Below are 57,671 nucleotides of genomic sequence, written 5' to 3' on the forward strand. Positions count from 1 at the left end.
AACTCACCGGCGAGTGGTACGTGCTGCTGGAGCGCCAAAGGCCGGTGCCACCCGGCGAACCCTTCGCGCGTTTTGTCCAGCGCGATTGCAGTAGCTTCGACCAGGGGCGACGTGGCACCGTCATGTGGGCCACGCGCCACGAGGCGAGGATCCGAGCTGAGGTGGCCACCCGGATGCCGCGTGCCCGAGCCATCTAGGGCGCAGTCGGTGACCGCAAGGATCGGGAAAATTGGCAGGACGCCCCAGCGCGCACAGGGCCTCCGGCGCCGGCCGCCGGGAAAAATAAGCTAGATAAGTTGCTGATTCGCAAGCTCAGTAGAGCTAACTGTTAATCAGGGGGTCGTTGGTTCGAGTCCAACTTCGGGCGCCAGATGTAAAAAAGACCTCGTCAGAGGTCTTTTTTTTTGCCCAAACTTGTTCTCAGTCTGACGGTTTGAGGCTGAGCTGATCGCTCGTGAACCTCGTGCTGCTTGAAGAGCCTCCCTAAGTCCGGCGAAGCTAACCGATAGAAAGACGCCCCACACCACCGTTTCAAGCTGCAATTAGCGTATTGGACATCCTTACGGTGCTAAAAACATTGCGAGGCCCCACCTGTTCCTGAAGCAGTACGCAGGCCTTTCTGATCGATCGTCAATGTGGCGCATGTCGGATCGTCTTGCTTTGGTGTGGGGGTTGCAGTCAATGTGAATGTGGTAACTGCGGGTGTACCTGAAGAGAACGTGTAGAAGTTAGATACGTCGGCACTGCACGCCCCCATACTTCCGCCCACATAGGTCATCTTGGTCGTGTAATAACGCTCCATGGTCTGCACACCTTCTTGAAGACAGGCTGCTGCGGCAGAACGTCGAGATTTAATGACAGATGAGCGATAGCTATTCAATGCGATCGTGCTAAGAATCGCAATTATGGCGACAGCGATCATCAACTCCAGCAGACTGAAGCCGGAAGAATGACGAGAGACGAGCTCGAATTTCTTGCTTTTCATGGAATACATGACCTAGTCCCTGATGATTTCGCGCCAAGACACGCGCCCTGCGTTTCTGTTATCTGCAGTATTAAGGCTACCAAGATTTCCGCTAGAACCGCCCACAACCACTTTTCCGCGCAGGATGTTAGACAGCGTCGGCATTCCCACTCCCAAATTGACTGAACCGACCGGGACGCCGCCCACCCCACCCACCGTCTCGTCCTTGAAATCGCCATCGCCATCAAGGTCAAAGAAAGATTCCGTACTACTTGAACCGGTGAAAGCATCCAGAGAATTGATGTATCCGGTACCGTCCGCCTGACATGCACTTGCTGTTGGAATGATGCTACTCACCACCAGCGTTCTACTGAACACCTGAGCTTCGGTCACAATTCGCTCACCCTCCAGGGTGGTTGATCCACCTGCAGTCGCCGCAGGTTTCGCAAGGTCGATGTACCATCCCTTGGAATTTGCAGGCAACACTGAATTCGCTTCGAACCCGCGTACTGGATAACCATTTTGTGTACCGGTCACTTTGATCGAGCGCGCCGTCAGCACACTGCGAGCTAGAGGCGTGTTGCTAGTCGCATTACTTGTGTCAATAATCCCATACAGACTCTGACCACTCTTGTCGGTCATATCACCGGTAGTCATGAACCTGCCTGTACCAAAGAAAAGCCAGGTGTCGTAAGTATTCGGATTCAGCGCAACCGTCATATTCGCCGAAATCGGCTGCGTGCTACTGGCAGTACCAACAGGATACGAGGCAGTAAATATTGGCTTACCTGAATTTGCGACCCCCCAACTCGTCACGGCAGCTGCAGAAAGGTCAAACTTCCAAACATTGCCGAGCATATCACCAGCATAAACATAGTCCACGGTACCGCTCGCGTCCGTATCCCAACCTGTAGCGCCGGAAAGTCCATTGGGCGCACTGGAAGAACCAATACCCGTGCTAATTTGCTTGATAAGAGCACCTGTATCCAGGTTATAGATCAATAGCACGGCCTGATCATTAGTACTATTGATGCCATTCGCGACGACAAGCGCAGTCGTACCGTCGTTTAACTTGGCGATGAATGGACGAGCTTGGATCAGGCCTATGTTGCTGGCATCAAGGTCGACAGCAGCACCATAACGTTCCCACTTCACTTTGCTGGCCGAAAAACTACTTGGCGCAGTGACGTCGAGCGCATATATCCCCTTACCCCCCTTCCCCAAGGCACCGACCAAAATCGTCTTATTAGGCGTTTGGGCTCGCGTAGACAGAACGACTGGGCCATCGACAAAATAACGATGACTATACGTCGGGGCACTCAAACTACCCAAATCGGAAAAGTTAATTGCCGAGGGAATATATGCGAATTGTTCAACACCATTGGCCGCATTGAAAGCATGCAACATTCCGTCATTTGCGCCAACATAAACGGTATTCGTATCAGCAGAATAGGCAGGCGAAGAGCTCACGATGTCACCTAGAAGCGAGGTGCGGTTACGCAATGCACCGCCATTTACAATCTCTTTGCTGCGATCACCAGCAATGTAGGCAGCATTATCCACACCTGAAACAACAGGTGTCGCAGTCCTTGCTAGCAAAACTGACTGGGCGGTGGTGGGAAAGGCCGCGCCAGCAAGACCATCCCAGGTGAAAATCTTCCGATTGCTTGTCGGTATCCCAGCCGACGCACTCCAGTTGGCGGTGGAAGAGACATTTTGGTCGGCAACCGGATACGCCTTAAGCTCACCGGTCCATATCCCAGAAAGATAGCTAGCCATGAACACGAGCGTGCCGCCATCCAGACTGGTCGAAGTCGCGGAAACATTAGAGAACGAACCAGTACGCTGTGTGATCGTAGAGAGCGCAGCGGTTAGACCAAGCTTGAACGCATTCGGATCTGCAGCCGAAAGAAACGTACCACGTCCATTAACCGAGGCATGCCACAAATCATCAAGGCGCGCTAGAACATCATCGTTCCCGGTAGAACCAGTCTGCGGATCTGGCCAACTTTTCGTACCTGCGGTCAAACTAGGAAGATCGGTCCTCGGATTCAGGATGCCGCGCGCACCGATTGCAATAGCGAAAGTAACCATATGTTGCCAGAACGCAGGATCGGCATTTGTCGTTGGGACAATATTATCAAGATCCCGACGCAAATCAGTCTTCCAGTACTGCATGGCGACGTCCGCCAACGTGTTCGTGTAGGTATCCGAATAAGGTGCGCTTGCAGTATAACCATACGGAGCCGGCAAGCCATTTGGACCGCTATACGTCGCACCATTGATTCCATCCTGGTTGCCCGGATTCGCGCTGGTAGTGCCGTTCCAATAACCGTCTGTCGTCATGATGGCAAAGTTCTGCCGACAAGCATATTGATCATTTCCGGCCTCAGGACCATATGGCCCGGTGGCAGCCGAACTCTGAAAATACTGACCTACGCCATCCAGCGAATCGAGCAGTGGTGTCCCATTGTATCCAGTTGCATTATAAAGTCGGTTATACCAGTTCGTTCTTGCATTGGTCGCCGCTGCGCCGCCAGAGGCCGCGCGATCGATGAATAGCCCTTGATTACCGTCATTTACCGGGATATCCAAACTATTTCGCGACCAGATGGTTCTGAAGCCAACGCGAACATTCGCGCCAAGATCGCTGAATGCCTGACCCGCGCCCGCCTTTGCTGTCTTGATGCGTGTTCGATGATATGAAAACCATGTCGCATAATTGGCAGCCTCAGCAGCTGCATCTCTTCCAGTAGGAGTTACTGCAGTACAGTTGATCCAACTATTTGCCCCAGTTGAAGAAGCATCACAGCGATTGGTCTGAGCAAGCGTCGCCCCAAGGGTATAAGTCACCGAATTACCGAAACCCTGCCCTCGCGAAACCTGGAGCGAGTACGACGTATCAGATGTGGGCTTAACCGTGCACGCCTTCGACTGACCAGCATCTAACGTCTCACTACAAACATTAGTCGATGCGCCAGTGACTTTAAGGCTCAATATCAACTGACGAAATCCACTTCCAGCAGCTAGCGTAGTGGTGAGCGTGGCGTTCGCAGGAACTACAATGGTATAGGTATCCGGCGTCCCGGCAACTGAATCGGAACGAGGATATCCCGACACATTCGAATTCGAACTGATCGCAGGACCATATTCACTCCTCACTACACTACTAACACTATTAATTTGATAGCGATAGTAATTGTTTGAATTTGATAAATAACTTACCGCGCTATTACCCGTATTTTTTGGAACATAAAATGTTTTAACGCCACCACAGACCGGAGTGTCATTTTTTGTCCCAGTATCGTTACCATTTCTGTCAAAATTGCCACAGCTAGCGGAATTGGCCAGATCTATAGTTGTTCCACTAGCCTTGTTAAAATCACCATAAACAGCACCATATGAAGTCCCGCCCGTCATCGGCGTACCTGCAGACGTCAGCCAAGGCTGATAAGTAGTTCCAGGATTATAATAAATTGTATTGCCGATATAAGTATCATTGGTTATGTTAAGCGCGCTTGCCGCTGATGTATCACATGCTGCACCATCAGTATTTCGCCGGCAAATAGTAGATATATCGGGATTAGCAAGCTGCTCGAATGCCATCGAACCAGAGTCATCCAATATGAACATGATATTGGGCGGCACACGGCTGGCGGTGGTTAAAGGGTCAGTTGGCAATGTGATGCCCGCATTGGCAGGCAGTGACAACAATGTGGCAAGCGTAGAAAACGCCGGTACGCGAAGCGCGTTGCATAGCGCAGCCAACCGTAGACTGACAGGAATTTTTTTAATGTTCATAATCAGCCTTACTGCTTGATGTAGTTAGTCTGCAGCAGCACCTGGGAGCGCCCGGCACCTTCACTGACAGCCGTAATGCGATACCTTGGAGCCAAGCACAGTGCCGGTATTGGTGAAATGCGGTCGCACGCCGGCCATGTTGGCGCATCGCCCATATATTCGATGATGTATTGTGGTGCGGCAGTAGAATCTACTGTCAGCGCTGCAGTTCGCCAGCCCGCGCGGCTAACTATGAGCCAGCGATCGGAATCAGTTGCAACCGGAGTTGCACAGATTCCATCAGCACAGCCACTGGTAGGAATTGTCAACGTGACTGCAGACTTGATCCGGTCCTCGGCTTCACGTATGGCTCCCTCCGCCGCTTGAAAACTTCTACCTCTATCCACAAGGTTCGATGCCATCCTTTCTTCAAGGACTGTACTGCGTAGCACTGCCAAACCAAGCAAAGTCATTATCAGCAAAAGCAACAGCACGACAATGAGCGAAGCGCCGTATTGGCCTCGCGGGTCAAGAATCTTCATGAATTGCGATTCCGAAGAGCGATCACATGACTTAATGTGCGACTGATGGGTTCACCCGCGGGTCCAACACGAGTTGGATCTAGCATTTCCAGGCGCAAGCCTATGGCAACGACAGTCGACCAATCCGCCACAGCAGTGGCGTTTACGTAAGAGCTCTGTCCTTTCGTCAGATATTGCAACTGCATATCGTTGACGCCTTCGAGAATTTCATCGCTACGCTGAGTCAATGCATTACCCGAATACACCATTTGAGACTGATACAAGGACCTTGTGCCACGCGCATTGGTACCGATATACCACCGTGCGGCATGTAAATTGGCAACTACAGAGCCAGGCGCAACGAATGCGAACTGTGAACCCCCACAAACAGGCATTGCAAGCCCGGTGGAACAGTTACCAGGAGAAACACCGGAAACAGCATGCGTAATATTGGAACCACTCGCAGCACTAACCTGGAAAATAGCGGACTGTCGCGCATTGCAAGCGACTACGACATCTCCGACATTGATACCAGCGGCGGCAGCGGTCACATTAAGGGTAAAAGTCGCCGATCCCGTGTTGTCCGATGATATGGTGGCCACTTCATAGCCCGACCCCAGAATCTGAAGTGCATCTGTTCCAGCAACGCGTGTACCTACCGCAGTGCCGTTGGCGGGCGAACCCGACGCAAATGCGTCCTCCACTCCAGTGACACCGGAATTCCAGTTATCGATATTCGTAAACCAGTTACCGGCTTTGTTTTTGAGTACGTTCGCGACTGGAACCGTGTTCACACAAGGATTTCCGGATGCTTCACGCACATCTCTGGCCATCAGCTCAAAAGCCGTACGCACATTCTCCTGGACCCGCCCCAGACTCTCGGTGGCGCTGTAGGTACGACGATTGGCGATAAAGATGCCAATGGCAGCACCTACTACCAACAATCCCAATACAAGCGCAATCATCAACTCGATCAACGTCACGCCATGCATGCGTGATCGCGCGACAGACGTTCGTTTCATCAGATTCATAGACGGGTCTTGATTGAAAATTGCTGAGTGGCACTGCCATCCTTGGCCCGACTATCGTCCCAACTTACAATCGCCTCGCAAGCAGTAGCGCTACAGCTGATCTTGCCGCACGCAGTGGAATTGATTGACGTCTTCAATCCTTGCAGCCAATTGCTGATGTCGTTGGAGACAAGACTGGAACCGGTAGGCGCGGCACAGGATGTCTGGTTGTATCCACCTGATGTAGCGACTGCCGAATTTGCGCGCATCGAGTCAAAAATCGTATATGCCTGAATCACGGCCTGACTCCGCTCAAGTGAGCTTTGGCTATTGCGCAGCGCGGTCGCCTGCATCGCGGCGATTCCCAACATGCCAACACCGAGGATGAGCACAGAAATTAGCACTTCGATCAAACCGATACCCGACATGGAATTGCGTTTGATGGTCTTCATTACATGCCTTGTACCGTGACAGGTGCATTTACAGGAGCAGCGCACGCTACGTCGCTTGCACCCGTACGAACTGCGGCACGGCTGCCACTGACAATCACGACTACACGCACATTTTCCGTCGGGTTGCTTGTCGTCAAACAAGAACTGACCGCTGCGGCAAGCAGCGCGCCTGTTGAATCACGCGCCAGACCATCAGCCCGGAATTCGATTGCGTTTCCATTGCTGACAATGGCCGGACTCGCCTGGATCAACAGCGGCGTCTTCGCGGTACCAATCCGCAAAACCTCGTTTGTGGCCTTGACCATGACAACCCACTGATTCCAAGAGCCACTGCTGCAACTAGATGCATCGCTACTGGGGCAAATCAACACCGTTTGATTGCGCCGCACAGCTTCAGATCTGGCCAATTGCATGGACGCCAGCACCTCGTTAGCAGAGGCAGTCAGGCGGCTGCTATTGATCAACCCTGTGAAACTGGGGATAGCTATCGCTGCCACGATCGCGATTACAGCCACGGTGACCATCAGTTCAACTAGGCTAAAGCCTAGGCACTTCGCTAGACGTGCCCGGCCTTGCGGGTCGCATTGCAACGCCTGCATGGTTTTTTCTCTTAATATTCCCCGAGACAACGCTAGTCGCTGGTGCCAAACAGTGCAACGAATGACCGATGGGCGGCAACCTTGAGGGCGCGAACGGAGGCTCCAAAGCCTCGGAGACCTAGAAAGCCCTCAGAGACCTCAGAGGCAGGCATCATGCATGTATCGCCTTACAGCTTGGACGCCTTGCAGACAAATGCACAATCCATCCACTGGAGTACACCCCCTAGACACGTTGCGTCAGGCACCGGTTATCATCTGGACTTTGCTGGCCGGAGAGGGGGTTGCAGCCGTACTGGCACTCGCACCCGCCCTGGACGGAAACCGATGGGTCTATTTCGGTCTTGCCTCCCTGACAGTGCAATGGGTCGCATTACTAACGCTAACCTGTCTTTATGGGCTACGGCGCCGCCTCACTGATCTCAAGCCTCTTCATATCGCCACGTTGTCTTTAGTGGTGATGCTTGCATGCACGTGGGTGGTGTGTGCCGCGACGTGGGTAACGCTGCATGAAACTTGGAATATGAGCTCTCGGGAATGGCTCTTGACGTTCCTCCGTACGACGGGAATTGCGCTAACAGTAGGAATTCTGGGATTGCTGGCATTTCACAATCACTGGCGAGCAAGACAGTTAGCGTTACAGACAAAGCAGGCGCAATTGGACGCGCTACGGGCACGTATACGCCCGCATTTTCTTTTCAATACACTCAACACGGGGGTCGCTCTTGTCCATGCTAACCCTGAACAAGCAGAGCAGCTGCTGTTAGATCTGGCAGACTTGTTTCGAGCTGCCATGAGCAATTCTGACCATATCAGTCTGAGCGAAGAAATCGCACTGACGCAGCGTTATCTGGAAATTGAAAGAATGCGATTGGGGCGGCGTTTAACCATCGATTGGCAGATTCCCTCGCTACTTCCAGATATCCAGATCCCGACTCTATCAATTCAACCACTGTTGGAAAATGCTATTCGTCATGGCATAGAACCTAGCATCGACGGCGGTTCCATCTCGATCAAAATTTTCTTTGAGGGCGCGAGGACGCGGATCGAGATCATCAACCCTCTACCATCGGCTCAAGAGCACACTAGCCGCGGCCACCAGCTAGGCCTGGCGGCAGTGAGGGCCAGACTAGAAACATCAGGCAACGGCCAGGCATGCCTTACGACCCAGCGTGCTGATGGAATCTTCATCAGCACGCTAGATCTGCCCATGATCAGCGCATAAGGAGTGTGCTGTGCTCAGGTCACCACCCGATAACAAGGCCTATAGTCCCCCGAGATCTTCATCCGGCGCTGCTCGACAAATCCGCGCAGGAGCTCGTCCAGCGCCTGCATGATGTCCGGGTCGCCGTGGATCTCGAAGGGGCCGAACTCTTCGATGCGACGCATGCCGTCTTCCTTGACGTTGCCGGCGACGATGCCGGAGAAGGCGCGGCGCAGGTCCGCGGCCAGCGCGGGAGCCGGGCGCCCATGGTGCAGGTCGAGGGCGGCCATGGCCTCGTGGCTGGGTTCGAACGGTTGCTGGTATTCGAGCGGGATGTGCACCGACCAGTTGAAGTAGTACGAGTCCTTCTGGTCCTTGCGGTGCGCGCGCACCTCATGGATGCCTTCGGCCATGCGACGCGCCACTGCGACCGGGTCGCCGACGATGATCTCGTAGCGCGAAGCGACAGCTTCGCCCAGGGTGAGGCGGATGAAGCGGTCGATCTGCTCGAAATACGGCGCGGCGATGGTCGGGCCGGTCAGGATCAGCGGGAACGGCAGGTCGGCGTTTTCTTCGCGCAGCAGGATGCCGAGCAGGTAGAGGATCTCCTCAGCCGTGCCGACGCCGCCCGGGAACACCAGGATGCCGTGGCCGATGCGGACAAAGGCCTCCAGGCGCTTCTCGATGTCCGGCATGATCACCAGGTGGTTGACGATCGGGTTCGGCGATTCGGCGGCGATGATGCCCGGCTCAGTGACGCCGATGTAGCGGGTGTGGTGCTTGCGCTGCTTGGCATGCGCGATGGTGGCGCCCTTCATCGGGCCCTTCATCGCTCCCGGGCCGCAGCCGGTGCAGATGTCCAGGCCGCGCAGGCCGAGCTCATAGCCCACCTGCTTGGTGTAGAGGTATTCGTCGCGCGAAATTGAATGGCCGCCCCAGCACACGACAAGGTTCGGGTCGGACGGCTGCAGGATGCGTGCGTTGCGCAGCTGGCCGAACACGGCGTTGGTGATGCCTTCGCTGGTATCGAGATCGGCGCGCTGCGCTTCGAGCTCGATCGCCATGTAGGCCAGATCACGCACGACGGCGAACAGCAGCTCAGCCACACCTCGGATGATTTCGCCATCGACAAACGCCATCGCCGGCGCATTGCTCAGATCGATGCGGATGCCACGATCCTGCTGGTTCACCTGGATGTCGAAATCCGGATACAGGTCACGGGCGGCGCGCGGATCGTCCGAAGCGCTGCCGCTGGTGAGCACTGCTAGCGCACACCGACGCAACAGCTCGTGCATGCCGCCACTGGAGGCATCGCGCAAGCGCGCCACTTCCGCCTTGGACAACACATCCAGACCGCCACGCGGATAAATCCGCGCATCCACCACCGGCAGCGCCCGTGCTGCCGTACTGCTGAGTTCCATAGCTTGCTCCTGTCGTATCTCAGAACTTTAGCGTACTCACCCGCCCAAAAGAAAACGGCCGGGAGAACCCGGCCGTTTTTGCAGACTTCGACACTCTAGCCAGCTTTAGAACTGGTAGCGGAAGCCCAACTGCAGCGCCCAACGGGAGATGCCCTTGTCGTCGTAGACGGTGGACAAGTCCGGTTCGTTGAAGCGGTAGACATATTTGCCGGTTGCAGCATCGATACCGCCGTACTCAACAACGCCCTTGAAGCCTGGGAACCCGTACTCGTCGACGCGACCCCACTTCTTATTGAGCAGGTTGCCCACGTTCATGACATCGACCCAGATCTGCGCCTTGTTGCCATCGAAGAAGCCAGGCAGTTCCTGCTCGAGATGCAGATCGAACTGATTCACCCAGGAGTTGCGAACGGCATTACGACCGGCCAACTGTCCCTGGTGCGAAGACAGATACTTGTCGTTGTTGACGTAGCTCCAGAAGGCATTCTCTTCAGCCGCACTTCCGAACAGCACATCGCCACGGCCATTCGGAATGTAGAGCAGGTCATTGGCGCGGCCATCACCATTGGCATCGTTATCGAACGTATAGCTATACGGACGACCGCTACGCCCCTGATAAATTAGACCAAGCTTGGTGGCGTAGTCACCGAAGAAGTTGTGCTTCCACTGTAGTGTACCGAGGATGCTGTCCTTGATCTCGTAAGCGGAAGTAGCGTTGACCTCTTCATTCGCCTGGAAGGTCGCTACATTCAACAGCTGCGAGCCCGACGTAGAGCTAGTCAGGCCGCTCACTTCCTTCGCGTTCGAGTACGTGTAAGCCAGGCTCCACGACCAGTCGCTGTCGTTGAAAGGTTTATTCAAACCGACGGTGAAGCTCTGCGTACCGCCCTGGTCTGTTGGACGCGCAATGATTGCATCGTTGAAGCCCTGATTGCTGTTGGCACGTGTCAGCGCGTTGCCAGTGAAGCGGCCCAAGCTATCCCAGCTCGCACGGTTGCGACCAACTGCGTTCCAGTAGATCTGACGACCATCCTGACCAACCGCAGTCGGGGCACCAAGATTGAGTTGCTCGTAGTAGATAGCCTCATTGACCTTAGTAACCACGCCTTCCAACGAACCGATAATGCCGTACCACGGCAATTCGGTATCGAATGCCAAGTTGGCTTTCCACACCGATGGCTGCCCAAGACCCTTGTCAACAAAGTCGACCGATTGGGTCGCTCCGCCGGTACCGGTGGGCTGGTTGTTAATATCCGGAGTGAAGCGAATACCGCCAGTGGCAATCTCGTTCGCGTTGCGGAAATTGTAGTCCGTATAAGCCAGACCGGTGTTGGAGAATGGATTGGACAGCCACACAGATGCGGCAGCACCCTGGAACAGACCAACACCACCACGTAACTGGGTGGGACGCTCGGCATCGAACGTGTAATTGAAGCCAAAGCGCGGCTGCCAAAGATCGTTACCATCGAGCGTGGCGTCGTTACGCACGCCGAAGGCGTTGAACGCGGCTTGATTGAACTGCGGGCTGTCCGGAACCATCTGTTTGTCGTAGCGCAGGCCGAAGGTCAACGTCAGGTTGTTGTTGACTGCCCAGGTGTCCTGAACAAACAGGCCGAGGTTGCGCAGGCCCCACTTGGCTGCGATGTCATCAATATTACCGGTGTTCGAAGACGAATACCGGTAAGACACAGGACGATTGGCGCGGTAAGCAGCGATCGAATCAAAGTTGTAGGAACCGAAAACGCGCGGACCAAACAGGTTGAAAATATCGTTGTCTTCGTAGTCGAAGCCGAACTTTACCGTGTGATCGTTGAGGAACAAGTTGCCAGCGAAAAAAGCATTCCATGTTTCAGTGCGCAACTCGTTGGCCTGAGTATTTGCCTCGGTACCGAGGTTCACCGAGTTTGCGCCCACGCGAACATTGATGGCCGGCAACTGCGACGCTGCAGTACGCACAGCAGAGTAGTCGCGATAAGACACCTTGGCCTCTGTGGAGAAGGTCTCGGTCCAGTCGCTGAACAACTGTGCGGTATAGGTCTCCAACTCAAAATCACGAGCGTAATGGAACGAGTTCAGAGCCAAGGAACTGGTGCTGAAACCATTGAGATTGGCGGTACTCTGCTCGGACTTGCCGTAACGAAACGAGCCACGGTGCTTGTCGCTGATGTTCCAGTCGAACTTGAAGCCCTTTTCCTCGGAGTCGGAATCCAATGCAGGCAACGTCAAGGTTCCGGGATCAAAACCGTACACATTGCGCGAAATATCAGCGATCTCGTCGACCTGCGCCTGGGTGATGTTTACCGTATTGCTTGCGCCAGAACCTGTCGGGCCAAAGCCGCTGTTACCGGTGAAAACACCTTTGCCCTTGTACTTTTCGTAGTTTGCGAAAAAGAACAGCTTGTCCTTGACGATCGGACCACCCAGGGTCAGACCGTAGGTCGACTCGCGATCAAATAGCTGCGGACGGATGTCGTTCTGATTCTTGCCAGACCAATCGTTCTCGCGATAGGTGCCATAGACCGAACCGTGGAATTCGTTGGTGCCCGACTTAGTGACCGCATTGATCACGCCACCGGTGCCGCCACTGATCGTGACGTCGTAATTGGCCACGTCCACTGAGATTTCATCGATGACGTCCATCGAGAACGGCTGGCGCGGGGTTGGCAGGCTGTTGGATTCCAGGCCGAAGGCGTCGTTGGTGCTGATGCCGTCGACGCGGATCGCGTTGTAGCGCGGATTCTGGCCTGCGATGGAGATTTCGTTACGCGCCTTGTCGGTCTGCGCGACGCGTGGATCCAGACGTACGTAGTCCTGCAGGTTGCGGTTGATCGACGGCAGCGATTCGATTTCTTCACGGGTCACATTGGTGCCGGTGCCCATTTTGTTGGCGCTGAAGATCGCCGAACCGTAGTTGCTGGCGATCGCCTGCACCGTGCCCAGCGTGGCCAGATCTCCGCCCAGGGCTGCATCGACCTGATTGACCTTGTCCAGGTTCAAATACACGCCTTCACGTGTCGTGTTGCCTGCGCCGGAAGCGGCGATGGTGATGGTGTACGGACCACCCACACGCAAGCCGCGCGCGTTGTAGCGTCCGCTGGCATCGGTGGTGGCGCGGCTGACGGTGCCCGATTCGACGTGGGTGATCGTCACTTCGGCATTCGGCACCGGCTGACCGCCGCTGCTGGTGACCAGGCCAGCGACGCCGGCGGAGGTGCTCTGCGCGAACACGGGGGCAGCGGCAAGTGCGGCAACAAGGCCAAGCGTCAGCTTGGAGATGCGAAGACAACGGGGGTGGGTCATTTCGGTAGCCTCGATACAGGTTGGGCAGTGACAAAAAGGCGCAGTCAGCCCAACCGTTCCCGGGGATGGGCTGCCGATGATCTGGGATCCCTCGCCGCGCGGCTGGTTGCTGCCGCAACGGTTAACAACAGATTAACACGCTAAGGCCTGATTGTGACGGCGGCGTGACAAACTTCGCGCGGTGCAACATGAACTTCGCATGTGAAGGCGCAAACGCCATATTGTGCAAAGTCGCAGAGGAAGTGAGACGTGAGTCCCGAATGAAGCGCACACGTGATTCGATGCGTGCGATATCGGATGAGCGCCGCTTTACGCATCGGATGCGATGTGAAGCCGTCTACAAGGTTGATGCGGAGTCATGCCATGGCGCAGACCGCTCATCGCTAAGCCTGCAGGCGAGCCGGGCCGAATGAGCAACATCCCAAATCAAGCTGCACGCAACTCGCGGAGTGGGAGACAGCTAGTACGCCGGATCAATCTTGCGCTTGGGCTCCAGTCAACCGCCGGCCGCACCAACTTCATCCACGCACGCCTAGTGCCCTGCCCCAGCTCGCCCTAAATCGACACTGGCAACTTGAAGTAAGTGCCCAAACCGTCCAAGAACATCTGCACCGAAATGGCCACCAGCAGCATGCCCATCAGTCGTTCGATCGCGGTCAGTGCACGGTGGCCGAGCAGCTTGTACAGCAGCGGGGCCGAGGCCAGGATCGTGGATGCACCAATCCAGGCAATCATCAATGCCAGGCTCCAATCCCATAGCCGGGTGGGCTCATTGCTGCCCATCAGCATCACCGCAGCCATGCCCGACGGGCCGGCCACCAGCGGGATGGCCAGCGGCACGATGAAGGGTTCGCCATCGGGGATCTCGCCCATCAGGCCTTCCGGGCGCGGGAAGATCATGCGGATGCCGATCAGGAACAATACAATGCCGCCAGCGATAGCCACCGACTCCTGGCGCAAGTGCATCAACTCCAACGCGTACTTGCCGCCCCACAGGAACGCCATCAGCACGAACAAGGCGATCAACAATTCGCGTGCGAGCACGAAGCGCTGGCGCTTCGGCGGCAGCGGCTTGAGTACGCTGAGAAACACCGGGATGTTGCCCAGCGGGTCGAGGATCAGGAACAGCAGCAAGGCTGCCGACAGGATGGTCATACGGAAGGACTCCAGATCGCACCACGGTGCGCAGCGCCCGCCATGGACAGCAAGGTGACGCAGGCGGACGCATAGCGTACGGGGTCGACCGCCTCGCTATCTTCCTGATGGGTGAAAGCACGTGCGCGCAAGGCAGTGCGCATCGGCCCGGGTTGCAGGCCACTGATACGCACCGGGCCAGCGGCAGTTTCGTGATGCAGGCTGGCAAGCAGACCACGCTGTGCATGCTGGGCAGCGCCATAGGCACCCCAATACGCCTGGCCAACGCGTGCAGGGTCATCGACGACGAAGACCACCGCCGCATCGCCTTGCTGCCGCAGCAGCGGCAGGCAGGCCTGGGTCAACCAGGCGCGCGCAGTGAGGTTGATATGCAGGTTGCGTGCGAAGTCTGCAGGGGCGGCCAGTTCGGCCGGGGTCAAGCCGGCGAAGTCGGCAGCGCAGTGCAGCAGGCCATGCAAACCACCCAGTTCGGACTGCAGACGTTGCGCAAGTGCGATGTAATCGTCTGGCGTAGCACCGGCCAGATCCAGCGGATACAGCAACGGCTCCGGACCCAGCCTGGCGACCGCATCGTAGACCCGCTCCAGGGGGCGCAACTTGCGACCGAGCAGCACAACCGTAGCGCCGGCAGATGCACACGCCTGCGCAACGGCAGCGCCAAGACCGCCGGCGGCACCGGTGATCAGTACCACGCGCTCAGCCAACGCAGCCGCCTCGGGCTGGCCCTGCAACGCACTCACGGCTGATAGGCCTCACTGACGATGCGCTTGAGTTCGCCGGCTTCGAACAGTTCCAGCGTGATGTCGCAACCGCCGATCAGCTCGCCATGAATGAATAACTGCGGGAAGGTAGGCCAGTTGGAATAGCGCGGCAGATTGGCGCGCACTTCGGGTTCTTCCAGCACGTTGACTGTGCGCAGCTGGTCGGCGCCGGCAGCGACCAACGCCTGCACTGCGCGACTGGAAAACCCGCACATCGGGAACTGCGGGGTGCCTTTCATGAACAACACGATCGGGTGTTGTTCGACTTCGGCCTGGATCCGTTCCATCACCGGCATTGGACTCTCCTGACTGGGAGCGGCAGGCCCGACCGCCGGGTCGGATAGACTTCCGCAAAGGCGCGCATTGTAAGCCTTCAGCGCGACCTGTCGCCGCACTCCCTTCGCTGCCCTTGCCATCATGCCGATCGAACACGCTGCACTGCCCTACTCCCGCGCCGCTCTGGAGCCGCATCTGTCATCGGCAACATTGGAGGCGCACCACGGCGTCTGTCATCGCAGCGAGGTCGAACGGCTCAATGCGCGCATCGAAGGCAGCGAGTTCGCCGAGCTGACGCTGGAAGAGATCATCGCGCAGGCGCAAGGCACGCTGTTTCATCTGGCCGCGCAGGTCTGGAACCACAATTTCTATTGGCAATGCCTGCGCCCACGCGGCGGCGGCGAACCACTCGGCCGGCTGGCCGACAGCATCGCCACATCGTTCGGCGACTTTGCGCACTTCAGGCAGGAATTCAACCGTGTTGCGCTGGGTACGTTCGGCTCGGGCTGGGTGTGGCTGGTGCAGCGCCCGGACGGCGCCTTGGCGGTCGTTGCCACGCCGAATGCGTCCACGCCGCTGACCGGGCCGGACACGCCACTGCTCGTCTGCGACCTGTGGGAACACGCGTACTACCTGGATTATCAGCAGGATCGCGCGCACTACCTGGACGCGTTCTGGAAGCTGATCAACTGGGAGTTTGTGGCTAGCCGGTTAGGCTAGCCATGCAGTTTGGCTCAGCGAAGAGTAGTTGTGGTCGCGGTGAATAGATCGATCGACTGCTGCAGAGCCGCGCGTGGCGGCTATCGAGCTGCGCGACAAGGCTTAAGTACGAGTCGCGCGTTTTGCCTCTATCACTGCGTCACCGCTCATACGCCTTGAAGATCACGCCTCGCTCAAGCGTGCAACCACCGGCCCAACCTGCGTCCCACGCTGCAAGGCACTGCCCGCATTGACCAGTGCGCGCGCAAGCAGCGGCGGCGTATCGGCGCGTAGCGTTGCATGGCCGACTTTGCGACCTGCACGCGATTGCTTGCCGTAGTCGTGCCAGTGCCCGCCGGGCACTGCCAGAAACGCAGCAGCGTCCGGCATCGTACCCAGCCAGTTGAGCATGCAGGCATGCCCGCGCATCGCGGTGCTGCCGAGCGGCAAACCAAGCACCGCACGCACATGGTTTTCGAATTGCGAGGTCTCTGCGCCTTCAATGGTCCAATGGCCGGAGTTGTGCACGCGCGGCGCCATCTCGTTGGCGAGCAATTGCCCATCGCGCACGAACAGTTCCAGCGCGAACACACCCACATAGTCCAGGCGCTCGGCAATCGCGCGCGCATGCGCCTCGGCTGCCGCCTGCAACTCGGCATCCACGCTTGCAGGCGCAAGACTGGCCGACAGCACGCCGTCCACATGCCAGTTTTCGGTCAGCGGCCAGGCGCGAAACTCGCCATCGCGGCCACGTACCGCCACCACGCTGACCTCGCGCTGGAACGGCACGAAGGCTTCCACGATCAGCCCGACGTTCGCCGCCTGCGCGCCGAGCGCGTCCCATGCGGCATCGGCATCGGCCAGCGTCCTGATGCGGAACTGGCCCTTGCCGTCGTAGCCGAAGCGGCGCGTCTTCAGCATACAGGGCGTACCGATGCGCACCAATGCCGCATCGAGTCCCGCACGGTCGTCGATCGCGGCGAACTCGGGCACTGGAATGCCAAGCTCGCGGAACAAGGTTTTTTCGCTGAGCCGGTCCTGCGCCACCGCCAATGCGGCAGCACTGGGAAACACCGGCACCTGCGCGGCCAACTGCTGCGCGCTGGCGGCCGGCACGTTTTCGAAATCGAAAGTGATTACGTCCACTTGCGCGGCGAATGCGGCAAGCGCAGCGGTCTGGTCGAATGCGCCGACCTGCAGCGGTGCCACCTGCCCTGCGCAGGCATCGGCGGACGGGTCGAACACTGCAAAGCGCAGCCCCAACGGCGCGCCGGCCAACACCAACATGCGTGCCAGTTGGCCGCCACCCAGAATGCCAACCGTGGTCATTGGCGCGGGTCGTCGCTGGCCATCACATCGTCGGTCTGCTTGGCACGAAACTGCGCCAATGCCAGGCCGATCTGCGCCTGATCGGGTGCCAGCATCGCCGCCGCGAACAACGCCGCATTGGCGGCACCGGCATTGCCGATGGCAAACGTGGCAACCGGAATCCCGGCCGGCATCTGCACGATGGACAACAATGAATCCATGCCGTTGAGCGCCTTGGACTGCACCGGCACACCCAGCACCGGCACCGCCGTCTTGGCCGCCAGCATGCCCGGCAAGTGCGCTGCGCCACCGGCGCCAGCGATGATCGCGCGCAGGCCGCGTTCGCCTGCCTGCTCGGCATAGGTGAACAACACATCGGGGGTGCGATGCGCCGAGACCACCTTGACTTCGTAAGGCACGCCCAACGCATCGAGCTTTTGAGCTGCGTGTTGCATGGTTTCCCAATCGGAACGGGAGCCCATCACGATGCCGACCAGCGGCGCGGAGTGGTTGGAGGTCATGGCCCTGCCCTGCGGTAAAGACGTATTCTAGCCAATCTCCACGCAAGACAAGACTTCGATGGATCGCAAACTGCTCGACCTGCTGTGCTCGCCCGACACCCGCCAACCGCTTTCGCTGCTCGACGGCAAGAGCCTGGAGGCACTCAACACCGCCATCGCCGGCGGAAACCTGCAGCGTGCCGACGGCACCGTGCAGGCACAGCCGCTGCGCGAGGCGCTGATCACCCGCGACCGCAAGCAGATCTTCCGCGTCGACGATGGCATTCCGGTGCTGCTGGCCGAGGAAGCCATCGGCACCACGCAGATCGCCGACTTCCCCGAAAAGTGAGTTCTTTCGCGCGCACGACCGTGCCGGAGGCGCCACCCGCCGCGCTGGTGGATGCCGATGTGGCACGCGCACTGGCCGAGGACATCGGCACTGGCGATGTCACCGCCGCGCTGTTGCCCGATCAGGCCGACAGCGCGTATCTGCTGTGCAAGCAGGATGCGGTGATCGCCGGCCGCCCCTGGTTCGACGCCACGCATCGTGCGCTCGACCCGCAGGTACGCATCGACTGGCAGGTGCAGGAAGGCCAGCACGTGCGAGCCGGCACGGTGCTGGCCCTCCTGTATGGCCGCAGCCGCAGCCTGGTCAGCGCTGAGCGCACCTCACTTAATTTCATGCAGACGCTCTCGGCTACCGCGACCACCACTGCTGCGTATGTCGCTGCGGTAGCCGGCACCGGCACGCGCATCCTGGATACACGCAAGACGCTGCCGGGCCTGCGCGCCGCGCAGAAATACGCGGTGCGCTGCGGCGGTGGCGACAATCACCGCATCGGCTTGTTCGATACGGTAATGCTCAAGGAAAACCATATCCGCGCCGCCGGCTCGTTGCGTGCCGCCGTGCACGCGGCACGTGCGCAGCAACCGCAGCTGCCGTTGGTGGTCGAAGTAGAAACACTGGAGCAGCTACGCGAGGCCTTGCAGGTCGGTTGCACACGCATCCTGATCGACGACTTCGACCCGGCAATGCGCCGCGAAGCGGTGCGTATCGTTGCCGCCCTGCCACTGGAACAACGCATTCCGCTCGAAGTGTCAGGCAGCGTGGATCTGGCCGGTATTGCCGCGATTGCCAACGATGGCGTGAACTGCATTTCCATCGGCGGCCTTACCAAGCACGTGCAGGCGGTGGATCTGTCGCTCAAACTCGGCCCGCCGCCACACTAGATTTCACATGTGCCCGCAGGCAGCTCTGTCAGCCTGCTGCGATTGTTCAGTACTGGATCTGCGATGACTGTAAAACCTTGGCCGTGGATCTGCGTGTTGCTGGCAGGATGGGGCGGCAGCGCGGCTGCTGCGGAAGTGTGCGACATGCCGCCACGGTTCGGCACCAGCCCTGCAGCGATCGCCATCGTGCGTAGCGCCTGCAACGAACACCGCTTGTGGCAACACCCCTTCATCGATACCAAAGGTCGCCTGGCCAGTCTTGGCGTGACCGAAGCCGAATCGGGCTATCTCGCCGACCATGGCGTGGTCGCATGGCAACGCGTCGCAGGCTATTGGCGCGACAGCGGCACGCTGGCATCGATGGGCGGTCGCCCCGGCGCATCCAATTGCGCAGCGTTGGATGGCACGCGCTATACCGCCAGCGAGTGCCGCGCGTTTGTGGTCGACAATCCCTGGTCGGCGGCTTTCATCTCATGGGTGATGACGCAAGCCGGCCTGAGCGGCTTCCATCGCTCCGCGCGCCATCTGGATTACATCCGCAGCGCCTATAACGACGGCGCCAGCGGGCCGTATCGGTTCACCGACCCTGCAGTGGAAAAACCCGCCCCTGGCGATATGCTCTGCCTGCTGCGCGGGCGCACTGTGTCGCTCGGCTATGCCGGCCTCAAGGCCGCGCTTGGCGGTAGCGCACCGATGCCGTGGCAATCGCATTGCGATGTGGTGATAGCTGCCAACGTCGGTGGCGACCGCACGCTGTATCTGATCGGCGGCAATGTGTTCAACACGGTGATGATGCGCAAGATGCCGCTGGATCGCGCCGGCCGCGTGGTGTTGCCGACGCCGCAGTCCGACACTGCTCAGGACCAGAACGAAGACAGCCTGGGCATCGCCAGCGAATGCACGCCGGCACACGAAGAACTGTGCGATTTCAATCGACGCGACTGGGCTGCCTTGTTGAAGCTGCGTCCTGATGCGGTAATGACTGCGCCGCCGCCGATTGAGCCGTTGCCCGCGCCTTCCGTTGTGCCCGCAGATCAAACGATGCCGCCGGGCTTTCCGCGCGTCGTACCGCCGCGTCCGGAAACACAGCCTGCGCCGACGCAGCAACCTCAGTGAAAAGGATTAGAGCCCCTCTCCCGCCGGGAGAGGGGTTGGGGTGAGGGTACGAGGCGAAGCCCTCGCGTCGTTCCAACCACACGAGGCTTTGCCCGTACCCTCATCCGGCGCTGCGCGCCACCTTCTCCCGGAGGGAGAAGGAACAAAGCACGGGTTATTCCGAACTGACAACAAAAAAGCGGGCCGAAGCCCGCTTTTTCGTCATGCACCACCCAAGTGATGCATTAGCCCGCAGCGATTACTCGGCCGAAGCCGGCACGCCCTCGCCTTCTTCCACTGCCTTGATCGACAGACGGATGCGGCCCTGCTTGTCCACTTCCAGCACCTTGACGCGGACCAGATCGCCTTCCTTCAGCTTGTCGCCGACCTTCTCCACGCGCTCGCTGGAAATCTGCGAGACGTGCACCAGGCCATCCTTGCCCGGCAGGATGGTGACGAACGCACCGAAGTCCATGATCTTGGCGACCTTGCCTTCGTAGATGCGGCCCGGCTCCACGTCCGAGGTGATCTGCTCGATGCGCGACTTCGCAGCTTGCGCGGCAATCGCATTCACCGAGGCGATGATGATCGTGCCATCGTCCTGGATGTCGATCTGCGTACCGGTTTCCTTGGTGATCGCCTGGATGGTCGAGCCACCCTTGCCGATCACTTCGCGGATCTTGTCCGGGTGGATCTTGATGGTCAGCAGACGCGGCGCGTAGTCGCTCAGCTCCAGACGCGGGGTGGTCAGCGCCTTGGACATCTCGCCCAGGATGTACAGACGGCCAGCCTTGGCCTGCTGCAATGCCTGCTTCATGATCTCTTCGGTGATGCCTTCGATCTTGATGTCCATCTGCAGCGCGGACACGCCTTCGGCAGTACCGGCCACCTTGAAGTCCATGTCGCCCAGGTGATCTTCGTCACCCAGGATGTCGGACAGCACCACGAAGCGGTCGTCTTCCTTCACCAGGCCCATGGCGATGCCCGCCACCGGTGCCTTGACCGGCACGCCGGCATCCATCAGCGACAGCGAGCTGCCGCACACCGACGCCATCGACGAAGAACCGTTGGACTCGGTGATTTCCGACACAACGCGGATGGTGTACGGGAACTCTTCCAGGCTCGGCATCACCGCGAGCACGCCGCGCTTGGCCAGACGGCCGTGGCCGATTTCGCGACGCTTGGGCGCACCGAAACGACCGCACTCGCCCACCGAATACGGAGGGAAGTTGTAATGGAACAGGAAGTTTTCCTTGTACTCGCCGCTGACCGCGTCGATCACCTGGCCATCGCGGGCGGTGCCCAGCGTGGTGACCACGATCGCCTGCGTCTCGCCGCGGGTGAACAGCGCCGAGCCGTGGGTACGCGGCAGGATGCCGGCCTGCACCGAGATCGGACGCACGGTATCCAGTGCACGGCCATCGATACGCACCTTGGTCTCCAGGACCGAGTCGCGCATGGTGTGGTATTCCAGCTCGCCGAATTCCTTCGACAACTCAGCCGAACTCCAGCCTTCCGCGGCAACACGGCCGGACAGCGACTCGAGCACGTCCTTCTTGATCGCCGAGATCGCGTCGCGACGCTGCAGCTTGTCGCGCACCTGGAAGGCACCGGACAGCTGCGCGCCGACCGCTTCCTTCAGCGCGTTGATCAGTGCGGTGTTCTTGGCAGGCGCAACCCAGGTACTGGGCTTGGTGCCGGCTTCGACGGTCAGCTCGTTGATGACGTTGATGACCTTCTGCAGTTCGCGATGACCGAAGGTGACCGCGCCCAGCATCACTTCTTCGGACAGCAGCGCCGCTTCCGACTCCACCATCAGTACTGCATTGGCGGTACCGGCAACCACCAGCTCCAGCTGCGAATCCTTCAGCTCGGTGATGGTCGGGTTGAGGATGTACTCACCGTTCTTGTAGCCCACCTTGGCGGCGCCGATCGGGCCGTTGAAGGGGGTACCGGCCAGCGACAGTGCCGCCGATGCGCCGATCAGCGCGGCGATATCGCCGTCGATGTCCGGGTTCATCGACATCACCGTGGCGATGATCTGTACTTCGTTCTTGTAGTCCTCCGGGAACAGCGGACGGATCGGACGATCGATCAGGCGCGAGATCAGCGTTTCCTTCTCGGTCGCACGTCCTTCGCGCTTGAAGAAGCCGCCCGGGATGCGGCCGCCGGCATAGAACTTCTCCTGATAATCAACCGTCAGGGGGAAGAAGTCCTGCCCTTCGCGCGCGGTCTTGGCGGCGACGGCGGTGACCAGCAGTACGGTGTCGTCAAACTTGACGATGACGGCGCCGCCTGCCTGGCGAGCGACTTCGCCCGTCTCCAGGGTGACGGTGTGCTTGCCGTACTGGAAGGTTTTGGTGATTTTTGCCACGGAGGTTTTTTCCTTAGGTGTTGCTGTCTTCGTTGGACCGTCGTCGACCCATGCCGAGAACGGGCGGCCGGGAGGCTCCGGCCCATGAATTACTTGGTGCAAATAACGAAATACAAATGACCAAAACAAAACCGCGGCGCATCGCTGCACCGCGGTGGTAGGACTCGATTAGCGGCGCAGGCCGAGCTTTTCGATCAGCGACTTGTAACGCTCGCTGTCCTTCTTCTTCAGGTAGTCGAGCAGGCTGCGGCGACGGTTGACCATCTGCAGCAGACCACGACGGCTGTGATGATCCTTCTTGTGGGTCTTGAAGTGACCGCTCAGCAGTTCGATGCGGGCGGTCAGCAGAGCGACCTGCACTTCCGGGGAGCCGGTGTCCTGGGCGCTGCGCTTGTTGTCTTCAATGACTTTCTGGGTGTCGACGGACATGTGTTTTCTCGATAGATGCGTGGTCGACAGGAACGTGCATGACGCACCGCCGGACTCGCCGTTTGCTTGGGATGAGCGCGCTTGGCGCTGGAGGTGCCCCGAACGGGGCCGCGAAATTGTAACGTCGTGCGAGCCCGGGGACAAGTTGACTAAAACTTAACAAGCCTGGGCTTCGTTCAGTCCATTGAACAACCGCTGAGGCGACAACCGCCCTTCCATGTCCACCAGGCCTAGACCTAAGGGGATTCCGTCCGGTCCGAACACGGCCACCTGGCCATCCGGAAATGCGGCATCGCGCAAGCGCTGGCCCATGCGGAAACGGGCCGTGTGTGCCTGGTCCAGGGTGATCCGCGCAAAATCGGCCAATCCGGCCCGGATCGGCAGCAACAATTCCTGCGCATCGGTACCGGCGTCCAGCGCCGTAGACAGCGCTTCCAGCGTGATCATCTGCGGGACGCGGAACGGCTCGACCCACAGCCGACGCAACGATGCGATATGCGCGCCGCAGCCAAGCACTTCGCCCAGATCGCGCGCCAGGCTGCGGATATACGTGCCCGAACCGCAGGTCACACGCAGTTGCAGGCGCGGCGCGGCATATCCGATCAGTTCGATCGCATGCACATCGACTTCGCGCACCGGCGCCTCGATGATCTCGCCGCGGCGTGCCTTGGCGTATAGCGGCTCGCCGCCCTGCTTGAGTGCCGAGTAGATCGGTGCCTGCTGGGCGATACGGCCGATAAATGGCGCCAGCGCCGCACGCAAGGCGTCTTCGCTCAACTCGGGCACCGCACGCTCGCGCAGCGGCTCGCCATCGGCATCGTCGGTATCGGTGGTGACGCCCAGCACGACCTCGGCGTCGTAGGCCTTGGCCGAACCAAGCAACACGCCGGCGATCTTGGTGGCCTCGCCCAGACACAACGGCAACAAGCCGGTGGCCAGCGGATCCAGGCTGCCGGTGTGGCCGCCCTTTTCGGCGCGCAGCAAACGGCGTGCGGACTGCAATGCGGTGTTGGAGCTGACGCCAGCCGGCTTGTCGAGCAACAGGATGCCGTGCAACGGGCGATAGACGATGCGGGGTTTCAAAAGATCAGTGCTCGAATCGGGCGCCATGCGCGCCCGTTGAAATCAGGGCCGCGTAGAAAGAGGCGGCCGGCCCAGACAGCGCTCAGCGCTGCTCGGCGTCTTCGTCGCTGGAGGCGGCCTCGGGGCCGATGTCGTCCAGGTCACGCAACAGGTTGTCGATGCGCTCGCCGCGATCGACCGAATCGTCGTAATGAAAGTGCAGCTCGGGCACGTGGCGCAATTTCATCGCGCGCGCCAACTGCGTGCGCAGCTGACCGGCGATTTCCTTGAGCCCCTTGACCGCTTCGACCGAGCGCTCCTGCTGCAGCGCGGTGACGAACACCTTGGCATGCGCAAGGTCGCGGGTGACTTCGACATCGGACACGCTGACCGACGGCAGGCCGTGATCGCGCACGGCCGCGTGCACGATCGTGCCGAGGTCGCGACGCACCTGCGCCGAGACGCGGTCGGTGCGATGGAATGATTTGGTTGGCATGGTCGTGGACCTGGTTGATTCGGAGGGCCAGATGGCACCGAAGCCAAAAACGAACGTGGGCGGCCATGCCGCCCTCGCCTTGCAAAACGTGCTGTCCAAAAATCGGGCGTTACCGACTCCAGCTTGCCGACGCCGGAGCCCGCAGGCCCCGGTCGCCATGACAGCCGCAGCCGTTACAGCGTACGCGCGACTTCGATACGCTCGAAGCACTCGATCTGATCGCCGGCCTTGACGTCGTTGTAGGCCTTCACGCCGATACCGCACTCGGTACCGTTGCGCACTTCCTCGACGTTTTCCTTGAAGCGACGCAGCGATTCCAGCTCGCCTTCGAACACCACGACGCTGTCGCGGAGCACGCGGATCGGCTTGCTGCGCTTCACAATGCCTTCGATGATCATGCAGCCTGCAACCGCGCCGAACTTGGAGCTGCGGAACACGTCGCGGACCTGCGCGATACCGATGATCTCTTCGCGGATTTCCACGCCGAGCAGACCGGAGGCGACCTGCTTCACCTGATCGATCACGTCATAGATGATCGAGAAGTAACGCAGATCCACGCCGTTGGATTCGACGATCTTGCGTGCCGATGCATCCGCACGCACGTTGAAGCCGATCATCGTCGCCTTGGAAGCGGCGGCCGAATTCGCATCGGACTCGGTGATGCCGCCCACGCCGGAGTGGATCACATTGATGCGGATGTCGTCGTTGGACAACGCCACCAGCGACTGCTTGAGCGCTTCCACAGAGCCCTGCACGTCGGCCTTGATGACCAGGTTCAACACCTGCTGACCTTCGCCCTTGCCCATCTGCGCCAGGATGTCTTCCATGCGGTTGGTTGCCGAAGCCACCAGACGCGACTCGCGACGCTTGGTTTCGCGCTGCTGCGCCACGTCCTTGGCCAGACGCTCGTCGTCGACGACCACGAAGTCGTCGCCGGCTTCCGGCACGCCGGACAAGCCGAGCACCTGCACCGGGATCGACGGACCCGCCGAGGCCGGCTGATGACCGGTCTCGTCGAACAACGCACGCACACGGCCGTACTGGATACCGCAGACCAGGTAATCGCCCTTCTTCAGCGCGCCCTGCTGCACCAGCACCGTGGCGACCGGGCCGCGGCCCTTGTCCAGCGACGACTCGATGACGGTACCGCTGGCGCGGCCTTCCGACAGCGCCTTCAGTTCCAGCACTTCGGCTTGCAGCGAGATCGCATCCAGCAGCGTGTCCACGCCGGTACCGAGCTTGGCCGACACTTCGATGAACTGGGTGTCGCCACCGAAGTCTTCGGCCACCACGTTTTCGGCCAGCAATTCATTCTTGACCCGCAGCGGATCCGCACCGGCCTTGTCGATCTTGTTCACCGCCACGATCAACGGAACACCCGCCGCCCTGGCATGCGCCACCGCTTCCTTGGTCTGCGGCATCACGCCGTCATCGGCAGCGACGACCAGCACCACGATATCGGTGATCTTGGCGCCACGTGCACGCATCGAGGTAAACGCGGCATGGCCGGGCGTATCCAGGAAGCTGATGACGCCACGACCGGTTTCGACGTGATACGCACCGATGTGCTGGGTGATGCCACCGGCTTCGCCCGAGGCGATCTTGGTGCGACGGATGTAATCCAGCAGCGAGGTCTTGCCGTGATCGACGTGACCCATGATGGTTACCACCGGCGGACGCTGCACGGCATCGCCTTCGGCACCTTCGGCATGCGCCAGCAGCGCATCCTCGAAGTCGGCATTGTCGGCACGCGTGGCCTTGTGGCCGAGTTCTTCGGTCACCAGCGAGGCGGTATCGTGGTCGATGCTCTGGGTGATGGTCGCCATGACGCCCATCTTGAACAGCGCCTTGACCACATCGCCGCCCTTGAGCGCGAGCTTCTGCGCCAGATCGGCCACAGTGATCGTTTCGCCGATCGCCACTTCACGCACCACCGGTGCGGTCGGACGCTCGAACCCGTGCGGGCCGCTGTTGCCCTGGTTGCCGCCCCGCCCGCTGTCGTTGCCACGGCGCGAAGAAGACGAACCCGGACGACCGGTCGGCTTGCTACGCACATTGGAACGACGCGCGCGATCGGCCGCGGACAGATGCAACTGCCCGGCAAAGCGCTTGGTCGCATCGTCGTCTTCGACGCCGGCCACCATGACGTGCGAACCGCGCGTCTTGTGCTTGGCCGCATTATTACGATCGTCCGGACGTGCCGGCGTGGCCGGACGCGAGGCGGGCGATGCGCCAGCCGGGCGGGCCGGACGCGGTGCAGAAGACGGCGACGACGGCGCACGTGCTGCAGGAGCGGAAGACGGCGTAGGCGCGGCAGCAACCGGGGCCGGCGCACTGGCAGCCGCAGCGGCTTCCTCGGCAGCCTTGCGCTCGGCTTCGATACGGTCCTTCGCGGCCTGCTCTTCATCGCGCTTGCGCTGAATCGCTTCATCGCGCACACGGTCGCTTTCGGCCAGCGCCTGCTGCTCGTCGAGGTTGCGCTGACGCGATGCGGCGAGCTTGGCCAGGATGTCAGCGCGTTCTTCGTCCGGCGTCATCGGCGCGGCACGGCCGCTGCCTTCATTTTCGGACTTCACGTAGGTGCGCTTCTGCCGCACTTCCACGTTGACCGTGGTCTTGGTGCGGCCGGCGCTGACCGTGACTTCCTGCAGCTTGCGCCGATTGAGCGTGATCTTCTTGGCTGCTTCGGTTGCCGCTTCGGCAGGCGTCTCGGCCTTGCCATGCGTGCGACGCAGGAAGCCAAGCAGTTTCATCTTCTCGGTGCTGGTCACGACCTGGTCGGGACCGCTGAACTTCATTCCGGCCTCGGCCAGTTGAACCAGCAGTTTATCGACCGGCGTATTGACCAGTTCGGCAAGCTTGCGGATGGTGGTTTGCTGCGACATTCGGATCCTATGATCTGGTTGGCGCCCCCTCGCCCAGAGCAAGGGAAGCGCTGATTCTAAGCCCTGATGGGGTCAGGGCGCGGTTCATTGCCGGCTCATTCGCCGCGCTCCAAACGGGCGATCTCCTCGGCGCGGGCCGCCAGGATCAGCGTCGCGGCGCGCTCCTGGGTCAAGCCCTCGATGCCGAAGTCGACGATCTCGTCCGCTGCCAGGTCGGACAAGTCCTCGCTGGTGCGCACGCCGTGCTCGGCCAGAGCAAAGGCCGTTTCCTCGTCCATCCCCTCCAGCGTCAGCAGGTCCTCGGTGGGCTGAGTTCCTTCCAGGCCTTCTTCCTCGGCCAGCGCGGCGTTGAGCAGCGCATCGCGGGCACGGGCACGCAACTCTTCGACGATGTCTTCGTCGAAGCCTTCCACCGCCAGCAACTCGCCGACCGGCACGTAGGCGATTTCTTCGACCGTATTGAAACCTTCGGTCACCAGAATCGCTGCGATTTCTTCGTCCACTTCCAGGCGATCCATGAACAACTGGCGCGCGGAGGTCTGTTCGGCTTCGGACTTTGCGGCCACTTGGTCGGCGGTCATCACGTTGAGCTGCCAACCGGTCAGGCGGCTGGCCAGACGTACGTTCTGGCCGCCCTTGCCGATCGCCTGGGCCAGGCGATCTTCTGCCACAGCCAGGTCCATCGAATGCTTGTCTTCATCGACGATGATCGACTGCACTTCGGCCGGCGCCATCGCATTGATGACGAAGTTGGCCGGGTTCTCGTTCCACAACACGATGTCCACGCGCTCGCCATTGAGCTCGTTGGACACCGCCTGCACGCGCGAACCGCGCATACCGATGCACGCGCCGATCGGATCGGTGCGGGTGTCGTGCGCGATCACGGCGATCTTGGCGCGGTCGCCCGGATCGCGGGCGCAGGCCTTGATCTCGACCAGGCCCTGGCCCACTTCCGGCACTTCGAGCTTGAACAGCTCGATCATGAATTCCGGCGCGGCGCGGCTGATGAACAGCTGCGGGCCACGTGGTTCGGAACGCACTTCGGCAAGATAGCCGCGCACGCGGTCGCCCGGACGCAGCACATCGCGCGGGATGCCCTTGTCCTTCGGAATGAAGGCTTCGGCATTGCCGCCCAGATCGACAAAGATATTGCCGCGCTCGGCACGCTTGACCACACCGGTGATCAACTCGCCGACGCGATCCTTCCATGCGTCCACAACCTGCTGACGCTCGGCTTCGCGCACACGCTGCACGATCACCTGCTTGGCAGCCTGTGCGGCGATACGGCCGAAATCCGGGTTTTCGATCTGTTCTTCGATGTAGTCGCCCACATCCACGCCGTCGGCTTCGTCGATGGCGTCCATCAGACGCACCTGGCGATCCGGTGACTCCATCACCACATCGTCGGCGACCACTTCCCAACGACGGTAGGTTTCGTAGTTACCGTCCTTGTGGTCGATGGTCACGCGCGCCAGCACGTCCTGGTCGGGATAGCGCTTCTTCGCTGCGGAAGCCAACGCGGCCTCGATCGCATCGAAGATCACTTCGCGCGGCACGCCCTTTTCGTTGGCCACCGCATCCACTACCAGCAAAAGTTCCTTGCTCATTTAGTCACTCCGCGCGCGGCTTGCCAGCCGCCGACTCGTTGGATGGTTTCTTCTTCTCGTGCCCGGGTTTTTTCGGGCCGGGCTTATTCGGTTTTTGCGGCGCCAGGCCCAAAGCGACCCAATCCGGCAGGATGCGCGCCTTGTCGATGTTGTCGAAGCCGATCTGCACATCCTTGCCGTCGATGGCAAACACCACGGCGTCGGCCTCCGCCTCGATCCGCAGGATCTTGCCCTGAAAGCGGCGCCGACCATCCTGCGCCAGCTTCAACACGATCTTCGCGGACTCGCCGACATGACGTGCGAACTGCTCAAGCGTAAACAAGGGGCGGTCGACACCCGGCGACGACACTTCAAGCGTGTAGTTGCCGGTGATGGGATCTTCGACGTCGAGCTGGGCAGAGACTTCGCGGCTCACGCGCTCGCAGTCATCGACGTTGACCATGCGCTCGGGCTGCTCGGCCAGCGGCACATCGATATACAGGCGCAACGTGGCGCCACCTGGCGCGGGAAGATATTCCACACCCAGCAGTTCCAAGCCCAAGGACTCAACCGTTGGACTCAGCAGATTCGCGATTTCGGTCGCTTTTTCGCTCACAGACTGCCCTGATCAAATGATTGCCAGTAGAACCCCGGCAACCGGCAGCAAACTTTCCGGTTCCGGAAAAAACAAGGGGCCCGATGGGCCCCTTGCGTGAAAAAAGCCCGACCTCTCAGGGTCGGCGCAAAGACGGGAACATGCGTCTTTGCGATCCAAGAACATGAACTGCTGCCCTAAGGCAAACTGCATTAAAGCAGCAATTCAAACTTGGTAGCGGGGGCAGGATTTGAACCTGCGACCTTCGGGTTATGAGCCCGACGAGCTGCCAGACTGCTCCACCCCGCAGCAGAAGCGGAATTATGAAGAACTTGAGCGGCAATTGCAAGCCCTAGTTTTTCATCGATTGAAAACCTTGGAGGTCTTCAACGTCGCGGCAAATGATAACCGCATTGCAACAAAAACGAAACAGCAATCACGACTTTATTTCAGTAACGCGTCAAAGGCGCGCCCGACGCACGCGCCCACAACGGTAGGCAGGCACGTAAGTCTTACGCAAGGCCCGCAAATGCGCGCTGGCACCACACCATGATCGGGCTCCAGGCCAGACCGAGTGCCAGCAGTGCGAGTGCGTTGACGCCGAGGACGGTGCCAAGCACACGGTCGTTGTTGGCCGGCAACGGCTCACCCACCGGCTCATCGAAGTACATGACCTTGATGACGCGCAGATAGTAGTACGCACCGATCACCGCGCAGAGCACGCCGACCAACGCCAGCCACAACATGTCGCCCTTCACCGCGGCGCCCAACACGGCCAGCTTGGTCCAGAAGCCAAGGAACGGCGGGATACCTGCGAGCGAGGCCATGATGCACAGCACCAGGCCGGCCATCCATGGATTGCGTGCGTTGAGCCCCTTGAAGTCGTCGATGTTCTCGGCTTCAAACCCATTACGCGACAACGCGATGATGGCGCCGAACGCAGCGGTCGACATGATGGTGTAGCTCACTGCGTAGAACATCGCCGCGGCATAGCCTTCTTCGCCGCCACCGGCCACGCCCATCAACAGGAAGCCGATATGCGAGACGGTCGAATACGCGAGCATGCGCTTGAGATTGGTCTGCGCAATCGCCATCAGGTTGCCGATCACCAGCGACAGTGCCGACAGGCCGCCGATCAACAGATGCCACTGCTGCGACAACGGACCCATGCCGACTTCGAGCAGGCGATAGGCCATACCAAAGGCAGCCAACTTGGGCGCGGAACTGATGAACAACGCGATCGGTGCGGGCGCACCCTGATACACGTCGGGCAGCCACATGTGGAACGGGGCGGCACCCAGCTTGAAGGCCACGCCGGCGATCATGAAGATGGTGCCGGTCAGGAGCAGCGTGCGCTCGTTGGAGCCTTCGATGGCGTCATGGATACCCGCCAGGCTCAACGTGCCGGTAGCGCCGTAGACCAGCGACATGCCGTACAGCAACAGACCCGACGCCAGCGAACCAAGCACGAAATACTTCATCGCCGCTTCGGTGGCCAGGCCGTTATCGCGATTGGACGCAACCAGTGCGTACGAGCACAGGGCCAGCAGTTCCAGGCCCAGATACACCATCAGCAGGCTGCCTGCCGAGGCCAGCAGCATCATGCCGGCGGTGGCGAACAGCACCAGCACCGGGATTTCGCCCTGGTAGAGGTTGCGCTCGCGCAGGTAGGTCCAGCCATAAACCAGGCTCAGGCCGCTGACCAGCACGATCACCGTCTTCATGACGTCGGCTGCGGTGTCTCGGACGAACATGCCGTGGAAGGCTTCGCCCTGCCCGCCCGTTCCGGTCGCCAGCAACGCGAACACCACGGCCAGCACGGCCACGGAGAACAGGTGGGTCCAGACCTTGTGCCGCTGGCTCATAAACAGATCGAGCATCAACAGAGCAAAGGCGCCGCCGATCAGCACCAGCTCCGGTGCGAGCGGAGCCAGGTCAGCGGTGGTCAACGGCGCGAGCGTTGGCGTGGTCATCATCAAATCCTGAAAATCGGTACGTACGGCAAGCAGTTACAGCTTGGTCGCGGCAATCTGGGTAGCCAGCTTGGCGATCGATGGTTCCATCAGATCGGTCAGCGGCTTCGGATACAGGCCCAGGGCCAGCACGCCAGCGGCGAACACCCCCAGCACGAATGCCTCACGGCCATTGATGTCCTTCAACTCGGCCACGTGTGCGTTGGCCACTTCACCGAAGAACACGCGCTTGTAGAGCCACAAGGTGTAAGCCGCAGTGATCACCAACGTGGTGGCAGCGCCGAAGGCGATCAACGGGTGCTTCTGAAAGCTGGCCAGGATCACCATGAACTCGCCAACGAAACCGCTGGTACCTGGCAGGCCGGCATTGGCCATGAAGAACAGCATGGCGAAGGTGGCAAACCACGGCATCACGTTGACCACGCCGCCGTAATCGGCGATGCGGCGGGTATGCATGCGGTCGTACAAGACGCCGATGCAGGAGAACATCGCACCGGAGACGAAGCCGTGCGAAATCATCTGCACCATCGCACCCTGCAGGCCCAGACGTGCGGCATCGTTGCTGCCGTAGTCGCGCACCAGGGTGAAGGCGATAAAGGTGCCGAGAGTGACGAAGCCCATGTGCGCGATGGACGAATACGCCACCAACTTCTTCATGTCGTCCTGCACCAGTGCCACCAGGCCGACGTAGATCACCGCGATCAGCGACAGCGTGATCACCAACCAGGCGAACTCATTGCTGGCGTCCGGCACGATCGGCAGGTTGAAGCGCAGGAAGCCGTAGCCACCGATCTTCAACGCGATCGCGGCAAGGATCACCGAACCGGCGGTCGGGGCCTCAACGTGCGCATCGGGCAGCCAGGTATGCACCGGGAACATCGGCACCTTGACCGCGAAGGCGATCAGGAACGCGAAGAAGATCCAGGTCTGCTCCTTGGCGGTCAGCTGCAGCGCGTACAGGTCGGCGAGCTGGAAGCTGCCGCCCTTCAGATACAGGTAGACCAGGCCCACCAGCATCAGCACCGAGCCGAGGAAGGTGTACAGGAAGAACTTCATCGCCGCATAGATACGCCGCGGGCCGCCCCAGACACCGATGATCAGGAACATCGGAATCAGCATGGCTTCGAAGAAGACGTAGAACAGCATCGCGTCGGTGGCAGCGAAGATGCCCAGCGTGACACCTTCCAGGATCAGGAAAGCAGCAACGTACTGATTGACGCGCTTGTCGATCGAGCGCCAGGCGCCGATCAGGGCCAGCACCGTCACCAGTGTGGTCAGCACGATCAACGCGACCGCGATGCCGTCAACGCCCAGGTTGTAGCCAATGTTGTAGGCCGGGATCCAGGCGTGCAGTTCGACGAACTGCAAGGCGTCATTGGCGGTGTCGTAGCCCAGCAGCGGCAGACTCAGCACAAAGGTCGCCACCGCCACCGCCAACGATGCCCAGCGGGCAGTCTCGGCGTTGCGCAACGCAAGGATCAAGGCGCCACCGATAATCGGCAGCCAGATCAAGATAGACAGTAAAGGCCAGTTCGACACGTTTTCTTATTCCGTACAGGTCAACGCCAGAAATGCATCAGTACCGCCAACAAGGCGATCAAACCGATGATCATTGCGAAGGCGTAGTGATAGAGGAAACCGGATTGCGTGCGACGCAGCAGATTTGCAGCCAGGTCGATCAGTCGGGCAGAACCATTGACGACGACACCGTCGACCACATGGGTATCGATGGCACGTGACGCCTTGCCAAGGACCACGCCGCCACCGGCGAAGCCATTGATCCAGAGCTTGTCGAAGCCGTACTTGTTTTCCAGCAGCCACACCACCGGCGCGAACGCCTTGCGCGACTTGGTGGCCAGTTCCGGCTTCCACAGATAGAACAGCGCAGCCAGCAGCAGACCGGCGACCGTCAGGAAGAACGGTGCCGCCATCATGCCATGCAGTGCGAAGGCGACCGGGCCATGGAACTCTTCGGCCAGTGCGCCGACGGTGTCACGCGCCGGATCGTAGAAATCGACGATGCCGGTGAAGAACGAGACCGCCTGCCCCTTGATGGCATGCGCCGCATGGTGACCTTGCCAATCGGTGCCAAACAACATCGGGCCGATGGTGAAGAAGCCGATCGCCACCGAAGGGATCGCCAGCAGGATCAGCGGCAGCGTCACCACCCACTTGGACTCGTGCGGCTCATGGGCACCGTGATGGCCATGACCGTGGTCATCGTGGCCATGCGTATCGTGTGCATGGGCATCGTGCGTATGACTATCGTGCGCGTGGACCTGTGCTTCGGCATCGGTATGCGCGCTGTCGTGGTGTCCATGGGCATCCTGCGCATGGGCGTCGCGGAAGCGCTCCTTGCCGTGGAAGGTCAGGAACAGCAGACGGAAGCTGTAGAAGCTGGTGACCAGCACGCCGCCGAGCACCGCCCAGTAGCCATAGGTCGCGATCCAGCTATGCGACTCATGGGCATGATGCGCAGCTGCCTCGATGATGGTGTCCTTCGAGTAAAAGCCGGAGAAGAACGGCGTACCGACCAATGCCAACGTACCGATCACGCTGGTCCAGTAGGTCACCTTCATGTACTTGCGCAGGCCGCCCATCTTGCGCATGTCCTGCTCGTGGTGCATGCCGATGATGACCGAGCCGGCTGCCAGGAACAGCAGCGCCTTGAAGAAGGCATGCGTCATCAGATGGAACACGGCCGCCGAGTAGGCAGACACGCCCAGCGCCACGGTCATGTAGCCGAGCTGGGACAGCGTGGAATACGCGACCACGCGCTTGATGTCGTTCTGCACGATACCGATCAGGCCGGTGAAGAAGGCCGTGGTCGCACCGATGAACAGGATGAAGTTGAGCGCGGTTTCCGACAGCTCGAACAACGGCGACATGCGCGCGACCATGAAGATGCCGGCGGTCACCATCGTCGCGGCGTGAATCAGTGCCGAAATCGGCGTCGGTCCTTCCATCGAGTCCGGCAGCCACACATGCAGCGGCACCTGCGCCGACTTGCCCATCGCACCGATGAACAGGCAGATGCAGATCAGCGTCATCACGCTCCACTCGTGGCCCGCGAACAGCTGCACCTTGGCACCGGCCATGGTGGTCGCGTTGGCAAACACGGTGGAGTAGTCCAGCGAACCGAACCACAGCAGCACACCGGCAATGCCGAGAATGAAACCGAAGTCGCCGACGCGATTGACCAGGAACGCCTTCATGTTGGCAAACACCGCAGTCGGGCGCTTGAACCAGAAACCGATCAGCAGATACGACACCAAGCCCACCGCTTCCCAGCCGAAGAACAGCTGCAGGAAGTTGTTGCTCATCACCAGCGTCAGCATGGAGAAGGTGAACAACGAGATGTAGCTGAAGAAGCGCTGGTAACCCGGGTCTTCTTCCATGTAGCCGATGGTGTAGATGTGCACCAGCAGCGAGACGAAGGTCACCACCACCATCATCATCGCGGTCAGGCGATCGACCATGAAGCCGACATGCGCCGAGTAGTTACCGACGTCGAAGAAGGTGTACAGGTTCTGGTTGAACGGGCTGGCGCCCTGCTCCACCAGTTGATACAGCGTCAGGCACGACAGCACGCAGCTGACCGCCACGCCCAGGATCGTGACGTATTGCGCGCCCTTGCGCCCTACCTGGCGACCGAACAGGCCGGCGATGATGCTGCCGACCAGCGGTGCAAGCACCACTGCAATCAACAGACTCTTGGAGAGAGTGATTTCCATCTACAGGTCAGCCCTTCAACGTATCGACTTCGGCCACATTGATCGTGCGGCGCGTGCGGAACAGAGTCACCAGGATCGCAAGGCCGATCGCAGCCTCCGCAGCGGCAACGGTCAGGATGAAGAACACGAACAACTGACCGGCGGGGTCGCCGAGCTCGCGCGAGAACGCAATGAAGTTGACGTTGACCGACAGCAGCATCAGCTCGATCGACATCAGCAACACGATGACGTTCTTGCGGTTGAGGAAGATGCCGGCCAGCGAGATGCAGAACAGCACCGCGCCCAGTCCAAGCAGGTGGCCCAAGGTAATCAAGACTTCGCCTCCTGTCCGTCAGCCGCATCGAGCTTAGGCGCGACCTGTACCGGCTTTTCAACCGCCATTTTGACCATGCGCAGACGATCGCCTGCCTTGACCCGCGACTGCTCACCGGCGTTCTGGTGCTTGATGCCGGTGCGCTTGCGCAAGGTCAGCATCACGGCGGCCACCACCGCCACGGTCAGGATCACTGCGGCAAATTCGAATGGCAGCAGGAACTCGGTGTACAGGCTCTTGGCCAGCCAGGTCAGGTTCGACACGTCGGCCGCCTGCGCGGCAGCGTTGTCGGCCGGGAACGGCGTGGCGCTGCGTGCCTTGACGCCGATCAGGGTGACCATCTGCGCAAACATGGCGACCGCCACGATGACGCCGACCGGCATGTACTTGACCCAACCCTCGCGCAGGCGGCTGGTGTCGATGTCCAGCATCATCACCACGAACAGGAACAGCACCATCACCGCACCGACGTAAACCAGCACCAGCGTCACGCCAAGGAACTCGGCGCCGACCAGCAACCAGATGCACGCCATCGAAAAGAAGGTGAGGATCAGGCACAACACGGCGTACACCGGATTGCGCACGCTGATCACCGCACCCGCAGAGACGACCGCGACGGCGGAGAACGCGTAGAAAGCAATTTTGACCCAGTCCATCATGACCTCAACGGAAGGCGGCATCGGCAGCGCGACGCTCGGCGATCTCGGTTTCGAACCGGTCTCCGATCGCCAGCAGCTGCGGCTTGTTAAGAATATTTTCGCCGCGCTTCTCGAAGTGATACTCGAGGAGGTGCGTCTCGACGATCGAATCCACCGGGCAGCTTTCTTCGCAGAAGCCGCAGAAGATGCACTTGAACAGATCGATGTCGTAGCGGGTGGTACGACGCGAACCGTCCTCGCGCTTGGCCGAGTCGATGGTGATCGCCAGCGCCGGGCACACCGCTTCACACAGCTTGCAGGCGATGCAACGCTCTTCGCCGTTGGGATAACGACGCAGCGCATGCACGCCACGGAAGCGCGGCGACTGCGGGAACTTCTCCATCGGATACAGCACGGTGTACTTGGGCTTGAACGTGTATTTCAACGTCAGCCACAAGCCTCCGAGCAGTTCGAGCAGCAGCAAGCTTTTGAAGTAATGGGTGATCTTGTTCATCAATTACACGCCCTTCTGGATCACGCCGTAAAACACCATCAACGCCGTCACTGCGATCCACACGATCGTCAGCGGAATGAACACCTTCCAGCCAAGACGCATGATCTGGTCATAGCGGTAGCGCGGGAAGCTGGCACGGAACCAGATGTAGGCACTGGCGAAGAAGAACACCTTCATCAACAGCCACGGCCAACCGCCCTTCCACAGCCAATCGACCCACGGCGAGATATCCGGATTGCCCCAGGCCTGCGGCCATGGGCTCAACCAGCCGCCAAGGAAGAAGATCGAGATCAGGAAGCTGACCAGGATCATGTTGGCGTATTCGGCCAGGAAGAACAGCGCGAACGCACCGCCCGAGTACTCCACCATGTGGCCGGCAACGATTTCCGATTCGCCTTCCACCACGTCGAACGGCGCGCGATTGGTTTCGGCGACGCCGGACACCCAGTACACGATGAACAACGGGAACAGCGGGATTAGGAACCAATCGCCTACGCCCGAGCTACCGCCCTGCGCAAACACGATCTGACTCAGGTTGACGCTGCCCGACGCGATCATCACGCCGACCAGCGCAAAGCCCATCGCGATTTCGTAGCTGACCACCTGCGCGGCCGAGCGCATCGCACCCAGAAACGCATATTTGGAGTTGGAGGCCCAACCGGCCAGGATGATGCCGTACACGCCCAGCGAGGTCATCGCCAGCAGATACAGCAAGCCGACGTTGGCGTTGGACAGCACCAGCTGCGCATCGAACGGCACCACCGACCAAGCCGCGAAGGCCGGCGCCAGCGTCAGCAGCGGCGCGATGATGAACATCGCCTTGTGCGCGCTGCTCGGCTGCACGATCTCCTTGAACAGGAGTTTGAACACGTCGGCGAAGGCCTGAAAGATGCCCATGCCCACGTACATCGGCCCGTGGCGTACGTGCATCCAACCGATCAGCTTGCGCTCCCAGACCACAAAGAACGCCACCGCCACGATCACCGGCACCGCGATCAGCAAGATCTTCAGCACGGTCCACAACACCACGCCGCCATCGCCCAGCCCGACGAACCACTGGTGCAAAGGATTGACCAGATTCAACAGCAATTCGTTCATGCAGCCACCACCGTTACCCGACCGGCACCAAGCGGCGCGGTTGCGCCATGGCCGGATTCGATCCACACCGTCCCCGGCGCGACGCGCTTGTCCAGCACCACCGGCAGCGTTGCCTTACCGGCATCGGTGCCGACCTTGACCATCTGACCTGCGCCAATCTGCAACTGCGCTGCCTGCTCCGGATGCATGGCCACACACGGCGCGATGTTGAGCGGATGCGACTGCAGTGCAGCGGCGCGGCGTACCACTGCGTCGGTGCGATAGATCGCAGCGGTCGCGGCCACTTCCAGCCCCTCGCTCGCAGCCACTGGCTGTGCGGAGGTTGCAGGCGTCACGCTGCGGTTCTGCATGCCGGCACGCAGGCCGACCAGATCGATGAATTCGAAACCGGCCAGACCCAGCTCGCCGCCAAGTGCGCGCAACACGCGCCAACCTTCACGCGCTTCCACCGGCAAGCGGCCGGCGGCACGTGCGGTCTGCACGCGACCATCGAGATTGGTCAGCGATGCATCGATTTCCGGCAATGCGCCGATCGGCAGGATCACATCGGCCACATCGCGCGTTGAAGCGCAGGCGAACTGGCTGAATGCAACGACCTTGGCACCAGCAAGCGCGCTGCGTGCAGCTGCGGCATCGGCGAAGTCCAGACCTGGCTCGATGCCGTACAACACATAGGCCTGGCGCGGCTGCGCCAGCATGCCGGTGACATCGCGTGCGCTCGGCAATACACCTTGCGAGACCAGACCAACGGCATTGGCGCCCTGCGGGATGCGGCACAGCGAGGCGCCGGTTGCAGCAGCAAAATCACGTGCAGCAGCACGCAGTGCGGCAGCCTGCGGATGATTTTCAGCCAGTGCACCAACCACGATCACGGCACGCGTGGCGCCCTTGACCGCATCGCGCAATGCCGCATCGTCCAGCGCGCCAGCCAGCTGCGACGGCGCAACCACGGTGCGGCTCGCCTGGGTAAAGGCAAAATCGAAATCGACCGGGTTGACCGAATGGATCTTGGTCCCGTTCTGGATGTTGGCCTTGCGCAGACGCGCATGCAGCAGCGGCAGTTCGTGACGCACGTTGGTGCCGAACAGCACCACCACATCGGCGTGCTCGATCTCGGCCAACGGCGTGGCAAACGCTTCGGCCACCGCAGCATCGGAGAAATCGCGGTTGAGCAGACGGTGATCCAGATTGCCGCTGCCCAGCCCTTCGGCCAGACGCGCCAACAAGGCGCCCTCTTCGTTAGAGGTGGCCGGGTGCACCAGCACGCCGAGCTGATCACCGGCGTTGTCGCGCAGGATCTGCGTGGCAGCAGCCAGGCCTTCGGCCCAGCTCACTTCGGTCCACTCGCCGTTGACCTTCTTCAGCGGCTTGACCGCACGGTCTTCCGAATACAGGCCCTGATGCGAATAACGATCGCGATCGGACAGCCAGCACTCGTTGACCGCCTCGTTCTCGCGCGGCACGGTACGCAGCACTTCGCCGCGACGCACATGCAGGAACAGGTTCGAGCCCATCGCATCGTGATAGCCGAGCGATTCGCGCGCCATCAGCTCCCACGGGCGGGCACGGAACTGGAACACCTTGTTGGTCAGCGCGCCGACCGGGCAGACGTCGATGACGTTGCCGGAAATTTCGGTGGTCAGCGGCTTGCCGTCGTAGGTGCCGATCTGCAGATTTTCACCGCGATACATGCCACCCAACTCGTAGGTGCCGGCAATATCTGCAGTGAAGCGCACGCAGCGGGTGCACTGAATGCAACGGGTCATTTCGGTGGCGACCAGCGGACCGATGTCCTCGTCCGGCACCACGCGCTTACGCTCGTTGAAGCGGCTGACCGAACGGCCGTAACCGAGCGAAACGTCCTGCAACTCGCACTCGCCGCCCTGATCGCAGATCGGGCAGTCCAGCGGGTGATTGATCAGCAAAAATTCCATCACGCTGCGCTGGTACTTCAGCGCCTTTTCGCTACGCGTGGTGACCTTCATGCCGTCCATCACCGGCGTGGCGCAGGCAGGCGACGGCTTCGGGGATTTTTCGACGTCCACCAGGCACATGCGGCAGTTGGCCGCGATCGGCAGCTTCTCGTGATAGCAGAAGCGCGGGATCGGGATGCCGGCCTTGTCGGCCGCCTGGATGATCATCGACCCCTTCGGCACCACCAGGGACTGCCCGTCGATTTCGACGGTGACATGGTCCGGTGGCACGTTCGGGTTCACTGGTTGGGCGCTCATGCGGCCACTCCGACGTGCGTGTCGACGATCGAACGACCGTTGACGATGTAGTACTCGAACTCGTCCCAGAACTGGCGCAAGAAGCCTTGAATCGGCCACGCCGCGGCTTCGCCGAACGCACAGATGGTGTGCCCTTCGATCTGGCCGGCAACGGTGCGCAACTGGTGCAGGTCTTCCATCGTGGCCTTGCCGGCGACGATGCGCTCCAGCACGCGGTGCATCCAGCCAGTGCCTTCGCGGCACGGCGTGCACTGACCGCAGGATTCCTTGTGGAAGAACTGCGAGATGCGGCAGGCAAAACGCACGCAACAGACGCTGTCATCCAACACCACGATCGCGCCCGAACCCAGACCGGTCCCCAATGCACGCAAGGTGTCGTAATCCATCTGCAGACCAGCGACCTGGTCGGCCTTCAGTACCGGCATCGACACGCCGCCAGGCACCACGCCCTTGAGGGTGCGGCCCGGACGCAGGCCACCGGCCATTTCCAGCAGTTCGTCGAAGGTGGTGCCGAGCGGCACTTCGAAATTGCCGCCCTTCTGGACGCAGCCGGACACCGAGAAGATCTTCGGGCCGCCGTTCTTGGTCTTGCTCAACCCCAGGAACCATTCCGGGCCGTTGCGAATGATCGCCGGCACCGACGCATAGGTCTCGGTGTTGTTGATGGTGGTCGGCTTGCCGTACAGGCCGAAGTTGGCCGGGAACGGAGGCTTGTAACGCGGCTGGCCCTTCTTGCCTTCCAGCGATTCCATCAGCGCGGTTTCTTCGCCGCAGATGTAGGCGCCAGCACCCAACGCACCGTAGATATCGATATCCACGCCGCTGCCGAGAATGTTCTTGCCCAGCCAGCCGTTGGCATACGCATCGGCCAGCGCCAGTTCGAAGTTCTCGAACGGCTCGTGATGGAACTCGCCACGCAGGTAGTTGTAGCCCACGGTCGAGCCGGTGGCGTAGCAGGCGATCGCCATGCCTTCCACCACCGAATGCGGGTTGTAACGCAGGATGTCGCGGTCCTTGCAGGTGCCCGGCTCGGACTCGTCCGAGTTGCACAGGATGTACTTCTGCATCGTGCCCTTGGGCATGAACGACCACTTCAAGCCGGTCGGGAAGCCCGCGCCGCCACGGCCACGCAGATTGGAGGCCTTGACCATCTCGATGACGTCGGCCGGCGCGATCTTCTCTTCGAGGATTTTGCGCAGCGCGGCGTAGCCGCCAGTCTTGAGATAGCTCTCGTACGACCACGGGGTGTCGTAATGCAGGGTCGTGTAGACGACCTGATGCGGCAACGGCGCCGGACCGACCGGGCCTGAGGGTGCGTGATGATGTGCCATGTCTTACTCCAGCCCGTCCAGCAGCGCGTCGACCTTCTCTTTCGTCAGGTGCTCGTGGTAATGGCCGTTGATGACCATCATCGGCGCTGCAGAGCAGGCCGCCAGGCACTCTTCTTCGCGCTTGAGGTAGACCCGGCCATCGGCCGTCGACTGCCCCAGCTTGCAACCCAGTTTCTTCTCGGCGTGTGCCAGCAGATCTTCGGCGCCGTTGAGCCAGCAGCTGATGTTGGTGCAGAACGCCACGTTGTGGCGGCCGACCTTTTCAGTCTCGAACATCGAGTAGAAGCTGGCGACCTCGTAGGCCCACACCGGCGGCAGTTCCAGATACTTGGCAACGCCGACGATCAACTCATCGGTGAGCCAGCCCTGGTTCTGCTCTTGCGCAGCATGCAGGCCCTGCAGTACCGCCGACCGCTTGCGGTCGGGCGGAAACTTGCTCAACCAATGATCGATGTGCGCGCGCGTTTTCTCGCTCAGCACTACCTGCGGATCGACGTCACGCGCCGCTTCGAAATTACCCGTCGCCTTCATCGGTCAACCTCACCGAAAACCAAATCGTAAGTACCGATCATCGCCACGACGTCGGCCAGCAAATAGCCACGCACCACCGCGTCCATCGAGGACAGATGCGCAAAACCCGGCGCGCGCAGATGCAGGCGGAACGGCTTGTTGGCGCCATCGGACATCAGGTAGCAGCCGAACTCGCCCTTGGGTGCTTCGACAGCGCAATACGTCTCGCCGGCCGGCACGCAATAGCCTTCACTGAACAGCTTGAAGTGATGGATCAGCGCTTCCATGTCGTCCTTCATGCCTTCGCGGCTTGGCGGAGCGACCTTGAAATTGGTGACCATCACCGGGCCTGGATTGGCCTTCAGCCAGGTCACACACTGCTTGATGATGCGGTTGGATTCGCGCATCTCGGCAACACGGACCAGATAGCGGTCGTAGCAGTCGCCGTTGGTGCCGACCGGGATATCGAAATCCACCGCGTCGTACTTGGCATACGGCTGTTTTTTGCGCAGATCCCACTCGATACCGGAGCCACGCAGCATCGGGCCGGTCATGCCCCAGGCACGGGCCAGATCCGGGCTGATGATGCCGACATCGACGGTACGCTGCTTCCAGATTCGGTTATCGGTCAGCAGCGTTTCGTACTCGTCAACGCGCGACGGGAAGGTATTGGTGAAGTCCTCAAGGAAATCCAGCATCGAGCCTTCGCGCGCGGCGTTGAGCTTCTTCAGCGCCCCGCCCTTGTGCCAACGCGATTCCTTGTACTTGGGCATGCGATCGGGCAGATCGCGATACACGCCACCGGGGCGATAGTAGGCAGCGTGCATGCGCGCGCCACTGACCGCCTCGTAAACGTCCATCAACTCTTCGCGCTCGCGGAACGCATACAGCATCACCGCCATCGCACCCAGATCGAGGGCATTGGAGCCCAGCCACATCAGGTGGTTCTTGATGCGGGTGATTTCATCGAACATCGTGCGGATGTACTGCGCACGCTCTGGCACTTCGATTCCCATCAGGGACTCGATCGCGCGCACGTAAGCATGCTCGTTGCACATCATCGACACGTAATCCAGGCGATCCATGTACGGAACCGACTGGTTGAACGGCTTGGACTCGGCCAGCTTCTCGGTGCCACGGTGCAGCAGGCCGATATGCGGATCGGCACGCACCACGGTTTCGCCGTCCATTTCCAGGATCAAGCGCAGCACGCCGTGCGCCGCAGGATGCTGCGGGCCGAAGTTCATCGTGTAATTGCGGATTTCCTGCTTGCTTTCGACAGGATTGCTAGCGAAGGCGGCAGTCGCCTGGTGGAACTCACTCACTTGGCAGTCTCCGACTTGCCCACTTCACCAGCGGCAGTCTCATAACGGGCATCGTCGCGAATCACGCGCGGCACACCGACGCGTGGCTCGACCGAGGTCACCGGCTCGTACACCACGCGCTTTTTCTCTTCGTCGTAACGCACTTCGACGTTGCCGATCAGCGGGAAATCCTTGCGGAACGGATGGCCGACGAATCCGTAGTCGGTCAGGATGCGACGCAGATCCGGGTGACCGTCGAACACGATGCCGAACAGGTCGAACGCTTCGCGCTCAAACCAGTTCACGCCCGGCCAGATATCGGTCAACGAGGCCACCACCGGCACCTGCTCGTCCGGGGCGTAGCAACGCACGCGCAGACGCTGGTTGTGCTGGTAGGAAATCAGCTGGGCGACGACCGCAAAACGCTGCTTGGGCATGTGCTGCGGGTGGGCGCCATCGGAGCTTTCCTGGCTGGGAAATTCACCCCAGGCGAAACGACCGACCGCCTTGCCTTCGACACCACGACTGAAACCCTGCGACGACACGTCGGCGGTATCCCACTCGTCGCTGCCATAGCCTAGGTGATCGACGCCGCACAGGTCGCTCAACTGCTCGAAACCGAGCTCGTCGCGCAAGGCCAGACAGGTGGCGTGCCAATCGGCAGCCGCGACTTCCAGCGTCACTTCGCCGCGCGGCAAGGCCACGGCAATCTGCGCACCGGCGAAACGTGCCGCAAGTCGGTCAGTGAAGGAGGATGCTTGCTCTGCCATGGGGGCTTGGCTGCTCTCGGTAGAAGAAGACGGGTATCAGCGCGCGATCGTCTGGGTACGCCAGATCTTCTTCTGCAGCTGCAAGATGCCGTAGACCAGCGCCTCGGCGGTCGGCGGGCAGCCCGGGACATAGATGTCCACCGGCACGATGCGGTCGCAACCGCGCACCACCGAATACGAATAATGGTAATAGCCGCCGCCGTTGGCGCAGCTGCCCATCGAGATGACCCACTTCGGATCCGGCATCTGGTCGTAGACCTTGCGCAGCGCCGGGGCCATCTTGTTGACCAGGGTACCGGCCACGATCATCACGTCAGACTGGCGTGGCGACGGGCGAAACACCACGCCGTAACGGTCCAGGTCCAGACGCGCCGCACCGGCATGCATCATCTCGACTGCGCAGCAGGCCAGACCAAAGGTCATCGGCCACATCGAACCGGTACGCGCCCAATTCAACAGCGCATCCACGCTGGTGGTCACGTAGCCCTTTTCGAGCAGCGGGTTCTCGCCTTCCGGGCGCAGGATGTCGTCCAACCGACCTTCCGGCATCGGATTGGTCATCAGACGATCGAGGGTCTGAATCACTCCCATTCCAACGCTCCCTTCTTCCAGACGTAGATAAAACCGAGGAACAACATGCCGACGAACAGCCCCATGGTGACCAACGAACGTGCGCCGATCTCCATGAACACCTGCGTCCACGGCACGATGAAGATGATTTCCAGATCGAACACGATGAACTGGATCGCGATCAGGTAGTAGCGCACGTCGAACTTCATGCGCGCGTCTTCGAATGCCTCGAAGCCACACTCGTACGGCGAGAGCTTGCGTGCATCGGGGCTACGCGGACCGAGGAACCGGCCGATCAACATCAATGTGATGCCGATACCGGTGGCGACGATCAGAAACAGCAGACTCGGCAAATATTCGGCCAGCACAGCGATTCTCTCTTGCCTTTGCCCGCACGCGCCGCGTGCCGGCATGGGGTATAAGCAGGACCCGCGCGTGGTATCGCCACGATGCGCAGGAACTGCAGCCAAACAATGGTGCCCAAGAGGGGACTCGAACCCCTACGACCTAAATCGCTACCACCTCAAGGTAGTGCGTCTACCAATTCCGCCACCTGGGCATACGTTGCGCCGCTGGGCATCCCAGTGCGCAGCGTATTGTAACCGGCTTCAGCGTTTTTGTGCTGGTTCTGAAGCGTTTTCTTCGCGTGCCGCAGGCGCTTGTTGCGCCGGTGCGGACTGCGCTGGCGCTGCGGCCGGAACAGCGGCAGGCGATGGCTGCGACGGAGCGGTGGGCACTGCGCCCGCGGCTGGTGCCTGCGGCAACGGCTGAGTCAGCTCGCCGGCGGCGGCCGGTGCCGGGGTGGCCGACTGCGACATCACGCCAAGATTCTGATCGGTGGGACGCGCGCCATGGGTGGCGTACCACGCCATGAACAGGCTGATGCTGAAAAACACCACCGCCAGCCATTTGGTCGACTTGGACAGGAAGTTCGACGCACCCTGCGAACCAAACACAGTGCCCGAGGCACCAGCACCGAAACCGGAGCCCGCTGCCGCACCCGCGCCACGCTGCATCAGGATCAGCGCAATCATCGCCAGCGCGACCAGCACGTAGACCACATTGAGGATCAACATCAGCATTTCGAAATCCGTCCCCGGACAAAACTTAATGGGTTAATCAAGCGGCCGCCGCGCGTGCGATGGCCAGGAAATCTTCGGCGACCAGTGATGCGCCTCCGACCAGCCCACCGTCGACATCGGGCTGTGCGAACAGCTCGTTGGCGTTGTCGGGCTTGACACTGCCCCCGTACACGATGGGCAGCGAATCGGCAATTCTAGCATCCGCCTTTGCGACTTCGCCACGCAGGAAGGCGTGCACAGCCTGGGCCTGCTCCGGGCTGGCAGTGCGGCCGGTACCAATGGCCCAGATCGGTTCATACGCAAGCACGGCGCGCGCAAAGCCTTCGCTGCCGACCAGGGCCAGCACCGGCTCGAGCTGAGCGCGCAGCACCGCCTCGGTCTGGCCCGCTTCGCGCTGCTCCAACGATTCGCCCACGCACAGCACCGGGATCAACCCGGCATGCATGGCGGCAGCGAATTTACGCGCCACCAGCTCACTGCTCTCTTGATGGTACTGGCGACGTTCGGAGTGGCCGACCAGCCCATACTCGGCGCCGACATCGACCAGCATCGTGGCCGAGACCTCGCCGGTGTAGGCGCCCTTCTCGTTACTGCTGACGTCCTGCGCACCGAAGCACAGGTGATGCTCCTCGAAATCCTCGATCAGATCGCCGAGGTAAGGCAGTGGCGGCAGGATGACGACATCGACACCCTCCAGGGGCATGTGCGCGGCGATCTGGGCCACCAGTTCGGTGGCGAAGGCGCGGCTGCCATGCAGCTTCCAATTTCCGGCAACGAGTTTTCGACGCATCAGGCGCAGGTTCCTGGTGGAAGAGAGGCGACAGAATAGCCCATGCCCTGTCGGCAGCCGGCACACTTCTGCCCATTGTCTGTCCCATCCCCTCTTCAGCAGGAACCTGCCATGTCCGTTTCGCCTGTCTTCGCGCTGGTCACCGGCGCCTCCAGCGGCATCGGCCGCGAGATTGCGCGCGCTTACGCCAGGCGTGGCGTGCCGTTGATCCTGACTGCGCGCCGGGTGGACAGGCTGGAAGCACTGGCCGACGAGTTAAGGACGTCGGTGCGGGTCGAAGTGTTGCCTGCCGATCTGGCTAACCCTGCGGCGGTAGAGATGCTGGTTGCGCAGATCCAGCGTAATGGCTGGACCGTAGGCACACTGGTCAACAATGCCGGCTACGGTGTGCCGGGCCGCTATCTACACAACGACTGGGCCACGCATGCGCGTTTTTTGCAGGTGATGGTGGGCGCGGTGTGCGAGCTGACCTGGCGGCTGTTGCCGATGATCCGCGCCAGTGGCCAGGGCCGCATTCTCAATGTGGCCTCGTTTGCTGCGCTGACGCCCAGCGCAGACGGACAAACGCTGTATGCAGCGAGCAAGAGCTTCCTGCTGCGCTTCAGCGAATCGCTGGCGCTGGAAAACGCCGATTGTGCAGTGAGGGTCTGCGCGCTGTGCCCGGGCTTTGCGTGGTCGGAATTTCACGACATCACCGGCACACGCGAGCAGATGTCCACCCTGCCCCGCTGGGCGTGGCTGCAGGCCGATGCCGTGGCCGAATACGGCATCGAAGCACTGGAGCGCGGACAGGTGCTGGCAGTGCCAGGCTGGCGCTATCGCCTGGCCAATGCCGGGTTACGATTGCTGCCGCATGCGCTTGCATTGCGCCTGATGGCGCGAGGATCGCATCGGGTGCGCCCGCTGGATTGAGGCGATTGGGCGGTGGATCAGCTTAGGTGCTTACGGCTCTGCACGACCGCATGACCATGTCCACACGGGATGTCAATGATTGACGATGTCGCCGTGCATTGCCGCCAGTCGTGCGAGCAAGCGATTCTGCGTGCGGCGCGGAATCTTGCGTTGATCCATCGCCCAGTTCAGATCCTCGACCAAGGCATTGAAGTCGCCTTCGCGAATGGCCAGATGCGCATGCGCCTGTTTCATCGACTTGGCGGTATCCGGGCATGGCCCATCGCTGACGTGGCAGAACTTTTGCACCAGACGCTCGTTGAGCATGACGATGTTGACGCGCGCGAATTTATCGACGATGCGTTGATCGTCGGCAATGCGAGACAGCATGGTTTCCACCAGCGCTTCGATCCCGGCTTGCCCGCCGAGTTCGTCGTAGAGCGTCTGGCGCGGTTGCGTGGTGGCGCAGGCGCTCACCAGGCCGAGCACGCAAAGCAGGCAGCAGCGCAGCCATCGGTTCATCAGAACGCCACCTGCAAGGAAAGATAGGGACCACGCTGATCGGTAAGCGTGGCGATGTCACCAAGGTCTGCCCAGGCCGCGGTGAACGACACATGCTTGCTGGGAAACCAGGCGACGAATGCGTCTGCCCAGGCCTGTTCGCGGGCGAAGCCCAGGTTATCGGGTTTGTCTCGGTATTCCACGCCCACTGCCAGGGAGGGCGACAGCATCACCGCAGCGCTGGCCTCGGCCACCAGCCGGTAGCTGTTGCGACGATCGCCGCCGAAGCCGAGCAAACCGGTCTGATTGGCGCGGGTGGCGCGCAGGGTACCGTTGAGCAACAGCTGATAACCGCCAACGCCTTGCAGAAACAGCCGGCTGGCACTGACGTACACATCGGTGCCGTGGTCGTCGCGCGCACCGATCGCCAGGGGCAGCGTGCCGTTGCGCAAACGCTTGTATTGCACGCCCAGACTGACTTGCGGCGCGCTCCCGTACACGAGGTCGCCATGCAAGCGCAGCTTTGCGCCGAACACATCCTGACCCAGCGCATTCCACGGCAAGCCCAATCGGTCCTGCAACGTGCCCAGATCCAGGCGTTGCCGCGCGAGCGATAGCTCCAGCCGATTGCCGACGGTGAGCGCGGCGCCCTGCACATCCAATCGGTAATCGCCGCTGTCCACGTGCGTGGCGAACACGACGGTGGCAAGTTCATCGCGCGTGCCGTAGCCCGACAGCGTGGCCCAAGGCACGATGCCGCCGCCGCTGCTGCCTTCGATCATCGACACACCGCCGGTGGCAAGCAGACGCCCTTCTCCAGCAATCGCCAGTGTCGGCGTGAGCGCCAAACAACCCAACACTGCAGCAGACCGCGCAGCCCGCACCCACTTGCTCATCGTTGCGCTCCTGCTTGCGCGGCCGGCACCAGATCGAGTTGACGCATGCACCAGGCCACAAACGGCACTTCTTCCAGCGGCGGCGCGTACAGATAGCCCTGCACCATGTCGCAGCCATAACTGCGCAGCAGCCCGAGCGCTGTGGCGTTTTCCACGCCTTCGGCGATCACGCTCAAGCCGAGGTTATGCCCCAGATCGATCGTGCTGCGCACGATGAATGCATCGTCGGTGCCTTCGGCCAATTGCATGACGAAACTCTTGTCGATCTTCAATTCGTTGACCGGCATGCGCTTGAGCTGCGCCAGCGAGGAATAGCCGGTGCCGAAGTCGTCGATGGACAGGCGCACGCCGACGCTGCGCAGCTGATGCAGCATGTGCAGCGCGAATTCGACATCGCGCATCAAGGCGCTTTCGGTCAATTCCAGCGTGACCCGCTCGGCCGCCACCGCGTGATGCTCCAGACGACCGCGCACATAATCCGGCAGGCCGGGGTCGGACAGATCGAGCGCAGAGAGATTGATCGCCATGCCCAGCTCCAGGCCCTGGCTGCGCCATTGCGCCTGGCACCGCAGCGCCTCGTCCAGCACATAGCGGGTCAGCGGGTGGATCACCCCGGAGTGCTCGGCGAGCGGAATGAATTCGTCCGGGCCGATCGGCCCCAGCACCGGGTGATGCCAGCGCACCAGCACCTCGACCTGTTCGACGCGATCGCTGCGCAAACAGATCTTGGGCTGGAAGCGCAAGGTCAATTCGTTGCTGGCAATCGCCTGGCGCAGATCGCCGGTCAGCCTTAGACGGCGCAGATGCTGCTCGTCCTGGCCCAGGCGATACACGCTGCTGGCGCCGATGGTGATGACATTGCCGCCCTGGCGACGCGCGATATCGGCGCGCCGCAGCAAGGTATCCGGATCGGCGCCGTGTTCGGGGATCAAGGCGATGCCGATGCTGGCTTCCAGCTGGATGCGCGCCTGCGGCAACGCCAGTGGGCGACGCAGCTGCAGCAGCAATCGCTGCGCATCCTGCTGCACGCTGGTCATATCGGCCTGCGCCACCACCACCATGAATTCGTCGCTGCCCAACCGCCCGACCACATTGGGCTCCTGCACGACCTCGGCAAGGCGGCGCCCTGCTTCGACCAGCACCTGATCGGCGAAGTCGTGCCCCAGGCTGTCGTTGAGTTCCTTGAAGCGCTCCAGATCCAGGATCAGCACGGCGGCAGTACCACCCGAGGCCACGGTCTGCTCGACCACCTGTTGCAGCCGCTCCAGCAGCCAGATGCGATTGGGCAGGCCGGTCAAGGCATCGTGGTGCGCCTGATGCAGGATGTGCTGCTCGCGGCTGGCGATCTGCTGCTGCATGCGCCCGAAGCTGTCGGCCAGCTCGGCCAGTTCACGTCCGGGCGGCACCTGCACAGCGGTGTGGTAATCGCCGCGCTGGATGCGTCGTGCTGCCTGCACCAACTGCGCGACCGGCTTGCTGACGCTGCGCGCGAGAAAAATCGCCACACCGATTGCGGCGGCCGTGGCCAGACCGGCCAACAACAGAATGCGCAGCTTGAGGATGCGATACGGTGCGACCGCACGATCCAGCGAGGCCTGCAAGGCGACCCGCACATGACTGTCGCCCTGGATCGATTGCAGTTTGACCAGGTAACGCGCGTCGGCCAGCGTCAGCGGGATCGCTTCGCCGTGCGCGCCTTCGGCGGCAGGCAGCTGCTGCGGGAACTCGGCGCGCGCGGCCGGCTCCAACGTGGAGGCCAGCACGCGCACCGGCGGGCCATCGGTGAAGAAGGTCGCATCCAACCCGGTGGTGGTACGAAAGTCCTGCGCGAGTCCGTCGCCGGACTCGTTGCCGATCGCGATCCAGCCCACCCGGCTCGGCGCCAGCACCTGCACCACCGCCAGCCGCACGATGCGTTGATCCAATGCCACCACACCGACCGCACGTCCATCGCGCTGGGCCTGTTGCAGCAGGGCCTGCACGGCGCGCAATTGCTCGGCTTGCGGCAGATCCGCCAGCCCGGTCAGGAATTCGCCATCCGGCGACAACAGCACTGCGGTCTGCGCCGACATGCGCGCGGCATGGTTACGCAATGCCGACTGCATGGTCGGCACATCGCCACTGGCCACTGCCGCACGGAAACCGAAATCGTCGGCCAGCACCGAGGCCGACTGCAGCAACTGCTCGTCGCGGCGCACGTTGATGCGTTGCCAGACGCGTTCACCGATCTGCAGTTCTTCGCCCAGTTGCGCCTTGACGCTGCGCTCGGTGGCGACCTGCACTGCGATGAAGGTCAGCACTTGCGTGGCGAGCACGACCAGGACCACCAAGGCCGCGATACGGGTATGCAGACGCATCGCCTTCATGGATGTGGCTTCTTCGGGTCGGCGCGACGGAATTTGTCCTGCAGCGCGCGCACGCGCTCATCCGGTGGTGCTGCCATCGGCGCGGCGCCGGTGGTCTGCAGGGTCACGCGGCGCTGCACTGCATCGCGCGCAAGCAGCAACGGCTCGGTAACCACGGCGCCCTTGATGCGCGGATGCCAGACCCGCAGCGTGTAGGCGCCTGCCGGTGCATCCAGTTGCACGCGGCCGTCGCTGCCGGTCTTGCCGAAATACGGCGTCTCCAGCACCACGATATAGCCAAGCATCCAGTCGTGGATATTGCAGCCAATCGTCACCAGGCCCGCCTGATCGAAGCGGATCGGCGTGGCCTTGGTACCCTGAAACAGCGGCAATTCGAAACGCTTGGCAGGCGAAAAGGAATAGACCTGATGGCGGATCTGATCGTTATTCGGAAAGCGCACCAAGGTGCCAGTGCGCACCGCCAGGACGGCGGGCACGAACTGCGAATTGACCTGATCCATTTCCGCGGTCTTGGAAACAGTGGGTGGCGCCGGACGCGCCGGCTCCAGACTGACCACCGCATCGACCAACATGCCGTTGGCATCGGCCACGGTCACGCTGACCGGCGTTGCCACTACGGCGCTTGCGGCGCAGTACGCCAGCAACACCGAAACCACACCTACCCGTTTGAACCATTGCGTCCGCATGCGCCCCCCAAACCTAGTGCAATCGGCAGCGGGCGCCAGGCGAATCCGACGTCGCGCTAGCGATCAGACTGAGTTATCGGCTGAGGTGAACGCAAGCTTTAACCAGACGCGAGCGGAATTTTTTGAACAGAACTGTGGTGTCCGTCATTACCCGTGTTGCGAGCGCGGCTATTCGCTGCGCGCGCTGATAGGGATCGCGTGCTGGATTACTTCAGCTTGATCTCGCGCAGACGCTCTTCCAGGAAGCCGTGTGCGGTGATCGGCTCGGGATAGCGACTCGGGTTTTCGGCAGTGATGCACGAAGGCAGCACGTCGATCAGGAAGTCCGGATTTGGGTGCAGGAAGAACGGCACCGAATAACGCGGCTTGCGCGCTGCTTCGCCCGGCGGATTGACCACGCGATGGATGGTGGACGGGTACACATGGTTGGTCAGGCGTTGCAGCATGTCGCCGATATTGACCACGATGGTGTCGGCATCCGCTGTGAATGGCACCCACTCGCCATCGTTGGAACGCACTTCCAGACCGGCCGCGCTGGCACCGACCAGCAAGGTGATGAAGTTGATGTCGCCATGCGCGCCAGCACGCACGTTGGGGATGTCGTCGCTGGTGATCGGCGGGTAGTGGATCGGCCGCAGGATCGAATTGCCGTTGTTGGTCTTGTCGACGAAATAGTCCTGCGGCAGGCCGATATGCAGCGCCAGCGCCGACAACACGCGCGAGCCCAGGTGATCGAGCTGCTGGTACAGGCGGTAACCGCGTTCGCGGAAACCGGGCACCTCTTCGGGCCACAGGTTCGGCGTCATTACCTCGCGATACGGCGAATCGTCCGGAATCTCGCGGCCGATATGCCAGAACTCCTTCAGATCGAAATGCTTGGAATCCTTGGCCGTTTCCACACCGAACGCGGTGTAGCCACGCGCTCCGCCACTGCCTTTGACGTGGTAGCACTGCTTGACCTCTTCCGGCAGCGCGAAGAACGCCTTGAACACCTCGTAGGCGCCATCGATATCGGCCTGCGCAATACCGTGATTGCGGATGCCGGCAAAGCCCCACTGCCGATAGGCCGCACCAAGCTCGGCGACGAAGGCGTCGCGGTCGCTGTCGAAACGGGTGATGTCCAGGGTCGGGATGCGGGCGCTCATACGGATATCTGCAGTCGAAGTCGAGGAGTCAAAAGGAAGGCCTGCTGTTCAAGACAGCAGGCGATACAACAGGTAGAACGTCGCGGCCTTGGCAAAGACCACGCACACGCCAATGATCAGCGACTCACGCCGCGTCACGCACGGCACCCGAGAGTCGGTCCAGCGTGTCCTGCATCAGGCCAGCGTCGTCGGCTTCCACCGTCACGCGCACCACCGGCTCGGTGCCGGAGGGACGCAGAAACGCGCGGCCACGCCCCTGCACGGCGGCTTGCGCCTGCTGCAGCGCCTGCTGCACGCCAGCGGCTTCCACAATCGCTTTGGCAGCGCCGCCATCCAGACGCACGTTGATTGTTTTCTGCGGCACCTTGCTCAGGCTGCTCAAGGCCTGGCGCAGGCTCTGTCCATCGCGCCCCAGGGCCTCGAGGACCTGCAGCGCGCTGACGATGCCATCGCCGGTGGTGGCGCGATCCAGGCACAGCAGATGGCCGGAGGTTTCGCCACCCAGGGTGCCGCCACCTTCCACCAACGCCTGGTGCACGTAACGGTCACCGACCTTGGCGCGCTGGAACGGGATGCTCAATCCAGCCAGCGCCTGTTCCAGGCCGTAGTTGGTCATCAGCGTGCCGACCACGGTGCCGGTGAGCCGGCCGCTGGCCTGCCACGAACGCGCCAGGATATAGAGCAGATCGTCGCCATCGACCGGGTTGCCCTGGTCGTCGGCCATCAGCACGCGATCACCGTCGCCATCGAAGGCGATGCCCAACTGCGCACCGCTCTCGCGCACCTTGGCGGCGAGGTTGTCGATATGGGTGGAGCCGACACCGGCATTGATATTGAGCCCGTCCGGTGCGGCACCGATGACGACCACGTCCGCACCCAGCTCGCGGAACAGCATCGGCGCGATGTGATAGGTCGCGCCGTGCGCGCAATCCAGCACCATCTTCAGGCCGTGCAGGGTGAACCCGCGCGCCACGCTGGCCTTGCAGAACTCGATGTAACGGCCGATCGCATCACGGGTGCGGATCGCCTTGCCCAGGCGCTCCGATTCCACGGTGTGGAACGGCTCGTCCAGCGCGGCCTCGATCGCCGCTTCAGTGGCGTCGTCGAGCTTCTCGCCTTCGGCAGAAAAGAACTTGATGCCGTTGTCGTAGTGCGGGTTGTGCGAGGCGCTGATCACCACGCCGGCGTCGGCGCGCAGGGTGTTGGTCAGGAAGGCGATGGCCGGGGTCGGCATCGGGCCGATCAGCTGCACGTCGGCGCCGGCGGCGACCAGGCCGGCTTCCAATGCGGCTTCGAACATGTAGCCGGAGATCCGGGTGTCCTTGCCGATCAGCACCAGCGGGCGCTTGCTGCGCCCGGCGGTGAGCACGCGGCCGAGCGCATTGCCCAGCCGCAGCACGAAATCGGCCGAGATCACGCCCTGCCCGACCCGACCGCGGATGCCGTCGGTGCCGAAATACTTGCGGGCGCTCATGGAGCGGGGACCGGAAGCGTCGGGACCTGCGGCCAGGGAGCAGGGGCCTGGAAGGAGCAGCCATCGACGGAAGTCCACAGGTCGCAGACCACGCTTTTCCCGGGGACCGCCAGCACGAATACCAACCTCACGCCACCGCCTCTTGCGGATGCGGCTGACGCATCATCATCGCGGTCAGATCGGCGAGGCGGTCGCGCATGTCGCGGCGGTCGCAGATCTGATCGATGGCGCCATGGTCGAGCAGGAACTCAGAGCGCTGGAAGCCCTCCGGCAAGGTCTCGCGTACGGTCTGTTCGATCACACGCGGGCCGGCGAAGCCGATCAACGCATGCGGCTCGGCGATGTTGATGTCGCCCAGCATCGCGAACGAGGCCGACACGCCACCGGTGGTGGGATGGGTCAGCACCGAGATGTACGGCAGGCCGGCTTCGCGCAGGCGGCCGAGTGCCGCGGAGGTCTTGGCCATCTGCATCAGCGAGAACAGGCCTTCCTGCATGCGTGCTCCGCCACTGGCGGAGAAGCACACGAACGGACAGCCGACTTCCAGCGCCACTTCGGCGGCACGCGCGAAGCGCTCGCCGACCACCGAGCCCATCGAGCCACCCATGAAGGCGAAATCGAATGCGGCGGCGACCAGCGGGTTGCCCTTGAGCGTGCCGCGCATGGCGATCAATGCGTCGTACTCGCCGCTAGCCTTCTGGCTGGCCTTGATACGCTCGCCGTAGCGCTTCTGGTCCTTGAACTTGAGCACGTCGACCGGGCCCAACTGGGCGGCGATTTCGGTGGTCGGGGCATCCACATCGAACAACGCGGCCAGGCGCGCGCGGGCGCGGATCGCCATGTGGTGGTCGCATTTCGGACACACCTCCAGGTTCTCCTCGAGCTCGGGGCCGTACAGCGCGCTGCCGCAATTGCTGCACTTCTCCCACAGGCCCTCGGGGACGCTGCGCTTCTTGGCCGGGGTGTTCTCGGTGCGGATGCCGGAGGGCATCAATTTGCTGAGCCAGCTCATGCGTGTATGACAATCCATGCAGGGCGGCCATGCGGGCCGCAGAGGGGCGACAGTCTAACGCGCCGGGAGAAAGCCGAGGTAGCGCTGAGGCTAAATGCAGGGCCGGCGTGGCCCGGCCTGCACCTGCCGCGCCGGCGCTTGAAGGCAGGCGCGCCAGATGGACCGCAGGCCGCGCCGTCTCCCACTGCAGGAGAACGCGGCGTTGGTTTCAGGCCTGGTCGAGCGCCTGGCGCAGTGGGGCCAGGAAGGCTTCGGCGTGTTCGCGGGCGCTGCGGACGTCGGTGGCTTCGGCCAGCGCGGCGACCAGGGCGCTGCCGACCACCACCCCTTCGGCGTCGACGGCCATCGCGGCGGCGCTGGCGGCGTCCTTGATGCCGAAGCCGGCCACCACCGGGGCGCCGGCACGCCGACGCAGCTGGCGCAGGCGGTCGCTGGCGGCATGGGTGTCGAGCAGATTCGAGGCGCCGGTGACGCCGGCGAAGCTGACGTAGTAGAGATAGCCCTGGGCGCTGCTGCACAGCATGTCCAGGCGCTGCTCGCTGGTGGTCGGCGAGGCCAGCGCGATCAGGGCCAGGCCGACCTCGGTGAAGATGGCGCGGGTCTCGGCCGCTTCTTCGGGCGGCAGATCGACCAGGAGCAGTCCATCCACACCGGCAGCGACGGCGGCTTCGGCGAAGCGCCGGGTGCCGTGGATCTCGATCGGGTTGAGGTAGCCCATCAGCACCACCGGTGTGGCGGCGTCTTCGCGGCGGAATTCGTGCACCGCCTCCAGCACGTAGGCCAGGCCGGCACCACGGCCCAGCGCGCGCTCGGAGCTGCGCTGGATGGTGGGGCCGTCGGCCATCGGGTCGGAAAACGGCACGCCGAGTTCGATGACATCGGCACCGGCACGCACCAGCGCGTGCATCACCGGGACGGTGGCTTCCAGCGAGGGATCGCCGGCGGTGATGAAGGGGATGAGCGCCTTGCGGCCGTCGGCACGCAAACGTTGGAAGGTTTCGTCGATACGACGCATTGAAAGACCTTGAAAGAAGTTAGCTGCGGTGCGACCGCATCAAAGGATGTCCTGGTACATGGCTGCGGGCAGTTCGGTCAACGCTTGCGCGTCCACCTCGACGTCGAAACTGTCCAGGCAGCAGCCGCAGCCGGTGTTTTCCGAGCACGTGCGGATCTGCGGCGCCCAGCGGTCGAGCCAGGCGAACAGCAGGTCCTGTTCGCCTGGCTGGTCGGCTAGCGCGGTCACGGTGACGCGCCGCAGCGGCATCAGACTTGCACGCCTTCGCGCGCGGCGATGGTGTGCACGTCCTTGTCGCCACGGCCGGATAGGTTGCACAGGATCATTGCGTCCTTGGGCATCTCGCGCGCAAGCTTGATCGACTGCGCCACCGCATGGCTGGACTCGAGCGCGGCCAGAATGCCCTCGGTGTGCGCCAGCAGATGGAACGCGGCCATCGCCTCGTCGTCGGTGATGCCCTGGTAGACCGCGCGACCGCTGTCGGACAGGAACGAATGCTCCGGACCGACGCCCGGGTAATCCAGGCCGGCGGAGATCGAATGGGTTTCGGTGATCTGGCCGTCGTCGTCGCAGATCACATAGGTGCGGTTGCCGTGCAGCACACCGGGGCGACCGGCTGCGATCGAGGCGGCATGGCGACCGGTGGCGATGCCGTCGCCGGCCGCTTCGGCGCCGTAGATCTTGACGCCCGGGTCGTTGAGGAAGGCATGGAACAGGCCGATCGCATTGCTGCCGCCGCCGACGCAGGCGCTAAGCGCATCCGGCAGGCGGCCGTAGTCTTCCAGCATCTGCGCGCGCGCTTCGCGGCCGACAATCGCGTTGAAGTCGCGCACCATGCGCGGATACGGATCCGGGCCGGCGACGGTGCCGATGATGTAGAAGGTGTCCTGCACATTGGTGACCCAGTCGCGCATCGCTTCGTTGAGCGCGTCCTTGAGCGTGGCCGAGCCGGAGGTCACCGGGATCACCGTGGCACCGAGCAGCTTCATGCGGTAGACGTTGATCTTCTGCCGCTCGATATCGGTGGCGCCCATGTAGACCACGCACTCCAGGCCCAGCCGCGCGGCGACCGTGGCGCTGGCCACGCCATGCTGGCCGGCGCCGGTCTCGGCGATGATGCGGGTCTTG

General features: G+C 61.5%; 52 protein-coding genes, 2 tRNA genes and 1 pseudogene (1 of these 55 running past the window's edge). 7 read left to right on the forward strand and 48 right to left on the reverse strand.

The features are described 5' to 3' along the window. Positions 1 to 197 (forward strand): annotated as a pseudogene (locus ABS769_RS09650) (hypothetical protein); the annotation flags it as partial. Between the two features lie 371 nt (positions 198 to 568). Here ABS769_RS09650 and ABS769_RS09655 read toward each other — a convergent pair. From ABS769_RS09655 to ABS769_RS09680, 6 genes are read right to left on the reverse strand one after another with little or no spacing between them, the layout of a single operon-like run. Beyond that, positions 569 to 985: a type IV pilin protein gene (locus ABS769_RS09655; RefSeq protein ID WP_317061438.1), complete on the reverse strand. Its 417-nt coding sequence runs from the start codon at positions 983 to 985 to the stop codon at positions 569 to 571. Positions 986 to 997: 12 nt separating this feature from the next. Next, the gene (locus tag ABS769_RS09660; protein WP_350498150.1) at positions 998 to 4,765 is read right to left on the reverse strand and encodes a pilus assembly protein; all 3,768 of its coding nucleotides are present in this window, start codon (positions 4,763 to 4,765) and stop codon (positions 998 to 1,000) included. Between the two features lie 8 nt (positions 4,766 to 4,773). Further along, on the reverse strand, positions 4,774 to 5,286 hold the full coding sequence (locus ABS769_RS09665; RefSeq protein WP_317061440.1) for a pilus assembly PilX family protein: 513 nt from the start codon (positions 5,284 to 5,286) through the stop codon (positions 4,774 to 4,776). Continuing rightward, on the reverse strand, positions 5,283 to 6,296 hold the full coding sequence (locus ABS769_RS09670) for a PilW family protein (protein ID WP_317061441.1): 1,014 nt from the start codon (positions 6,294 to 6,296) through the stop codon (positions 5,283 to 5,285). The genes ABS769_RS09665 and ABS769_RS09670 overlap by 4 nt, the downstream gene beginning before the upstream one ends. Beyond that, complete coding sequence (gene pilV, locus ABS769_RS09675; protein ID WP_317061442.1) at positions 6,293 to 6,727, reverse strand: type IV pilus modification protein PilV; 435 nt, start codon at positions 6,725 to 6,727, stop codon at positions 6,293 to 6,295. The genes ABS769_RS09670 and pilV overlap by 4 nt, the downstream gene beginning before the upstream one ends. After that, on the reverse strand, positions 6,727 to 7,326 hold the full coding sequence (locus ABS769_RS09680; protein WP_317061443.1) for a GspH/FimT family pseudopilin: 600 nt from the start codon (positions 7,324 to 7,326) through the stop codon (positions 6,727 to 6,729). The genes pilV and ABS769_RS09680 overlap by 1 nt, the downstream gene beginning before the upstream one ends. Before the next feature lie 193 nt (positions 7,327 to 7,519). Here ABS769_RS09680 and ABS769_RS09685 point away from each other — a divergent pair, with 193 nt between their 5' ends. Next, positions 7,520 to 8,548, forward strand: coding sequence for a sensor histidine kinase (locus tag ABS769_RS09685; RefSeq protein WP_317061444.1), 1,029 nt, complete (start codon positions 7,520 to 7,522; stop codon positions 8,546 to 8,548). A gap of 14 nt (positions 8,549 to 8,562) precedes the next feature. On the opposite strand, the gene ppnN is transcribed toward ABS769_RS09685, so the two are convergent. From ppnN to grxD, 5 genes are all read right to left on the reverse strand, one after another. Continuing rightward, positions 8,563 to 9,948, reverse strand: coding sequence for a nucleotide 5'-monophosphate nucleosidase PpnN (ppnN, locus tag ABS769_RS09690; RefSeq protein ID WP_115040428.1), 1,386 nt, complete (start codon positions 9,946 to 9,948; stop codon positions 8,563 to 8,565). 105 nt (positions 9,949 to 10,053) lie between these two features. Then, complete coding sequence (locus tag ABS769_RS09695) at positions 10,054 to 13,248, reverse strand: TonB-dependent receptor (RefSeq protein WP_317061445.1); 3,195 nt, start codon at positions 13,246 to 13,248, stop codon at positions 10,054 to 10,056. A gap of 555 nt (positions 13,249 to 13,803) precedes the next feature. Next, positions 13,804 to 14,403 carry a YhgN family NAAT transporter gene (locus ABS769_RS09700; RefSeq protein WP_006450537.1) on the reverse strand — a complete coding sequence of 200 codons (600 nt, stop codon included), beginning with the start codon at positions 14,401 to 14,403 and terminating at the stop codon, positions 13,804 to 13,806. Continuing rightward, positions 14,400 to 15,143, reverse strand: coding sequence for an SDR family NAD(P)-dependent oxidoreductase (locus ABS769_RS09705; protein WP_317061446.1), 744 nt, complete (start codon positions 15,141 to 15,143; stop codon positions 14,400 to 14,402). The genes ABS769_RS09700 and ABS769_RS09705 overlap by 4 nt, the downstream gene beginning before the upstream one ends. Further along, positions 15,140 to 15,460 (reverse strand): Grx4 family monothiol glutaredoxin, encoded by a 321-nt coding sequence (gene grxD / locus ABS769_RS09710; protein WP_006450539.1) that lies wholly within the window; start codon positions 15,458 to 15,460, stop codon positions 15,140 to 15,142. The genes ABS769_RS09705 and grxD overlap by 4 nt, the downstream gene beginning before the upstream one ends. A gap of 121 nt (positions 15,461 to 15,581) precedes the next feature. Between grxD and ABS769_RS09715 the strand changes: the two genes are divergently transcribed. After that, the gene (locus ABS769_RS09715; protein ID WP_074057144.1) at positions 15,582 to 16,160 is read left to right on the forward strand and encodes a superoxide dismutase; all 579 of its coding nucleotides are present in this window, start codon (positions 15,582 to 15,584) and stop codon (positions 16,158 to 16,160) included. A 162-nt stretch (positions 16,161 to 16,322) separates the two neighbouring features. Here the strand turns inward: ABS769_RS09715 and ABS769_RS09720 are convergent, their stop codons facing one another. Then, positions 16,323 to 17,468 carry a 5-(carboxyamino)imidazole ribonucleotide synthase gene (locus ABS769_RS09720; RefSeq protein ID WP_317061447.1) on the reverse strand — a complete coding sequence of 382 codons (1,146 nt, stop codon included), beginning with the start codon at positions 17,466 to 17,468 and terminating at the stop codon, positions 16,323 to 16,325. Beyond that, the gene (purE, locus tag ABS769_RS09725; RefSeq protein ID WP_317061448.1) at positions 17,465 to 17,968 is read right to left on the reverse strand and encodes a 5-(carboxyamino)imidazole ribonucleotide mutase; all 504 of its coding nucleotides are present in this window, start codon (positions 17,966 to 17,968) and stop codon (positions 17,465 to 17,467) included. Before purE ends, ABS769_RS09720 begins: the two co-directional genes overlap by 4 nt. A 58-nt stretch (positions 17,969 to 18,026) precedes the next feature. Between purE and ABS769_RS09730 the strand changes: the two genes are divergently transcribed. The 3 genes from ABS769_RS09730 to ABS769_RS09740 all read left to right on the forward strand — a co-directional run bounded on the left by ABS769_RS09730 (position 18,027) and on the right by ABS769_RS09740 (position 20,293). Next, positions 18,027 to 18,296 (forward strand): Trm112 family protein, encoded by a 270-nt coding sequence (locus ABS769_RS09730; protein WP_317061449.1) that lies wholly within the window; start codon positions 18,027 to 18,029, stop codon positions 18,294 to 18,296. Then, a complete protein-coding gene (gene nadC / locus ABS769_RS09735; protein ID WP_317061450.1) occupies positions 18,293 to 19,177 on the forward strand; it encodes a carboxylating nicotinate-nucleotide diphosphorylase in 885 nt (294 codons plus the stop codon). Before ABS769_RS09730 ends, nadC begins: the two co-directional genes overlap by 4 nt. Before the next feature lie 63 nt (positions 19,178 to 19,240). Then, positions 19,241 to 20,293, forward strand: a complete 1,053-nt coding sequence (locus ABS769_RS09740; RefSeq protein ID WP_317061451.1) for a DUF2272 domain-containing protein — start codon at positions 19,241 to 19,243, stop codon at positions 20,291 to 20,293. Positions 20,294 to 20,531: 238 nt separating this feature from the next. Here the strand turns inward: ABS769_RS09740 and pnp are convergent, their stop codons facing one another. The 25 genes from pnp to tpiA all read right to left on the reverse strand — a co-directional run bounded on the left by pnp (position 20,532) and on the right by tpiA (position 46,557). Beyond that, positions 20,532 to 22,646, reverse strand: a complete 2,115-nt coding sequence (gene pnp / locus ABS769_RS09745; protein WP_317061452.1) for a polyribonucleotide nucleotidyltransferase — start codon at positions 22,644 to 22,646, stop codon at positions 20,532 to 20,534. 168 nt (positions 22,647 to 22,814) lie between these two features. Then, a complete protein-coding gene (rpsO, locus tag ABS769_RS09750) occupies positions 22,815 to 23,075 on the reverse strand; it encodes a 30S ribosomal protein S15 (RefSeq protein WP_006450548.1) in 261 nt (86 codons plus the stop codon). Between the two features lie 156 nt (positions 23,076 to 23,231). Further along, positions 23,232 to 24,158, reverse strand: a complete 927-nt coding sequence (truB, locus tag ABS769_RS09755) for a tRNA pseudouridine(55) synthase TruB (protein ID WP_317061453.1) — start codon at positions 24,156 to 24,158, stop codon at positions 23,232 to 23,234. Positions 24,159 to 24,240: 82 nt separating this feature from the next. Continuing rightward, the gene (gene rbfA, locus ABS769_RS09760) at positions 24,241 to 24,633 is read right to left on the reverse strand and encodes a 30S ribosome-binding factor RbfA (RefSeq protein ID WP_006450550.1); all 393 of its coding nucleotides are present in this window, start codon (positions 24,631 to 24,633) and stop codon (positions 24,241 to 24,243) included. Between the two features lie 173 nt (positions 24,634 to 24,806). Beyond that, complete coding sequence (infB, locus tag ABS769_RS09765) at positions 24,807 to 27,518, reverse strand: translation initiation factor IF-2 (protein ID WP_317061454.1); 2,712 nt, start codon at positions 27,516 to 27,518, stop codon at positions 24,807 to 24,809. Positions 27,519 to 27,613: 95 nt separating this feature from the next. Further along, positions 27,614 to 29,125, reverse strand: a complete 1,512-nt coding sequence (nusA, locus tag ABS769_RS09770) for a transcription termination factor NusA (RefSeq protein WP_317061455.1) — start codon at positions 29,123 to 29,125, stop codon at positions 27,614 to 27,616. A gap of 4 nt (positions 29,126 to 29,129) precedes the next feature. After that, positions 29,130 to 29,720 carry a ribosome maturation factor RimP gene (gene rimP / locus ABS769_RS09775; protein ID WP_317061456.1) on the reverse strand — a complete coding sequence of 197 codons (591 nt, stop codon included), beginning with the start codon at positions 29,718 to 29,720 and terminating at the stop codon, positions 29,130 to 29,132. 211 nt (positions 29,721 to 29,931) lie between these two features. Further along, a tRNA-Met gene (locus ABS769_RS09780) sits at positions 29,932 to 30,008 on the reverse strand. A gap of 203 nt (positions 30,009 to 30,211) precedes the next feature. Beyond that, entirely contained in the window at positions 30,212 to 31,672 is a 1,461-nt protein-coding gene (gene nuoN / locus ABS769_RS09785; protein WP_317061484.1) for an NADH-quinone oxidoreductase subunit NuoN, read from the reverse strand. Between the two features lie 36 nt (positions 31,673 to 31,708). Beyond that, on the reverse strand, positions 31,709 to 33,211 hold the full coding sequence (locus ABS769_RS09790) for an NADH-quinone oxidoreductase subunit M (protein WP_317061457.1): 1,503 nt from the start codon (positions 33,209 to 33,211) through the stop codon (positions 31,709 to 31,711). A 20-nt stretch (positions 33,212 to 33,231) separates the two neighbouring features. After that, complete coding sequence (gene nuoL / locus ABS769_RS09795; RefSeq protein WP_317061459.1) at positions 33,232 to 35,406, reverse strand: NADH-quinone oxidoreductase subunit L; 2,175 nt, start codon at positions 35,404 to 35,406, stop codon at positions 33,232 to 33,234. A gap of 7 nt (positions 35,407 to 35,413) precedes the next feature. Further along, positions 35,414 to 35,719, reverse strand: a complete 306-nt coding sequence (nuoK, locus tag ABS769_RS09800; RefSeq protein WP_006450557.1) for an NADH-quinone oxidoreductase subunit NuoK — start codon at positions 35,717 to 35,719, stop codon at positions 35,414 to 35,416. Further along, positions 35,716 to 36,378, reverse strand: coding sequence for an NADH-quinone oxidoreductase subunit J (locus tag ABS769_RS09805; protein ID WP_205394807.1), 663 nt, complete (start codon positions 36,376 to 36,378; stop codon positions 35,716 to 35,718). The genes nuoK and ABS769_RS09805 overlap by 4 nt, the downstream gene beginning before the upstream one ends. 4 nt (positions 36,379 to 36,382) lie before the next feature. Beyond that, the gene (nuoI, locus tag ABS769_RS09810) at positions 36,383 to 36,871 is read right to left on the reverse strand and encodes an NADH-quinone oxidoreductase subunit NuoI (protein ID WP_006450559.1); all 489 of its coding nucleotides are present in this window, start codon (positions 36,869 to 36,871) and stop codon (positions 36,383 to 36,385) included. 3 nt (positions 36,872 to 36,874) lie between these two features. Further along, positions 36,875 to 37,969: an NADH-quinone oxidoreductase subunit NuoH gene (nuoH, locus tag ABS769_RS09815; protein WP_023904455.1), complete on the reverse strand. Its 1,095-nt coding sequence runs from the start codon at positions 37,967 to 37,969 to the stop codon at positions 36,875 to 36,877. Further along, entirely contained in the window at positions 37,966 to 40,200 is a 2,235-nt protein-coding gene (gene nuoG, locus ABS769_RS09820; RefSeq protein WP_317061460.1) for an NADH-quinone oxidoreductase subunit NuoG, read from the reverse strand. The genes nuoH and nuoG overlap by 4 nt, the downstream gene beginning before the upstream one ends. Further along, a complete protein-coding gene (nuoF, locus tag ABS769_RS09825; protein WP_023904457.1) occupies positions 40,197 to 41,531 on the reverse strand; it encodes an NADH-quinone oxidoreductase subunit NuoF in 1,335 nt (444 codons plus the stop codon). The genes nuoG and nuoF overlap by 4 nt, the downstream gene beginning before the upstream one ends. A 3-nt stretch (positions 41,532 to 41,534) precedes the next feature. Next, on the reverse strand, positions 41,535 to 42,062 hold the full coding sequence (gene nuoE / locus ABS769_RS09830; RefSeq protein WP_006450563.1) for an NADH-quinone oxidoreductase subunit NuoE: 528 nt from the start codon (positions 42,060 to 42,062) through the stop codon (positions 41,535 to 41,537). Beyond that, positions 42,059 to 43,366, reverse strand: a complete 1,308-nt coding sequence (locus ABS769_RS09835; protein WP_023904458.1) for an NADH-quinone oxidoreductase subunit D — start codon at positions 43,364 to 43,366, stop codon at positions 42,059 to 42,061. The genes nuoE and ABS769_RS09835 overlap by 4 nt, the downstream gene beginning before the upstream one ends. Next, complete coding sequence (locus tag ABS769_RS09840; protein ID WP_104549219.1) at positions 43,363 to 44,115, reverse strand: NADH-quinone oxidoreductase subunit C; 753 nt, start codon at positions 44,113 to 44,115, stop codon at positions 43,363 to 43,365. Before ABS769_RS09840 ends, ABS769_RS09835 begins: the two co-directional genes overlap by 4 nt. Before the next feature lie 36 nt (positions 44,116 to 44,151). Then, entirely contained in the window at positions 44,152 to 44,706 is a 555-nt protein-coding gene (locus ABS769_RS09845) for a NuoB/complex I 20 kDa subunit family protein (RefSeq protein ID WP_006450566.1), read from the reverse strand. Further along, the gene (locus ABS769_RS09850; protein ID WP_006450567.1) at positions 44,697 to 45,053 is read right to left on the reverse strand and encodes an NADH-quinone oxidoreductase subunit A; all 357 of its coding nucleotides are present in this window, start codon (positions 45,051 to 45,053) and stop codon (positions 44,697 to 44,699) included. Before ABS769_RS09850 ends, ABS769_RS09845 begins: the two co-directional genes overlap by 10 nt. A gap of 106 nt (positions 45,054 to 45,159) precedes the next feature. Further along, positions 45,160 to 45,244: transfer RNA gene (locus tag ABS769_RS09855), tRNA-Leu, on the reverse strand. 49 nt (positions 45,245 to 45,293) lie between these two features. Then, positions 45,294 to 45,767: a preprotein translocase subunit SecG gene (secG, locus tag ABS769_RS09860; RefSeq protein ID WP_023904461.1), complete on the reverse strand. Its 474-nt coding sequence runs from the start codon at positions 45,765 to 45,767 to the stop codon at positions 45,294 to 45,296. 37 nt (positions 45,768 to 45,804) lie between these two features. Beyond that, a complete protein-coding gene (gene tpiA, locus ABS769_RS09865; protein WP_115040443.1) occupies positions 45,805 to 46,557 on the reverse strand; it encodes a triose-phosphate isomerase in 753 nt (250 codons plus the stop codon). A gap of 111 nt (positions 46,558 to 46,668) precedes the next feature. Here tpiA and ABS769_RS09870 point away from each other — a divergent pair, with 111 nt between their 5' ends. Continuing rightward, positions 46,669 to 47,469, forward strand: a complete 801-nt coding sequence (locus tag ABS769_RS09870) for an SDR family NAD(P)-dependent oxidoreductase (RefSeq protein WP_317061461.1) — start codon at positions 46,669 to 46,671, stop codon at positions 47,467 to 47,469. A gap of 72 nt (positions 47,470 to 47,541) precedes the next feature. On the opposite strand, the gene ABS769_RS09875 is transcribed toward ABS769_RS09870, so the two are convergent. From ABS769_RS09875 to trpB, 10 genes are all read right to left on the reverse strand, one after another. After that, positions 47,542 to 47,970 carry a group I truncated hemoglobin gene (locus ABS769_RS09875; protein ID WP_268214709.1) on the reverse strand — a complete coding sequence of 143 codons (429 nt, stop codon included), beginning with the start codon at positions 47,968 to 47,970 and terminating at the stop codon, positions 47,542 to 47,544. Then, entirely contained in the window at positions 47,970 to 48,845 is an 876-nt protein-coding gene (locus ABS769_RS09880) for a DUF3034 family protein (protein WP_317061462.1), read from the reverse strand. Before ABS769_RS09880 ends, ABS769_RS09875 begins: the two co-directional genes overlap by 1 nt. After that, positions 48,842 to 51,211, reverse strand: a complete 2,370-nt coding sequence (locus ABS769_RS09885; protein WP_317061463.1) for a putative bifunctional diguanylate cyclase/phosphodiesterase — start codon at positions 51,209 to 51,211, stop codon at positions 48,842 to 48,844. The genes ABS769_RS09880 and ABS769_RS09885 overlap by 4 nt, the downstream gene beginning before the upstream one ends. Continuing rightward, positions 51,208 to 51,897 carry a methylamine utilization protein gene (locus ABS769_RS09890; protein ID WP_317061464.1) on the reverse strand — a complete coding sequence of 230 codons (690 nt, stop codon included), beginning with the start codon at positions 51,895 to 51,897 and terminating at the stop codon, positions 51,208 to 51,210. Before ABS769_RS09890 ends, ABS769_RS09885 begins: the two co-directional genes overlap by 4 nt. 206 nt (positions 51,898 to 52,103) lie before the next feature. Beyond that, on the reverse strand, positions 52,104 to 53,042 hold the full coding sequence (locus tag ABS769_RS09895; RefSeq protein ID WP_317061465.1) for an isopenicillin N synthase family dioxygenase: 939 nt from the start codon (positions 53,040 to 53,042) through the stop codon (positions 52,104 to 52,106). Positions 53,043 to 53,166: 124 nt separating this feature from the next. Beyond that, positions 53,167 to 54,516 (reverse strand): phosphoglucosamine mutase, encoded by a 1,350-nt coding sequence (gene glmM, locus ABS769_RS09900; protein ID WP_317061466.1) that lies wholly within the window; start codon positions 54,514 to 54,516, stop codon positions 53,167 to 53,169. A gap of 127 nt (positions 54,517 to 54,643) precedes the next feature. After that, positions 54,644 to 55,528 carry an acetyl-CoA carboxylase, carboxyltransferase subunit beta gene (gene accD / locus ABS769_RS09905; RefSeq protein ID WP_006450578.1) on the reverse strand — a complete coding sequence of 295 codons (885 nt, stop codon included), beginning with the start codon at positions 55,526 to 55,528 and terminating at the stop codon, positions 54,644 to 54,646. Positions 55,529 to 55,736: 208 nt separating this feature from the next. Continuing rightward, positions 55,737 to 56,543 carry a tryptophan synthase subunit alpha gene (trpA, locus tag ABS769_RS09910; protein WP_317061469.1) on the reverse strand — a complete coding sequence of 269 codons (807 nt, stop codon included), beginning with the start codon at positions 56,541 to 56,543 and terminating at the stop codon, positions 55,737 to 55,739. A 39-nt stretch (positions 56,544 to 56,582) separates the two neighbouring features. Beyond that, positions 56,583 to 56,792, reverse strand: coding sequence for a hypothetical protein (locus tag ABS769_RS09915; RefSeq protein ID WP_317061470.1), 210 nt, complete (start codon positions 56,790 to 56,792; stop codon positions 56,583 to 56,585). Then, positions 56,792 to 57,671, reverse strand: the 3' portion of a protein-coding gene (gene trpB / locus ABS769_RS09920; RefSeq protein WP_317061471.1) for a tryptophan synthase subunit beta. 338 nt of this gene lie beyond the right edge of the window; 880 of the gene's 1,218 nt are visible here — the last part of the coding sequence; the start codon falls outside the window, past its right edge; it ends in the stop codon at positions 56,792 to 56,794. Before trpB ends, ABS769_RS09915 begins: the two co-directional genes overlap by 1 nt.

The sequence above is a fragment of the Xanthomonas hortorum genome (assembly GCF_040279205.1).
Classification (GTDB): domain Bacteria; phylum Pseudomonadota; class Gammaproteobacteria; order Xanthomonadales; family Xanthomonadaceae; genus Xanthomonas; species Xanthomonas hortorum_F.

Bases quoted from the DNA above. Each gene is read 5' to 3' on its own strand.
- ppnN (WP_115040428.1), bottom strand. From the start codon at position 9,948: ATGGAACTCAGCAGTACGGCAGCACGGGCGCTGCCGGTGGTGGATGCG.
- ABS769_RS09840 (WP_104549219.1), bottom strand. From the start codon at position 44,115: ATGGCAGAGCAAGCATCCTCCTTCACTGACCGACTTGCGGCACGTTTC.
- ABS769_RS09895 (WP_317061465.1), bottom strand. From the start codon at position 53,042: ATGAGCGCCCGCATCCCGACCCTGGACATCACCCGTTTCGACAGCGAC.
- ABS769_RS09870 (WP_317061461.1), top strand. From the start codon at position 46,669: ATGTCCGTTTCGCCTGTCTTCGCGCTGGTCACCGGCGCCTCCAGCGGC.
- infB (WP_317061454.1), bottom strand. From the start codon at position 27,518: ATGTCGCAGCAAACCACCATCCGCAAGCTTGCCGAACTGGTCAATACG.
- nusA (WP_317061455.1), bottom strand. From the start codon at position 29,125: ATGAGCAAGGAACTTTTGCTGGTAGTGGATGCGGTGGCCAACGAAAAG.
- ABS769_RS09740 (WP_317061451.1), top strand. From the start codon at position 19,241: ATGACTGTAAAACCTTGGCCGTGGATCTGCGTGTTGCTGGCAGGATGG.
- nuoL (WP_317061459.1), bottom strand. From the start codon at position 35,406: ATGGAAATCACTCTCTCCAAGAGTCTGTTGATTGCAGTGGTGCTTGCA.
- ABS769_RS09890 (WP_317061464.1), bottom strand. From the start codon at position 51,897: ATGCGGACGCAATGGTTCAAACGGGTAGGTGTGGTTTCGGTGTTGCTG.
- rpsO (WP_006450548.1), bottom strand. From the start codon at position 23,075: ATGTCCGTCGACACCCAGAAAGTCATTGAAGACAACAAGCGCAGCGCC.
- secG (WP_023904461.1), bottom strand. From the start codon at position 45,767: ATGCTGATGTTGATCCTCAATGTGGTCTACGTGCTGGTCGCGCTGGCG.
- ABS769_RS09655 (WP_317061438.1), bottom strand. From the start codon at position 985: ATGAAAAGCAAGAAATTCGAGCTCGTCTCTCGTCATTCTTCCGGCTTC.
- ABS769_RS09720 (WP_317061447.1), bottom strand. From the start codon at position 17,468: ATGACCACGGTTGGCATTCTGGGTGGCGGCCAACTGGCACGCATGTTG.
- ABS769_RS09805 (WP_205394807.1), bottom strand. From the start codon at position 36,378: ATGATGGACTGGGTCAAAATTGCTTTCTACGCGTTCTCCGCCGTCGCG.
- glmM (WP_317061466.1), bottom strand. From the start codon at position 54,516: ATGAGCGCCCGCAAGTATTTCGGCACCGACGGCATCCGCGGTCGGGTC.
- ABS769_RS09730 (WP_317061449.1), top strand. From the start codon at position 18,027: ATGGATCGCAAACTGCTCGACCTGCTGTGCTCGCCCGACACCCGCCAA.
- accD (WP_006450578.1), bottom strand. From the start codon at position 55,528: ATGAGCTGGCTCAGCAAATTGATGCCCTCCGGCATCCGCACCGAGAAC.
- ABS769_RS09845 (WP_006450566.1), bottom strand. From the start codon at position 44,706: ATGGGAGTGATTCAGACCCTCGATCGTCTGATGACCAATCCGATGCCG.
- nuoN (WP_317061484.1), bottom strand. From the start codon at position 31,672: ATGACCACGCCAACGCTCGCGCCGTTGACCACCGCTGACCTGGCTCCG.
- nuoF (WP_023904457.1), bottom strand. From the start codon at position 41,531: ATGGCACATCATCACGCACCCTCAGGCCCGGTCGGTCCGGCGCCGTTG.
- nuoE (WP_006450563.1), bottom strand. From the start codon at position 42,062: ATGAAGGCGACGGGTAATTTCGAAGCGGCGCGTGACGTCGATCCGCAG.
- ABS769_RS09660 (WP_350498150.1), bottom strand. From the start codon at position 4,765: ATGAACATTAAAAAAATTCCTGTCAGTCTACGGTTGGCTGCGCTATGC.
- nuoG (WP_317061460.1), bottom strand. From the start codon at position 40,200: ATGAGCGCCCAACCAGTGAACCCGAACGTGCCACCGGACCATGTCACC.
- ABS769_RS09695 (WP_317061445.1), bottom strand. From the start codon at position 13,248: ATGACCCACCCCCGTTGTCTTCGCATCTCCAAGCTGACGCTTGGCCTT.
- tpiA (WP_115040443.1), bottom strand. From the start codon at position 46,557: ATGCGTCGAAAACTCGTTGCCGGAAATTGGAAGCTGCATGGCAGCCGC.
- nuoI (WP_006450559.1), bottom strand. From the start codon at position 36,871: ATGAACAAGATCACCCATTACTTCAAAAGCTTGCTGCTGCTCGAACTG.
- grxD (WP_006450539.1), bottom strand. From the start codon at position 15,460: ATGCCGGTGATGGAACGGATCCAGGCCGAAGTCGAACAACACCCGATC.
- ABS769_RS09670 (WP_317061441.1), bottom strand. From the start codon at position 6,296: ATGAATCTGATGAAACGAACGTCTGTCGCGCGATCACGCATGCATGGC.
- pilV (WP_317061442.1), bottom strand. From the start codon at position 6,727: ATGAAGACCATCAAACGCAATTCCATGTCGGGTATCGGTTTGATCGAA.
- ABS769_RS09875 (WP_268214709.1), bottom strand. From the start codon at position 47,970: ATGAACCGATGGCTGCGCTGCTGCCTGCTTTGCGTGCTCGGCCTGGTG.
- ABS769_RS09680 (WP_317061443.1), bottom strand. From the start codon at position 7,326: ATGCAGGCGTTGCAATGCGACCCGCAAGGCCGGGCACGTCTAGCGAAG.
- ABS769_RS09715 (WP_074057144.1), top strand. From the start codon at position 15,582: ATGCCGATCGAACACGCTGCACTGCCCTACTCCCGCGCCGCTCTGGAG.
- ABS769_RS09880 (WP_317061462.1), bottom strand. From the start codon at position 48,845: ATGAGCAAGTGGGTGCGGGCTGCGCGGTCTGCTGCAGTGTTGGGTTGT.
- rbfA (WP_006450550.1), bottom strand. From the start codon at position 24,633: ATGCCAACCAAATCATTCCATCGCACCGACCGCGTCTCGGCGCAGGTG.
- trpA (WP_317061469.1), bottom strand. From the start codon at position 56,543: ATGCGTCGTATCGACGAAACCTTCCAACGTTTGCGTGCCGACGGCCGC.
- ABS769_RS09700 (WP_006450537.1), bottom strand. From the start codon at position 14,403: ATGACCATCCTGTCGGCAGCCTTGCTGCTGTTCCTGATCCTCGACCCG.
- purE (WP_317061448.1), bottom strand. From the start codon at position 17,968: ATGACCTCCAACCACTCCGCGCCGCTGGTCGGCATCGTGATGGGCTCC.
- ABS769_RS09665 (WP_317061440.1), bottom strand. From the start codon at position 5,286: ATGAAGATTCTTGACCCGCGAGGCCAATACGGCGCTTCGCTCATTGTC.
- ABS769_RS09915 (WP_317061470.1), bottom strand. From the start codon at position 56,792: ATGCCGCTGCGGCGCGTCACCGTGACCGCGCTAGCCGACCAGCCAGGC.
- ABS769_RS09685 (WP_317061444.1), top strand. From the start codon at position 7,520: ATGCACAATCCATCCACTGGAGTACACCCCCTAGACACGTTGCGTCAG.
- nuoH (WP_023904455.1), bottom strand. From the start codon at position 37,969: ATGAACGAATTGCTGTTGAATCTGGTCAATCCTTTGCACCAGTGGTTC.
- ABS769_RS09885 (WP_317061463.1), bottom strand. From the start codon at position 51,211: ATGAAGGCGATGCGTCTGCATACCCGTATCGCGGCCTTGGTGGTCCTG.